The sequence below is a fragment of the Pseudoalteromonas sp. MIP2626 genome (genome assembly GCF_013414205.1).
GTDB lineage: Bacteria > Pseudomonadota > Gammaproteobacteria > Enterobacterales > Alteromonadaceae > Pseudoalteromonas > Pseudoalteromonas nigrifaciens.
Window position 1 is genome coordinate 1 of record NZ_JAATTW010000028.1, and the last position, 45,690, is coordinate 45,690.

43 protein-coding genes and 2 tRNA genes are annotated in these 45,690 nt (G+C 39.1%); 21 read left to right on the forward strand and 24 right to left on the reverse strand.

All coding sequences use genetic code 11. The annotated features are described in order from the left end of the window. Nucleotides 1-110: 110 nt before the first annotated feature. The 11 genes from HC000_RS12005 to HC000_RS12055 all read right to left on the reverse strand — a co-directional run bounded on the left by HC000_RS12005 (nt 111) and on the right by HC000_RS12055 (nt 14,508). Entirely contained in the window at nt 111-3,050 is a 2,940-nt protein-coding gene (locus HC000_RS12005; RefSeq protein ID WP_179807761.1) for a TonB-dependent receptor, read from the reverse strand. 858 nt (nt 3,051-3,908) lie between these two features. Beyond that, complete coding sequence (gene dps, locus HC000_RS12010; RefSeq protein ID WP_058374077.1) at nt 3,909-4,424, reverse strand: DNA starvation/stationary phase protection protein Dps; 516 nt, start codon at nt 4,422-4,424, stop codon at nt 3,909-3,911. Nucleotides 4,425-4,719: 295 nt separating this feature from the next. Further along, complete coding sequence (gss, locus tag HC000_RS12015; protein WP_179807789.1) at nt 4,720-6,588, reverse strand: bifunctional glutathionylspermidine amidase/synthase; 1,869 nt, start codon at nt 6,586-6,588, stop codon at nt 4,720-4,722. Nucleotides 6,589-6,708: 120 nt separating this feature from the next. After that, complete coding sequence (locus HC000_RS12020) at nt 6,709-7,320, reverse strand: DUF6515 family protein (protein WP_179807762.1); 612 nt, start codon at nt 7,318-7,320, stop codon at nt 6,709-6,711. Nucleotides 7,321-7,559: 239 nt separating this feature from the next. Further along, on the reverse strand, nt 7,560-8,909 hold the full coding sequence (locus tag HC000_RS12025; RefSeq protein WP_179807763.1) for a cation:dicarboxylase symporter family transporter: 1,350 nt from the start codon (nt 8,907-8,909) through the stop codon (nt 7,560-7,562). Between the two features lie 171 nt (nt 8,910-9,080). Then, nucleotides 9,081-10,007: a glycosyltransferase gene (locus HC000_RS12030; protein ID WP_179807764.1), complete on the reverse strand. Its 927-nt coding sequence runs from the start codon at nt 10,005-10,007 to the stop codon at nt 9,081-9,083. An 80-nt stretch (nt 10,008-10,087) separates the two neighbouring features. Beyond that, complete coding sequence (locus HC000_RS12035) at nt 10,088-10,654, reverse strand: acyltransferase (protein WP_179807765.1); 567 nt, start codon at nt 10,652-10,654, stop codon at nt 10,088-10,090. A gap of 1 nt (nt 10,655) precedes the next feature. Next, on the reverse strand, nt 10,656-11,729 hold the full coding sequence (locus HC000_RS12040) for a DegT/DnrJ/EryC1/StrS family aminotransferase (protein ID WP_179807766.1): 1,074 nt from the start codon (nt 11,727-11,729) through the stop codon (nt 10,656-10,658). A 9-nt stretch (nt 11,730-11,738) separates the two neighbouring features. Then, nucleotides 11,739-12,617, reverse strand: coding sequence for a glucose-1-phosphate thymidylyltransferase RfbA (rfbA, locus tag HC000_RS12045; RefSeq protein WP_179807767.1), 879 nt, complete (start codon nt 12,615-12,617; stop codon nt 11,739-11,741). After that, nucleotides 12,614-13,696 (reverse strand): dTDP-glucose 4,6-dehydratase, encoded by a 1,083-nt coding sequence (gene rfbB, locus HC000_RS12050; RefSeq protein WP_179807768.1) that lies wholly within the window; start codon nt 13,694-13,696, stop codon nt 12,614-12,616. The genes rfbA and rfbB overlap by 4 nt, the downstream gene beginning before the upstream one ends. A gap of 449 nt (nt 13,697-14,145) precedes the next feature. Beyond that, entirely contained in the window at nt 14,146-14,508 is a 363-nt protein-coding gene (locus HC000_RS12055) for a DUF1971 domain-containing protein (protein WP_179807769.1), read from the reverse strand. 610 nt (nt 14,509-15,118) lie between these two features. On the opposite strand from HC000_RS12055, the gene HC000_RS12060 reads away from it, so the two are divergent. Beyond that, on the forward strand, nt 15,119-15,592 hold the full coding sequence (locus HC000_RS12060; RefSeq protein WP_179807770.1) for a VOC family protein: 474 nt from the start codon (nt 15,119-15,121) through the stop codon (nt 15,590-15,592). A gap of 32 nt (nt 15,593-15,624) precedes the next feature. On the opposite strand, the gene HC000_RS12065 is transcribed toward HC000_RS12060, so the two are convergent. From HC000_RS12065 to HC000_RS12075, 3 genes are all read right to left on the reverse strand, one after another. Continuing rightward, nucleotides 15,625-16,500 carry an endo alpha-1,4 polygalactosaminidase gene (locus tag HC000_RS12065; protein ID WP_179807771.1) on the reverse strand — a complete coding sequence of 292 codons (876 nt, stop codon included), beginning with the start codon at nt 16,498-16,500 and terminating at the stop codon, nt 15,625-15,627. Between the two features lie 120 nt (nt 16,501-16,620). Continuing rightward, nucleotides 16,621-17,808, reverse strand: coding sequence for a GGDEF domain-containing protein (locus tag HC000_RS12070; RefSeq protein ID WP_257025512.1), 1,188 nt, complete (start codon nt 17,806-17,808; stop codon nt 16,621-16,623). Between the two features lie 472 nt (nt 17,809-18,280). Next, entirely contained in the window at nt 18,281-19,423 is a 1,143-nt protein-coding gene (locus HC000_RS12075; RefSeq protein WP_179807773.1) for an alkene reductase, read from the reverse strand. 118 nt (nt 19,424-19,541) lie between these two features. On the opposite strand from HC000_RS12075, the gene HC000_RS12080 reads away from it, so the two are divergent. Then, nucleotides 19,542-20,459 carry a LysR family transcriptional regulator gene (locus HC000_RS12080; protein WP_011329095.1) on the forward strand — a complete coding sequence of 306 codons (918 nt, stop codon included), beginning with the start codon at nt 19,542-19,544 and terminating at the stop codon, nt 20,457-20,459. 84 nt (nt 20,460-20,543) lie between these two features. Here the strand turns inward: HC000_RS12080 and HC000_RS12085 are convergent, their stop codons facing one another. Together HC000_RS12085 and HC000_RS12090 are read right to left on the reverse strand one after the other, a co-directional pair. Further along, nucleotides 20,544-21,815, reverse strand: a complete 1,272-nt coding sequence (locus HC000_RS12085) for a mechanosensitive ion channel domain-containing protein (protein ID WP_179807774.1) — start codon at nt 21,813-21,815, stop codon at nt 20,544-20,546. Between the two features lie 117 nt (nt 21,816-21,932). Then, nucleotides 21,933-23,816, reverse strand: a complete 1,884-nt coding sequence (locus tag HC000_RS12090) for a propionyl-CoA synthetase (RefSeq protein WP_011329093.1) — start codon at nt 23,814-23,816, stop codon at nt 21,933-21,935. Between the two features lie 363 nt (nt 23,817-24,179). Here HC000_RS12090 and rpsF point away from each other — a divergent pair, with 363 nt between their 5' ends. The 9 genes from rpsF (at nt 24,180) to alr (ending at nt 30,383) form a co-directional block, all read left to right on the forward strand. Next, a complete protein-coding gene (gene rpsF / locus HC000_RS12095; RefSeq protein ID WP_011329092.1) occupies nt 24,180-24,521 on the forward strand; it encodes a 30S ribosomal protein S6 in 342 nt (113 codons plus the stop codon). A gap of 44 nt (nt 24,522-24,565) precedes the next feature. Beyond that, entirely contained in the window at nt 24,566-24,883 is a 318-nt protein-coding gene (priB, locus tag HC000_RS12100) for a primosomal replication protein N (RefSeq protein WP_041454555.1), read from the forward strand. Between the two features lie 12 nt (nt 24,884-24,895). Continuing rightward, the gene (gene rpsR, locus HC000_RS12105) at nt 24,896-25,123 is read left to right on the forward strand and encodes a 30S ribosomal protein S18 (protein ID WP_002962753.1); all 228 of its coding nucleotides are present in this window, start codon (nt 24,896-24,898) and stop codon (nt 25,121-25,123) included. A 36-nt stretch (nt 25,124-25,159) separates the two neighbouring features. Next, nucleotides 25,160-25,612 carry a 50S ribosomal protein L9 gene (gene rplI, locus HC000_RS12110; RefSeq protein WP_011329089.1) on the forward strand — a complete coding sequence of 151 codons (453 nt, stop codon included), beginning with the start codon at nt 25,160-25,162 and terminating at the stop codon, nt 25,610-25,612. Between the two features lie 229 nt (nt 25,613-25,841). Further along, nucleotides 25,842-26,390 (forward strand): sigma-70 family RNA polymerase sigma factor, encoded by a 549-nt coding sequence (locus HC000_RS12115; RefSeq protein WP_179807775.1) that lies wholly within the window; start codon nt 25,842-25,844, stop codon nt 26,388-26,390. Then, a complete protein-coding gene (locus HC000_RS12120) occupies nt 26,377-26,862 on the forward strand; it encodes a hypothetical protein (RefSeq protein ID WP_179807776.1) in 486 nt (161 codons plus the stop codon). Before HC000_RS12115 ends, HC000_RS12120 begins: the two co-directional genes overlap by 14 nt. A gap of 9 nt (nt 26,863-26,871) precedes the next feature. Then, complete coding sequence (locus tag HC000_RS12125) at nt 26,872-27,810, forward strand: DUF4097 family beta strand repeat-containing protein (RefSeq protein ID WP_179807777.1); 939 nt, start codon at nt 26,872-26,874, stop codon at nt 27,808-27,810. A 114-nt stretch (nt 27,811-27,924) separates the two neighbouring features. Then, nucleotides 27,925-29,304, forward strand: a complete 1,380-nt coding sequence (dnaB, locus tag HC000_RS12130; RefSeq protein ID WP_041454554.1) for a replicative DNA helicase — start codon at nt 27,925-27,927, stop codon at nt 29,302-29,304. After that, nucleotides 29,304-30,383 carry an alanine racemase gene (gene alr / locus HC000_RS12135; RefSeq protein ID WP_041454553.1) on the forward strand — a complete coding sequence of 360 codons (1,080 nt, stop codon included), beginning with the start codon at nt 29,304-29,306 and terminating at the stop codon, nt 30,381-30,383. Before dnaB ends, alr begins: the two co-directional genes overlap by 1 nt. 13 nt (nt 30,384-30,396) lie before the next feature. Here the strand turns inward: alr and HC000_RS12140 are convergent, their stop codons facing one another. After that, nucleotides 30,397-30,636: a DUF2960 domain-containing protein gene (locus HC000_RS12140; RefSeq protein WP_011329083.1), complete on the reverse strand. Its 240-nt coding sequence runs from the start codon at nt 30,634-30,636 to the stop codon at nt 30,397-30,399. Nucleotides 30,637-30,731: 95 nt separating this feature from the next. Here HC000_RS12140 and HC000_RS12145 point away from each other — a divergent pair, with 95 nt between their 5' ends. The 3 genes from HC000_RS12145 to HC000_RS12155 are packed head-to-tail and all read left to right on the forward strand — an operon-like array spanning nt 30,732 to nt 32,477. After that, nucleotides 30,732-30,983 (forward strand): hypothetical protein, encoded by a 252-nt coding sequence (locus HC000_RS12145; RefSeq protein ID WP_011329082.1) that lies wholly within the window; start codon nt 30,732-30,734, stop codon nt 30,981-30,983. Between the two features lie 36 nt (nt 30,984-31,019). Continuing rightward, on the forward strand, nt 31,020-31,643 hold the full coding sequence (gene pnuC, locus HC000_RS12150) for a nicotinamide riboside transporter PnuC (protein ID WP_179807778.1): 624 nt from the start codon (nt 31,020-31,022) through the stop codon (nt 31,641-31,643). A gap of 3 nt (nt 31,644-31,646) precedes the next feature. Beyond that, nucleotides 31,647-32,477 carry a phosphotransferase gene (locus HC000_RS12155; protein ID WP_179807779.1) on the forward strand — a complete coding sequence of 277 codons (831 nt, stop codon included), beginning with the start codon at nt 31,647-31,649 and terminating at the stop codon, nt 32,475-32,477. On the opposite strand, the gene HC000_RS12160 is transcribed toward HC000_RS12155, so the two are convergent. Continuing rightward, the gene (locus tag HC000_RS12160; RefSeq protein WP_086997802.1) at nt 32,474-32,656 is read right to left on the reverse strand and encodes a helix-turn-helix domain-containing protein; all 183 of its coding nucleotides are present in this window, start codon (nt 32,654-32,656) and stop codon (nt 32,474-32,476) included. The genes HC000_RS12155 and HC000_RS12160 overlap by 4 nt on opposite strands. A gap of 245 nt (nt 32,657-32,901) precedes the next feature. On the opposite strand from HC000_RS12160, the gene HC000_RS12165 reads away from it, so the two are divergent. The 3 genes from HC000_RS12165 (at nt 32,902) to HC000_RS12175 (ending at nt 34,585) form a co-directional block, all read left to right on the forward strand. After that, nucleotides 32,902-32,976 (forward strand) — tRNA-Arg (locus tag HC000_RS12165). A 58-nt stretch (nt 32,977-33,034) separates the two neighbouring features. Further along, complete coding sequence (locus tag HC000_RS12170; RefSeq protein WP_179807780.1) at nt 33,035-33,256, forward strand: Rho-binding antiterminator; 222 nt, start codon at nt 33,035-33,037, stop codon at nt 33,254-33,256. Between the two features lie 105 nt (nt 33,257-33,361). Then, nucleotides 33,362-34,585, forward strand: coding sequence for an HD domain-containing phosphohydrolase (locus tag HC000_RS12175; protein WP_179807781.1), 1,224 nt, complete (start codon nt 33,362-33,364; stop codon nt 34,583-34,585). Here the strand turns inward: HC000_RS12175 and HC000_RS18570 are convergent. Then, nucleotides 34,545-34,868: a hypothetical protein gene (locus tag HC000_RS18570; protein ID WP_346010172.1), complete on the reverse strand. Its 324-nt coding sequence runs from the start codon at nt 34,866-34,868 to the stop codon at nt 34,545-34,547. The genes HC000_RS12175 and HC000_RS18570 overlap by 41 nt on opposite strands. Before the next feature lie 283 nt (nt 34,869-35,151). Here HC000_RS18570 and HC000_RS12180 point away from each other — a divergent pair, with 283 nt between their 5' ends. Continuing rightward, nucleotides 35,152-36,453 (forward strand): outer membrane protein transport protein, encoded by a 1,302-nt coding sequence (locus tag HC000_RS12180; RefSeq protein WP_179807782.1) that lies wholly within the window; start codon nt 35,152-35,154, stop codon nt 36,451-36,453. 133 nt (nt 36,454-36,586) lie between these two features. On the opposite strand, the gene HC000_RS12185 is transcribed toward HC000_RS12180, so the two are convergent. From HC000_RS12185 to pepA, 3 genes are all read right to left on the reverse strand, one after another. After that, nucleotides 36,587-39,442 (reverse strand): valine--tRNA ligase, encoded by a 2,856-nt coding sequence (locus HC000_RS12185; protein WP_179807783.1) that lies wholly within the window; start codon nt 39,440-39,442, stop codon nt 36,587-36,589. 60 nt (nt 39,443-39,502) lie between these two features. After that, nucleotides 39,503-39,949 carry a DNA polymerase III subunit chi gene (locus HC000_RS12190; protein ID WP_179807784.1) on the reverse strand — a complete coding sequence of 149 codons (447 nt, stop codon included), beginning with the start codon at nt 39,947-39,949 and terminating at the stop codon, nt 39,503-39,505. 151 nt (nt 39,950-40,100) lie between these two features. Beyond that, the gene (pepA, locus tag HC000_RS12195) at nt 40,101-41,612 is read right to left on the reverse strand and encodes a leucyl aminopeptidase (protein WP_058374053.1); all 1,512 of its coding nucleotides are present in this window, start codon (nt 41,610-41,612) and stop codon (nt 40,101-40,103) included. Between the two features lie 304 nt (nt 41,613-41,916). On the opposite strand from pepA, the gene lptF reads away from it, so the two are divergent. After that, nucleotides 41,917-43,029, forward strand: a complete 1,113-nt coding sequence (lptF, locus tag HC000_RS12200) for an LPS export ABC transporter permease LptF (protein WP_179807785.1) — start codon at nt 41,917-41,919, stop codon at nt 43,027-43,029. Further along, the gene (gene lptG, locus HC000_RS12205; RefSeq protein WP_179807786.1) at nt 43,026-44,093 is read left to right on the forward strand and encodes an LPS export ABC transporter permease LptG; all 1,068 of its coding nucleotides are present in this window, start codon (nt 43,026-43,028) and stop codon (nt 44,091-44,093) included. The genes lptF and lptG overlap by 4 nt, the downstream gene beginning before the upstream one ends. 111 nt (nt 44,094-44,204) lie before the next feature. Here the strand turns inward: lptG and HC000_RS12210 are convergent, their stop codons facing one another. Then, nucleotides 44,205-44,699: an RDD family protein gene (locus HC000_RS12210; protein WP_179807787.1), complete on the reverse strand. Its 495-nt coding sequence runs from the start codon at nt 44,697-44,699 to the stop codon at nt 44,205-44,207. A 272-nt stretch (nt 44,700-44,971) separates the two neighbouring features. Here HC000_RS12210 and HC000_RS12215 point away from each other — a divergent pair. After that, nucleotides 44,972-45,056 (forward strand) — tRNA-Leu (locus HC000_RS12215). A 130-nt stretch (nt 45,057-45,186) separates the two neighbouring features. Here HC000_RS12215 and HC000_RS12220 read toward each other — a convergent pair. Next, on the reverse strand, nt 45,187-45,690 hold a 504-nt coding region (locus HC000_RS12220), incomplete at its 5' end, for a transposase (protein ID WP_179807788.1).

The following is a 45,690-nucleotide window of genomic DNA, read 5'->3' on the forward strand; positions in this document are numbered from 1 at the left end:
GGTGCTCGCAAAGACACAAAAATATCCGGTTAGGTATAAACGAAAAAACACCACTCGTTCTTAAACGAGTGGTGTTATGCATAAAAGCAGGCTTTAGTTTCCAGGGAAAATTAAAATTTAGCGCGAATGCCTAAGCTATAACGGCGATCCGCCTCAGTGTACTTCCAAGCACCACCTAGTTCAGAGAGGTAGATTGAAGGTTCACCGGTTAAGTTTGTTGCGTTACCTACTAGGGTAACGTTTTCGTTAATGTCCCAACTTGCAGAAAAGTCTAACTGGCCTCTGTCATCGCGGTAGTTATTACCATAAACAGTGCCGTCTTCTGAAATGCCGCCAGTTGAGTTAATATTTTCTACGCGTTTTTCGTTTTCAGTACTTAAAAAGCCGTCACGGTAGTTATAAGCAAGGCGAGTAGAGAAGCCTTCGTATTCCCAAAATACTTGTAAGTTATATGTATTTTCAGAAATGTCTAATAGTGGGTTGCCGTTTGGCTGTTCGCTGTCTGCGTAGGTGTAGTTTGCATTAATACCTAAACCAGAAAACGCACCCGGCAGGCTTGTAAAGAACTGCTGGTAACCTACTTCAAAACCTTGAACCGAGCCATTTTCACCGTTAATGTTTTTAACGGTATCGATGCCGGTAAGCCCTGCATCTCTAAGGCCCGCAACATGGTTAAAGCCATCTGCATCTACTGGGTAGTTAGTTGCATCAGAGTAAACCATATTATCTTGAGATACGCCGGCAGTATCAAGCTGACATACTTGGTTCCACTGTGTTACGTTTTGCAGTGCAGCGGTAGTTGATGAGGCAACACACGTACTTTCGTTGCTTAAAAATGACTTAACATCTTTATAAAATAGTGCAAAAGACAATACGTTACCTTCGTCAAAGTAATGCTCTACAGATAAGTCGTATTGGGTTGCGCGGTATGGTTCTAAATCAATAGCTCCTTGAGTTGCACCGGTTCTGTCGTTATTTACGTCAAATGCAGGGCTTAGCTCACTAAAGTCGGCTCTGCGCATAACTTTTGCTGCAGCAAAGCGAAATAGTGTTTCGTCTGAATAGTTATATGTTACGTTTAAGCTAGGTAAAAAGTCGGTGTAATCATTTTCACCCGTCACTTTCACACCGTTTTGATAAACACTTGACTCAAGATCTGTTGTTACATAACGAGCGCCCACAATGGCTGTAACGCTATCAAAATCTAAATAAGCCGATATATAAATTGCAGCTGTGTCTTCAACTACATTTTTGTATGCGCTTTCTTGAAACTCTTGGTTGTCGTGTAAGCTCCCAGTAGACGCTAAATTAGTGCCTGCTAATAGTTGCTGTAATTGAGCATACGTATTACTTGGGTTAGATAAACCGTTATAAGTAAGGAATGTTAAAAGATCGTTTTGACCAGAATGACCTAGTTGATTAAAAGAGTTATCGTGGCTCATAGTTGTAAAGCTGCCAGGGAATAGGGCGTTATAATCATCGGCCCATAAAGTTGCTAATGACCCATCTGAGTCGTTAATAGCATTTTTATAAATATCTTTAATTTCTACTTTGTATTGTTCATATTCATAATCGCGTTTAGTAGCACGAACACCTGCTTTTACTTTAGAGATCCAGTTTGCACTGCTTAGCGGCTCAAACATTTCAATATCAAAACGAACCGCTGTTTCATCATTATTGGTTTTTCTATCTTCGCTTTTGAATGTTCTTAATGCTAAATTTTGTGGATTAGTAAATGCAGTTGGATCTGAATGTATAATGCTTGGTAAGCGATTACCGTCTTGTGAAAATGCGCCATCATATAAATTATTTACTAAATCAACACCGCCACTGGCTTCAAACGTCGATTTTTCGATTGGACGTAATGTAAATTCTGAGTCAGGTCTTATGCTTTTTGACGATGCAACAGCAACTTCACCAGAAATTTTGATGCTATCGGTAAGGTTCCATTCTGCACCAAGTGCATTTGAAAACGAGTCAGTATCACGAAAGTCACTGTATGTTTTAGGAATGCCAAATTCGTTAGTTAACGTATAGTTATTTACGCCGTTAGCGTCTTGTGTGGTGTTTGCATCTGTTGATAGTGAACCTGCTACACCTAAAATAGAGTTACCAGCTTGCTCACCAGAGCGCTTAGTGCCACTTAAATCAAGGTACATCATGCCATTACCCGACTGTGGTGCCCACTGAAGTGATAAATTTACAGCAGTACGTTCACGTTTTTCTACATATTGCTCAATACTGTGCTCATCTCTGACGATGGCGTTACCGCTTGCTGTATTTCCTTCTTGACCGTTAATTAATATGTCTTGAGGCTTTACGCGGCTAGACGTTTCGTCTTGGCGAATTTCACGATCTTGATATGAAACCATGACAATAGCGCCAAACGTACCCATTTCATCAAAGTCCCAATTATTACCAACAGATCCACTAAATATTGGCGCTACGTTTTCGGTTTTATCTGCGTATTCTGCATCTAACGACATAGCTGCTGTTAGTTTATCTAATTCTAATGGGCGCACTGTTCTTAAACTAACCGTACCACCAAGCGCACCTTCAATCATATCGGCAGTTGGCGACTTAACAACTTCTACCGTTTTTAAGAAACTTGATGGAAAATCTTGAAGGCTAATGCCATCACGAGAATCGCCAATAGTAGAGCGACCATTTAATTCAACCCGGTTTTGCGGTAAACCACGAATCGAAACACTATCACCCACACCAAAGTCAGAATTAATAGATACGCCAGTAATACGTTGCAGGGCTTCGGCAATGTTATTGTCTGGTAATTTACCAATGTCTTCTGCAACAACAGCATCAACAATACGACCGTCAGTACGTTTAAGCATTGCAGCGGCTTTCATACTGTTAAGAATTCCTTTTACTTCAATAACCTCTATGTTTTTATCTGCTGTAGCTGAGGTGTTTTCAGACTCTTGTGCAGCTAAAGTAGATGATGTCATTAAAATAAGTGCGGCCGCGCTAATAAGTGCAGGATTACTTTTATGTTGTTTATTGATTAGTGAGGAAGTAATTCGATTAAGCTTCATGTATCTCTCCCGTTTGGGTAATTGTGTGTTGATGATGTGTTTTGGTCTACCAATTTTTAGGTGCTTTGCTTTTTTTTGGTAATACTTAAAGTGTGGTTAAAATTAGTCCAATTAAGTTTTAATTTCAAGCTTTGTTTACCAGTAATGTGAATTTGGTATTACAATTGCGGTTGTTTTTTTTGTTTAATATTTAACAAATTTAACAAGTTATGTTTTTAATTTATTTTGTAATCGCAGTTAAAAAGTTTAATTTAATGTTGGTATATAGGTTTGTTATTGCTATTTATTAATTATAATTTTTAAAAATACGGTAAATTTAACCTCACTTGTTTGGGAGGTTTGGGGTTTTAACCTATAAAAAACTCATTACTTTAGATAAAAAAGTGCTAATTAGTGCCAAGGCGATAAAAAGAAGTTTACTTACAGAGGGATGTGAAGCGTTTATTTAAAATAAGAAATATAAATCACTTGCTGGTAATGGCTTTGTTGTTTTTTACTTTAAGTTTAAAATAAAATTGGTTAACCTGTTTTTTTGCTGGTATCAATAAAGTATTGGCTGGTATTAATAGTATAAAATTTAAATGCAGATGTACGAGGGTTTAATCGGGAGGAATTTGGTTTTATTTTTAATTTGTTTGCTGAGCGTGCCATTATTTAGTGGCTACTTGGGGGTAACTTTTTAAGAGCAAAATGCAGATATTTAGCTACATAGGCGTGTAATTAGCTTAGTAGGTTATTATTTTATTAAGCTATTAGCACTTAAAAAGCCCGCATTATTAAATAATGCGGGCTTTTTTAATTTTAAATTATTAACTAACAATAAATATTTAGTTATTTATGCCAGTTATAACAGTGGATCTACTTTTGTAGTTCACCTGTTGATGATTCAAGGTGAGCACGAATAAACCATTGAAATTGCTCTAGCTCGGCTAGTTGGCTGGTGATCATGTCCTCAGAAACCGGATCAAGATCAGCAAGCGTATCTATGGCTTTACGATGATCGCTATTAATACCGCTATACACATTATCGAGTGCACTTAAGTGTTCGGTAACAAGGGCTTTACCAATTGAGTACTCATCCCATGTACGGCGATCAACAATTGATTTTGGCGTACCAACAGGTACGCCACCTAGCGTTGCAATGCGCTCTGCGATGGTGTCTGTCATTTCACGTACAACCGCAACTTGTGGGTCTAGCATTTCATGCACGCCAATAAAATTAGGGCCAACCACGTTCCAGTGAATATGTTTAAGGGTAAGTTGTAAGTCAATTAGCGCAACCATACGGTTGTCGAGCGTAGCGATAGTTTTTTCTGCTGAATCGTTACTCATACCTGGAGCGGTAAATTTAGCTGTTTTGTTACTATTACTCATAATTTCTCCTACTTAATTATTTTGCCCATTAATTACTATATGAACATACTTTACTTTATTTAAAGCAATCGCCATGCCGAGAAGTAAATTAAAATAAAGTTGTTTATATACAATTAGATAGAGTTTTTATTTGAGGGGGAGAGTGATGTTAAGTATTACATATTTGAAAACTGTGCACTTTTTTGTAAATTATGCACAGTGTAATAAATATCATAGTTAATGGGCTTAGTTATTATATTTAATTGCTAAGTCCTGCAACTAAGCCCTACAAAGTGCTGCTTATTAATTTTACGAGTTACTCAATTCGCAGCGCCATACAGTCACTATGGCCATTAATAATCATGCTTTTATCAACTCGCACACCCGCACCAGAATATTTACCTGCTGTGGTAAAGCTGCATATTTGTACAAAGTAATCGTCTACTTTTGGTAGTGCAAATAATTGCTGATATATTTGCTCTTGGGATGCAAAGTGTCCGGCGGTTTCCTCAATGGTTTGTTGTTGCTGATCGACTAGTTGAATATTTGCTCCACAGCGGCCAACAATGGGTTTTACTACATAGCCGGTTTGTAATAATTCATCACTGAGCTCAAACGCGGTATTGAGCAAATATTTATGATTAGGAAATAAACTCCACAGCACAGGTAAGATTGCTTTATTACTGGGGATCAGTGTCCATAATGGTTCAAAAACCATGACATTTTTACGCAATAATACATCAGCCAACCGCGGGGTTGCGCCTGCTTGCCATTGCGGCTCAAAATTATGATTTTGAGCTTGATCAGCCTCGCATTCATCACGAATTTGCTCAAGTGCTGTTTCCCACGACCAGGTTTTCCATACGTAATTAAGTTTATTGCCATCGGCATCAATTATATTGCCAAAGTCGTCCCAAGACAGAGTACTTAAACCAATAATAATTTTGCACTCAAAGCCTGCTGCCGCAATTGTTTCTTTCATAAATAAAGCATGGTAATGCTCTTCTGGGTCGTCATCTTGAAGAATATGAACTAAACCTTTTACTTCACTTTTTCGCCATGCTTTTACTAAGTCTTTAAATAAATCTTGCCCTGCATCAATACCCGTTTTAACCCCAAAGTGCTTTGCCCACTTACCCTGAACTTTACCGCTTTCCATATAACACGAAGCGGAGTCGCAGTTGTATTCATACACTTTTAAGCCTGCGGGGGTTAGTGCAAAGTCAAAGCGACTGGTGATCAATTGATTTAAGCGGTTATCCCACGATTGACGAATTTTATTGAGTACTACTTCAGGTAAATTAAACTTTTTTAATAGCTCAGGGTGCTGTAACACATAATCGGTGGCATGCATAAATAAGCCATGCAGCTCATTAGTGGCGTGCTCAATGGCTTGTTGGGCTGTGTGTGAAATAGTAAAGTAGCTATGTTGATCCTCTGCATTGGAGGTAAGCTTGTGGCCTTGCATCATGTCTACATAGGCGGCTTCGTCATCATTAGCAATATTTAACCATGACTTTGCAGCTTGGCCTGTATCGGCAATATAATTAGATTTTATTGTAAATAAATCGGTGTTTATTTCAGTGGTAGGTTCTGCGTGTTCAATTTGATCAGTTTGGGTCATCCAGCCTAAAATAGTTGCATCGTTATAAGAGCATTCAATCCAATAGTCGCCATCTTTGGTTATTTTAGCTTTAAGCTCGCGGCACCAATTTTGACCTTGTGGCCATGTTTGATGGCCAACATTTTGCTCAGCAAGACGAATTTTATCAGGGTGAACTTCTACTACTATGGCAACATGGCCGGTTTCTTCAAACTCACCACCTTCTTCCCAAATAAGTAAACTACCAACTTGAGGGTGATGCTTTGCGCCATTTTTAAATGCTTGTAAGGGAAGTCTATTTTGGCTGTTAACTTCACGTACTGAGCGTAGCTCAAAAATATCGTAAGCCATGGCTATGTCATCAAAAATATAACCATGATTGAGATACATCCAGCGCCTAGCAAATTCAACGCACTGCCATTTATAACCCATATAAATGCCATCTAAATAACTGCGATAGGCACTGCGGTTAGGGTAAATGCTTTCGTCGGCAGAGTCATAGTCTGACGAGTAAACAGCAACATTACCAGGTGCGTAACCTAATAGTTCACCAAAATCACGAGCTGGAGTGCTAGTTTTCATAACAAGTTTGTTCAAAATAAAGGCCTATAATCTGCTGACTATAGGAGCGAAGTAGCTTGATAGCAAGATAAAATGCTATGCCCTTATTTATGTTTTTATTTGCGACAGATAGAGGCAGTATTAATTGAGTTTAACTGCGAGATATTTAATTACATCATCACTAATTTGCGGTAAAAAATAAATGTCATCATATTTAAAGTACTGCACCGAACTAATAGTTACGGGCTTTGCTGCCGTTGGTAGCGAGTCGTAAAACTGCCCAAGCTTATAGCTGCTGGTGTTGTTTACTTTAATTGCTCGGTTAACCTGTATTTTAGGCGTATCTACTACTGTGTAGCCGTTATTTTCGGCAATATAATATACATTTTGATAGGTATAATAAGTGTTATTGCGATGCCTTAAACGTGAGTGGTATTTGGGCAGTGATCTAATATGTAATCCTCTTGGTGGCATAACTTCTCGATAGCCTCTGCTGTGTTTACGATAGTAAGTGCCATTATGGGTATTAAATACCGCACCATTAAAACGTACCGATACGCTATTACTAGGAATATGACGTATCACTTTACCTGGTTTATGGTGTTTGTTGTGTACATTTTGCGAGTTTGCAAAGGCGTTACTTGAGAGCATAGTAAGTGCTAAAAATACCGCTAACAAAACAGTTAAGTTAATAGTGTTTAGCTTTGTAGTTGCTAGTTTCACAGCTATAGGTTTCACAGTTATTTTTTTCATAGTGATGTCTCGCTTATGTTTTTTATACATAACCGATATTAGAGCCTGAAACTGAATAGCAACTGATAGCGGCTGTAATTGCACAAAGCTTTACATATGTTTACATAGCTATAATGCTTGCGGATAGGGTTTTGAGCGTGCTAATTGAGCTGGGAAGTGGTTGATTAAGGGCTGTTTTGCGGGGGTATATAATAGTAGCGCAGTATAAAAAGCCCAGCAAAGCTGGGCTTAATTATTAATTAGTCTTGCTGTGGCGTTTTCATTATTTTACTAGTGATCACACCAGAAGTAATAGAGCCCGACACATTGAGCGCAGTACGCGCCATATCAATTAATGGTTCTATTGATATAAGTAGCGCAACAATTTCTATGGGCAATCCCATTGTTGGTAATACCACTAGTGCAGCAAAAGTTGCGCCGCCGCCTACACCGGCAATACCAAAAGAGCTAATCACTACAATACCTATTAAGGGTAGAATAAACTCAAAAGTCATCGGGTCTATTCCCACACTAGGTGCAACCATCATTGCTAGCATTGCAGGGTAAATTCCTGCACAGCCGTTTTGACCAATCGTAGCACCAAAAGAGGCTGATAAATTAGCAATAGCTGGTGGAACTTTTAGTTGGTTTACTTGTGTATCTATGTTCATTGGAATTGACGCCGCAGAACTGCGCGAACTAAAAGCAAAGGTCATTACTGGCCAAATTTTAGTAAAATAATGCTTTGGACTAACCCCAACTAGGCTTAACAGTATGCCGTGTACAACAAACATTAATAAAATAGCGACATAAGAGGCGATAATAAACGCCAATAAATTAAGAATGTCGTTACCACTAGAGTTTGCGACTACATTCGCCATTAACCCTGCAACACCGTAAGGTGTTAAAGCTATAACCATTTTAACTAAGCTCATTACCGTGGCTTGTAAAGCGTTTACACCGGTACGAATAGGCGCTGTAAGTTCGCTGCGCTCTAGCATTACTTTACGTGCTGCAATGCCTATTAACACGCCAAAAATAACCACGGCAATAATAGAGGTTGAACGTGTATTACCTAAATCGGCAAATGGGTTTTCTGGAATAAAGCTAAGCAACATTTGTGGCACATTTAAGTTAGCAACATTAGCCGCTTTACTCTCTAAAGTAGTCATTTGTGCCGCTTCACGAGTGCCGGCCACTAATCCTTCTACGCTTAAGTTAAAGCCATAAGTAACGGCAATACCAACCAATGCAGCAAGAGCTGTGGTAACCAGTAAAATAGAAATACTTACAAAAGAAATCTTACCTAAAGAGCCTTGGTTTTCAAGTTTGACTACCGCGGCAATCATAAACACTAATACCAAAGGCATAATGACCATTTTTAATAGCCCAACATAGCCTTTACCAACAACGGCAACCCAACTTAAAACATGGTTAATAACTTGGGGTTGTTCAGCAAATAAAAATTGTAAAACCAAACCAAAAACACTGCCCAGCACTAAGCCAAATAAAACGGTGCGTGATAACGTTTTACTTTTTTGCGAAAAAAGATAAATCGCGAATAACAGACCAACAAACAATGCCAGCATTAATAGTACAGCAAGCGACATAATATCCTCTTCATTAGCTGTGATTTAGCGGCGCACTTTAACGCTTTAAACCTATTTAAGAAAATACACTTTCGCTATGACTTAGAAGAAATTGTTATGCATTGCTAATATTTGGTTATAAGGGATTGCAAGTATTTTGTAAACGAGGTGTGTTTAGAGGAGCTTGTCCTATTACCATAAAAACTGTGTGAAATTATAAACAGCATGCCTGAAAGTTATAAATTTATAATATGACCAAGATAATTCAATAAGTTCTTTCGCAAGTTTAGTGTATTTTAGTTTAAGACATAGTTGAGTTGCTATATATAGCTCTCTCGCTATTGCAAAGTTAGCGTCTTCATGACTTATTGTATTATTACGCAATTGGTTAAATACAGTAAGATATGCATATGCTTCATTTTTAATTTCAGATTCTGTCATATTTTTACGAACACCAGACCAAGAGCCTTCAACACCAGTACGATAAACAGAGGTTATGTCATCAATATATAAAGCACCATTCTTACAGCTTCCAAGTATTTGAATAAAATAATCACCCACGGGAGCTTGATAAAACCATTCTGGTAAGTTTTTCAATATATCTGATTTTATTAAGATTGAAGCAGTAGCCATGCCGCCGCCACCGATTCTTATAATTTCAGATAAAGAATAGGTATTGGTCTGATTACGTTTTTTAAAGTAAACTTTTCTTTTTCCTGAAGTTGACTCTTTATATGCATTTGTAAAACAAAAATCATGGTCTGACTGATTAATTAGATCATACTGTTTTTGTAATTTATACTCGTCGATCCAATAATCATCGCCTTCACATATTGCGATATACTTTCCTTTTGCTGCTTTCCACCCAGAAATAAAAGGTTTATGCATATTAATAGAATACAGATTTTTTTCTTGAAATATTGGGAATATTAAATCGGGATATGTCTTTTGAAATTCACGAATAATCTCTGCTGTTTTATCTGTTGATGCATCATCATGAACGATTACTTCAAAATTAAAATTAGTCTTTTGCTCAACGATACTTTCAAGACATTCACGGATATATTTTTCTTGATTGAATGTGAATATACAAACCGATACTTTAACTTCTGTACTCATTTTTATTTAACTCATTATTTAATAGATATTTGCCACGCGGATTAAAATCTAATTTAAAGCAGTAAACGCTTAGTAAAAATTTATTTTTTTTGCTCAATAAGCTTTTCTTCAAGCTTAAGGAGGTTTTGGCTTCTCTGTTTTATTTTTTTTACAGGGGTGCCCGAATAAATATAAAAGCCTTCACAGGACTTGTTTACCAAGCTGAGAGCACCAATAGCAACTCCATCTTCCAGCGTCGTATTAGGCAAAATGATGCTCCCAGAACCTACGATTACATGTTGTCCAATCGTAACATCTCCATGAAAAACATTTGTAAACTCACTAGGTACAGTTGGGTTAGTCATATAATTGCCACTGTAGTCATCACTACTACTATAAATTGAAACATGGGAAGATATCCCACTAAAACTTTTCAATTTTATTCTTTTTGCACCTATTAAAGATGAGTAAACAGCTATATGCACATGATCTTCAATTATAATTCCTCCATCACCGGCGGAGAGTACAGCAAAATCATCTATTCGACTATTACTGCCTATTACAATATTTTTACAGTTATAATAAGAAGCTTTATCAGATAGTAAAGTGTTTTCTCCCACATACTTGAAGCCCATTGCTAGAATTTCATCTCTTGTTAAATATGCCATATTAAGAAGCCTCTATAATATTTATTATTTTATTTCTGTTTTCGGCACTTAGGCCAGGGTATATAGGTAAACATAAAATCCTACTTGCTATACTTCTAGAGATCACACATATCCTGTCAGACTTTAGGTATTCAAGAGTATCTAAGCTTGGATAGAAGTAACGTCTTGGAAATATTCCATTTTCTTTTAATTTTATCTCCGTGTTTAAAAGCTCTATTTCTGAGTTAAATAATACGGGAGCATACGCGTGATTGTTAAAGCTGTCGTCATTCCATTGTTGGAATGAGAGTCGGTCATATGGTAATTCTGATAAATACTTCTGCCATATTTTAGCTCTTTCAGATTTTACTAGATCTATTTCATCAAGCACACATAAACCCATAGCTGCTTCAAACTCATTCATTTTGGCATTAGTTCCAAGTGAATTTACTTTCACAGGGCTGACTATACCAAAGTTCATTAATAATCTTATTTTTTGGGCTAGTTCATCATTATTTGTAATTACTGCACCGCCCTCAATAGTATGAAACAATTTAGTCGCATGAAAGCTTAATGTGCTTATATCACCATAGTTTAAAACACTCTGTCCCTTGTACTCTGTTCCAAAAGCATGTGCTGCATCGTAAATAACTTTAAGGTTATGCTTTTGCGCTATTTCTTGAATTTTTTCCACATTGCACGGATTACCAAATACATGTACAGGTACAATCGCACTAGTTTCAGGGGTTATGTTTTTTTCAATAAGGTTAGTGTCAATATTGAAAGAGTTTGGATCAATATCAGCAAAAATAGGCTTTAATCCCTCCCAGACTAAAGTGCTGGTAGTGGCAGCAAAGCTGAAGGGAGTTGTAATTACCTCCCCTTTTAACTCCAAACTTTTATATGCTAATTGTAGCGCAAGGGAACCATTAGCAACTAAAATAATGTGTTTCACGCCTAAATACTCTTTTAAGCGTTGTTCCAGCTCCTTCAGAAGGCTACCATTATTTGTTAACCAGCCACTGTCATAGATACGATCAATATATGCTTTATACTTCGTTTTATTTGGGAGGTATGATTTAGTAACAGGGATCATATATATTATCTAACCTTCAATTAAGTCTAATAGATATTGGCCGTAACTATTTTTGCTTAATAGGTTACCGATACGTTGCAGGTCTTTACTTGAAAGCCAACCATTATTATATGCAATCTCTTCCAAGCAGGCAATCTTATAGCCTTGGCGCTTTTCAATAGTTTCTACAAACATACCTGCTTCTAATAAGCTTTCATGGGTGCCTGTATCTAACCACGCAAAACCGCGTCCTAATAGCTCTACATTCAAGTCCCCACGTTTTAGATACTCTTGGTTAATACTAGTTATTTCTAATTCACCTCGAATGGAGGGCTTAACTTGTTTGGCTATATTAATAACGCTATTGTCATAAAAATATAAACCAGTAATAGCATAGTGAGATTTTGGCTTAAATGGTTTTTCTTCAATTGATAAGACGCGTTTATTTTTATCAAACTCAACGACACCAAAGCGCTCAGGATCCTTTACTTGATAACCAAATATACTTGAGCCTGTCACTTTTGATGCTGCTTTGCGGAGCATAGGACCGAAACCTTGCCCATAAAAAATGTTATCGCCCAAAACTAAGCAAACATTACTTTCGCCAATAAACTCTTCGGCGATAATAAAGGCTTGCGCTAATCCATCTGGGTTTGCCTGTTCAGCGTAAGAAAGCCTAATACCTAACTCACTGCCATCACCTAATAAACGTTCATAGCTAGCAATATCCTGTGGGGTACTAATTAACAAAATGTCACGAATACCTGCAAGCATTAGTACTGATAAAGGATAATAAATCATTGGCTTATCATAAATAGGAAGCAGTTGTTTTGAAACGCCTTTGGTAATTGGATATAAGCGCGTCCCACTCCCACCTGCTAACACAATTCCTTTCGTGTGATGACTCATATTTTCACTCCTAATCGGTCACGTCTATAATTACCATTCAGTACTCGTTGGCACCATTGCTGGTTGTTTAAATACCAAAGTACAGTTTTACGAATACCAGATTCAAAGGTTTCTGCTGGCTTCCAGTTAAGTTCTTTACCTATTTTAGTTGCATCTATAGCATAGCGACGATCGTGGCCTGGTCTATCTGTTACATGAGTTATAAGTGATGCATAAGAAACGAGATCTGAAGAGTTTGGTGCTAATTCATTAAGAATTTCACATATAGTTTGGACTACTTGCAAATTAGTTTTTTCGTTGTGTCCGCCTATATTATAAGTTTCTCCAACTTTACCTTTTGTTGCTACTTTGTATAATGCGTGAGCGTGATCTTCCACATAAAGCCAGTCACGTATTTGGTCGCCCTGACCATAAATTGGTAAGTCTTTGCCCTCTAAAGCATTAAGAATAACCAGTGGGATAAGCTTTTCTGGGAAATGATAAGGGCCATAATTATTGGAGCAGTTAGTGATAAGTGTAGGAAAGCCATACGTACGCAACCATGCCCTTACTAAATGATCAGAACTAGCTTTGCTAGCGGAGTAAGGGCTACTTGGTTCGTAAGAAGTGTTTTCTGTAAATAGATGTTCTAATGCGTTTGTGCTGTCACTTGGATGAGGTAGATCACCAAAAACCTCGTCGGTACTTATGTGATGAAAGCGAAAAGCTTGCTTGCGTCCATTATCTAATTCATTCCAGTATGCACGAGCTACTTCTAGCAAAGTGTATGTACCTACGATATTAGTTTGAATGAATTCAGAAGGACCGTCGATTGACCGATCCACGTGACTTTCGGCTGCCAAATGCATAATTATATCGGGCTTATGCTGTTTAAATATTTGCTCCAGCCTACTTCGATCGCATATATCTGCTTGCTCAAAAGTATATCGGTCATTATTACTAATGCTTAGTAAGTTTTCTAAATTCCCGGCGTAAGTAAGTTTGTCTAGATTAATAACACTATTATCAGTGTTATTAATGATATGACGTATGACGGCGGAACCAATAAAACCCGCACCACCAGTAATTAGAAACTTCATTGAAATCCTTAGCGATCTATTTTTAAACTTTAATCTACTATCAGCCTAAATATAAAGCTTGATGATATGAATATCTTGTACTCTACTACTTCATAATAAAGCGTTCTTATTTTACTGGAACATGGAAGTTAACACAATGAGAGTCTTTTAAATCAAGTGTTTCGTAACAATCTAGCTATTTTTAACATTGATAAATTTGCCTTGCTGCAGAAAGGCTACTGAAAAGGTTGTATTGAATTAGATTCCATTAATTTTCATGGCATATAACGGGTTAACATCAATAGCGCAAGTGTGCTCTAAAGACAATTGGGCGCAAGATTGGATTGATATGATCAAACATAAACAAGGCTAATATGCAGTGCATTTGGCATTAATTGCACCGTTATTTATTAAAGCACTTAACTAAATGTTAGGTGCTTTTTTGTTTGTACGTAAATTAGTTATTGGTATTAATCTAAAATAGGTTTGCTATGAATACGTGAACTTTTAAATAGGGCTTTATTGCCTGTATCGGCTTCGGCCCAAAAGTTGATATTAAATTGCGCGTCGTCGCTTAGCTCTACTTTATGCCAATATTGTGGTGGGCTGGTAGCAAATTGCCCCGCGTTAATTACAATGGTTTGCTCAGGCTCTGTGGCTTCTTCATTTGCAAATCCGTAAAAGGTAACCGTGCCTTGCATAACGCAAATTTGGCCAAACACACCTTCGGCTGTGTTGTGGTGAGTAAGTAACGCTTTTGGAATGTTGTCTTTAGTAAAAAAGTGAGTGGAGCGTTTTATTTTCCAGTGACTTGGTATAGTTAAGTGACTCATAACAATTCCTTTTTTGTATTAGTAAAACAAATATAAATGTTTAAATCATTTCTGCATCAATATGGCGCATTAAATTAGTTACCCAATTAATATACTGACGATGTATTTTACTACCGTTGTAATTAAGGTTAGTCGAATCTTGGTAATTGATAGAATAGGCTGTTTTGTCATAATTAATATTAACGATTAATTGATGAGTACGAATATTAAGAATTCCCTTTATTTTACCTTCACTAACAGGAGCACACTGCCAACCTAGTTGAATGCAGGCTTTTAAAATACCTGTTTCAACATCTGCTGTGTTATTAATTATTTTCGATGTTTGTGGAATAAGGTTTTGTTCAAAGTTTTTAATTGGTACTGAGGTTGAACAACCCGCGAGTGCAGTAACGCCGTGGCTATAAAAAGTGTTGCTTGCTTTTTCATGTTAATCCTTTTGTTTAAATATGCAGCGTATCAGTAAATATTATTAAGGGGTAGATACTAGCAAAATTTACTAATAATTTTGCAAATAAATGCTGTTAATATTTATAAATAAACACGTGTTTATTTTATATTACCTGCCAATTTAGACTAACCTTTAAGGAGAACATATAACGAGGAGCACACCATGGCGGTATCAGCTATTCCAAAAGGGTATCATTCAATAACGCCTTATTTAATTATAAATGGCGCACAACAAGCAATTGATTTTTATTGTGCAGCTTTTGATGCGCAGCTAGTTATGCAAATGCCTATGCCTGAAGGCGGCATTGCTCATGCAGAAATTAAAATTGGTAATTCACATATTATGATTTCAGATATGTGCCCAGATGCTCACTTTAAAAGCCCTACAGAGCTAGGCGGTACACCCGTAAGCATAATGTTATATGTTGATGATGTAGATACGGTATTTGCAAAAACCATTGCGTTAGGAGCGAAAGAAATACGCCCCGTTCATGATCAGTTTTATGGTGATAGAGCAGGTACGCTGCAAGATCCTTTTGGCCACGTATGGACCATTGGTACTCATAAAGAAGATATTAATGAGCAAGAGCTCAGAAAAAGAATGGTAGATCTTATGAGTAAAGATCAAGATGCTTAGCTTTATAAAATAAAGGTAAGTAAACAAGACTTTTACAAACAGCTAATCCTAAATTCGTCATCTAGGTTTATTGGCAAAACCAGTGAACTAAATTGCCTATTAATAGCATCATCACACATATTGTTAAGCTCAGTGCTGCTTTTACTATACTTACTATTATATTCAACATGAAAAACAGCTTTATTGCTATTTATAAAAGGGGTGAGTAATTCGCACTCTTGATACTCATAGCATTGCTCGTTTACTGCAAAATCAAAATAATTATGCAGCTCATTTACCTGATGAAGATTGTTTTTTAAGCCAACCGCCAAGCCACGAGTATGCGCCTGATTTGCTATAAAGCGAGTAAACACAAGTTGATCGTTTGCAGTTAAATTAAAGCCTGAATTATTCATATAGCCGTCAACGTTATCGGGCTCTACGCCGTCACATCCTTTTTGTACGGCTAAATCTAGCCGACTAGCCATTATTGCTTGCACATTAGGAGATCGAATATCTAACCAACGCTCTCCTTGCCAATTGGCTAAAGAGTTACCTAATTCGTTGATTAAAAATTGGCTTTTATCACTTCGCCACGATTCATAAGAACCCGCTGAAAAATAGCAAATAACCCGCTTGCCTTGGGCTTGTAATGTTTGTATTAACTGTTCTGAAGAGTCGAATAGGTCTATGTCGTAAATATTAACATTATAGTTAGTATTTATTGTGCCAGTTAGCTGCCACTGCCAGCTGCTCCCTAATGCGGGTTTATACCAGTTACCGGTAGTAATAGGGGAAATTGCAGGCTCTGCTTGGCTGAGGGAAGTTGCTGGTGTATTGTCATTTTTACCGCAGCTACTCATACTTGTTAGCAGCAAAAATATAACACAGTGGCCTGCGGTTTGTTTGTTAAATGAACACAAAAACATAACATACTCAAACGGTATTAGTAGTTATTAATTTAGCTTAAAAAGGCTAATAAATATATTGAAAACTATGCTCTTCTAAATATATTTAGAGCTAGGTTTATTTAGCTCTAAAATTCACTGTTACTGACTAACGTTATTACGACCTTTTTTCTTGGCTCTGTATAAAGCTAAATCAGCATTTTTTAAAGCTTGATCAAAGCTCTCCTTAGGTTCTCGTTGAGCTACGCCAATTGAAACTGCTACATTGACCGTTTTATATTCATCAGATTTTTTGTTTTTTCTAGCTGTTTTATCAGTCCGCTTTGGGTTTCTAATCACCATATCGTAGGTTGCAATATTTTGTCGCAATATCTCAAGCTCAGGGATTGATTGTGATGCTGTTTTTCTGGGGAATACAACAGTAAACTCCTCACCGCCATAACGATAAATTTTCCCCCCACCTTTTACTTCACTCATTTTAGCAGCGACAAGCTTTAAAACTTGATCACCAATATCATGGCCATATGTGTCATTAAATTTTTTAAAGTGATCAATATCTAGCATGGCAACTGTATATTTTCTACCTAGCGACAAGGCCAGTTGGTTAAGCGCACGGCGTGTAGGCAAACTGGTCAAGTCATCTCTATAGGCTAAATAATATGAATCAGTGCTTACTGCTAATAAATACAATGAACACATGGCTACGGCTATTAACGACCAAGGAAGTGCTATGAAATTTAGCTGATTTAAACACCAGACAATAAGAGTAATTAATAGTGCTGTTAACGTTAAGCTATTATTACGTAAACTTCGCCAAACAAGTAATAGGCCTATTAAAGATAAAGGTAAAGTAACTGCAATATAAGGTTGTAGCTGTAACCAGAATTTGGTTTTTGGCAAAAAACCATCGATATTTTGGCTTATTTTCAACCATAGAAATGTAATTACGCCACACAAAAGAATAAATATAAGTCGAGTTATAGTGTGTACCGAAATAATTGCACGATCTTTTATCAAAGCTAATAGCATTAATAAGCTTGCACCACATAAAACTACCCACTCGACATTTGCTGTTAACCACTTAGACCAAAGTAAGTTATAGTTTATTGATAATAAATAGAGCGTCCAAAATAAACATAAAATGGCAACGCGACTTCGGTTAAATTGAGTTGCAAAAATAGCCGTTATAATTAGTAACGGGTACACTAAGTAATTAATAATTATTAGTTTATCTTGCCACTGAGCTTGAAATTGAATGAGTAATGAAAACAAGCCCAAAACAATTATAAGACTTAAAAAAGTAGATTTAATCCCTTTTAATTTGAACAACCAATACTCCAAAGACTTATATCTAAAAATAAAAGCGTTATTGTATTGATATAAAAAATATTTGCTACTTTAACATGGGTTTAAGATTGTAAAATCGTATTTTATGATTAGTTTTTGTAGCTGATGCAAGCGCTTTATATGGTTATTAAAATAAAAATCGGTTTAAGGTTATTAAGGAGTAACTAAAATAATAGGCGTAATTAGGTTTTGTATTTATTACAGGGATATAAAATTACAGCAATTATGATTCGAGGCAGTTTATTTTAAATGTTTACAGTAAGTTATGTTTCGGCTCATGTGGTGGCTGCGTATGTTTAACATTTATGCTGAGTTATTATTTATAAATAGGAAAGGACTGCTTAAATATCAAACAGGCTGCTAAAAAGTAACCCTCTAATGTTAAGGGTGGAGTGATAATATGTGCACTTAACAAGTTCAATTTTAATATTAGGCCTTCCGTGGCCTGCTTAAATTAAATGTTTTTATAGTATGGATAATCACTATAACCAATCTCTGTGCCGCCATACATAGTGGCTGCATCAGCTTCATTTAAAGGCCATTGTTGTTTAATACGCTCAGGTAAATCGGGGTTCGCAATAAAAGGGCGGCCAAAAGCAAACAAGTCACCGTAGCCGTTATTTAAAATACGCAGTGCTTTATCTACCGTGTATTTTCCCGCATATATAATTCGACCAGAGAACTGCGCCCTAGCTGCTTTATAAAACTGCTCTGGTAAATCGGGTGCGTTATCCCAATCGGCTTCAGCAATCGATAAGTAAGCAATACCTGCTTGTTCAAGTACCTTAATCGCTTCTATGTAGGTATTTTGTGGATCAGACTCGACCAAACCCAAATAAACGCGGGTTTCATCTGTGCTGCTAAAAAGTGGTGCAAAGCGAACGCCTAAGCGATCAGCGCCTACAACCGCGCTCACAGCAGCAACAATTTCTTTTAAAAAACGCAGACGATTAGTAAGTGATCCGCCGTATTGATCGTCACGCACATTAGTGTGCTCTGAAATAAATTGATTAACTAAATAACCGTTAGCACAATGTAGTTCAACGCCGTCAAAGCCGGCTTCTAATGCATTTTTTGCTGCTTGCGCATACATATTAACTAACTCGCTCACTTCATCAGTACTTAAAGCGCGCGGTGTACTTGGTTCACTTAAAGCACCTTGGCCTGGGCCGGTTTCAATAAACACCTTAACGTTGTCAGCTGTAATTGCTGAAGGAGCTATTGGCTTGGCTTCATTAGGTTGCAAACTGGTGTGCGATACACGGCCAACATGCCACAGTTGAGCAAATATAATGCCCCCTTTAGCATGCACAGCTTGAGTTACTTTTTTCCAACCTTCAATTTGCGCCGCAGAATGTATACCAGGAGTCCATGCATAGCCTTGACCTCTTGGCTCTATTTGCGTGCCTTCGGTAACCATAAAACCAGCGCTGGCACGCTGCGCATAATAGGTTGCCATTAAGTCGTTAGGAATATTACCTGGTTGGGTGCTACGAGAACGTGTAAGTGGTGGCATTACTATACGGTTTTTAAGTGTATAAGGGCCAAGTTCTACAGATGAAAATAACGAGCTGGTATCAGAAATAGATTGATTCATTAAAACTCTCTCTTAAAGCAAACTTAGTGGCTTATTACCTCGTAATTAACAAGGTAAAGTATGTTGATGCTTAGCTGTTTAAGCAATGTTGGTAAGCGTAGAGCTTTAAGGGTACAATTTGAAACAACACTTTATTGTTTTAGATACAATTATGAATGGTATTAACCGGCTCGATATTAAACAGCTCAGGGTACTAAATGCCTTGCTTGATTTAAAAAGCTTGTCGCAGGTTGCACGTAAAATGGGCTTAACCCAGCAAGCAATTAGCGAGCAACTGCGTAAACTACGTGACTTATTTGACGATCGTTTGTTTATTCGCCAAGGAAATAGCATGGTGCCAACGCCTAAAGCGTTATCTATGCAGCAACCTATTAGCCATATTTTAAAGCAACTTGAAATGCTGTTAGAGCCCGATGTATTTACACCGCAAACATACAAAGGTGTATTTACTATTAGCGCGACAGACTACGCAACTCAAGCCTTGTTACCGCAGCTTTTTAATATAACTAGGCGAGAAGCCCCCGGATTAAAACTAATAGTGCGCGACTTTGCCTCAGATAATGTTAACCAGCTAATTACGGCGGGCGAGCTTGATTTACTGATTAGTTTTCCTGAATTTATTCCAGATAACTTAGCTTATGTTACTTTGCTTGAAGAGCAGCATTTATGCGTTACAGGTTGTGGCAACAAGCTAACAAATGAGCCGTTAACACTGGCACAAATTGCAGCTTATCCGCAGCTAGTGGTATCACCTTCGCGTGCCAATTTACGTGGTTCTCACGATCAGTGGTTTGCAGCAAAGGGCCTTAAACGCAATATTGTTATGTCGGTACCTAGCTTTTCGGCAGTACCAAACATTCTTCATACAACCGATATGATCGCGTTTTACCCAGCGCGATTACTACCAAACAATAAAGTACAAGAGCTAACCGTGGAAGCATTGCCGCCGCCTTTTAAAGTAATAGCTGCATGGCATCCACGTACCAGTGAAAGCCCAATTCATCGCTGGATACTGGAGCAATTAAAAGTAATTTGAAGTGTGAATAAATTTTAGCGAGCAACACTCGTTTTATAGTGTTACTCGCTAATATAGGAGCTAACGATAAAGTAAGCCGTAATTTTAGAGCTTACCTATCGACAAAGATCGCACATCGTTACCTGTTGGCGACTCATGTGCTTTAAGGTAAAACACCGGTAAAATAGCCAGTATATGGTCAAAAATATCAGCTTGAATACCTTCGTACTCTGCCCACACTGTGGTGTTGGTAAAGGTGTAAATCTCGATAGGTAAGCCTTTATTAGTTGGCTCTAATTGCCTTACCATTAGGGTCATATTTTGATGGATTTTAGGGTGTTGTTTTAACAGTTCTATTAAATAATGCCTAAAGGTACCGACGTTAGTTAAGCGGCGGCCATTAAGTAGGCAACTCATATCTTTGCTAGCGTTTTCGGCGCTAATAGATGATATTGTGGTATCTATATATTTGGTTAGTAAATTTGCTTTTCTAAGCTCAGTGAGCTCTTGTTCATTTAAAAAGCGCACACTGTTCATTTCTAAATGAATACTACGTTTTATTCTACGACCGCCCGATTCCGACATGCCGCGCCAGTTTTTGAATGAATCAGAAATAAGCGCATACGTAGGTATTGTAGTGATGGTTTTATCCCAGTTTCTTACCTTTACCGTGGTAAGTGCAATGTCAATTACATCGCCATCAGCGCCATACTTGGGCATTTCTAGCCAATCACCTACCGCTAACATATTATTAGCAGAGAGCTGAATACCTGCCACTAAACCTAAAATAGCATCCTTAAACACCAACAGCATAACGGCTGATAACGCACCTAAACCACTTAATAAAATTAATGGTGATTTATTCATTAATAACGACACAGCTAAAATACCGGTTAATACACTGGCAATTAACTTAATGGTTTGTAATAACCCTCGTATCGGGAAGTGGGCTCTGACTGCGCGCCTATCAGAAATAACCTGAAAAATATCGAGCAACGAAAACAGTGATAGTAAAGAGAAGAGAATGATCCATTGGTCGGTAACCATTTCAATAATATGTAAAAAGCTACTCCCTTCGGGGATCCAAAGCCTAGCTTGAATAACGACAACCGCACCTTGAATTACAAAAGAGATATGTTTTGCAAGTTTAAATGCTAACTCGGCGGGAGTTTTTGCATCAGGCTGAACAATTCTTTCGCTAAAGCGACCTTTAAGAAAGTGCTTAGCTGAGTTTCTGATAATTAAATGTAAAATTATGGCAAAAATGGCGAGCCAGCAAAGTACTAAAATGTCGTACCATAAAAGAGGGTTAGCGGGTAAATATTGGCCAAACCACCCCAGTAAATACTCACGTAGTTCAGCTCTTATATCTGTCATTTAATCTCCGTTTACATCATAAAGTTATTTATTTATTCCAAGGTTATTTAAGCAGAAGGCGTAGTTAAAGTCTATCTTCACTCGGTGCCGATAGACTTTAACTATAAACAGTTCGTTTTATTTTTCAGCAAGTTGTTCACTTAACTCGGCAAAAATACTGGGGTCGTCAATAGTCGATGGAATTTGCAGTTCTTCGCCATCAATAAGCTGGCGTAAGTTTTTGCGTAAAATTTTCCCTGAGCGTGTTTTAGGTAAGCGCTCAACACACATAATATTTTTTAAACACGCGATAGCACCAATTTGGTTACGTACAGATTGCACAAGCTGTTGTTGTACTTCTTGGTGAGAGCCGGTAAAACCGTCTTTCAGTACTATCATCGCCATTGGGTTTTGCCCTTTAAGCGCATCGTTTACACCAAATACAGCACATTCTGCAACCGCAGGGTGGGCGGCAACAATTTCTTCCATTTCGCCGGTAGATAGCCTGTGGCCAGCAACGTTAATTACATCATCGGTACGACCCATAATAAATAAGTAGCCGTCTTCGTCTATGTAGCCACCGTCTCCCGACAGGTAATAGCCTTCATATTCGCTCAGGTAACCTTGTTTATAGCGCTCGGTATTTTGCCAAATTGTTGACAAGCAACCCGGCGGTAAGGGCAGTTTTATTACTACTGCGCCACTTTCGTTAGGGGCACATTCTTCGCCTTCCATATTTAAAATACGTACGTCAAAGCCCGGTGTAGGAACGGTTGAACTACCTGCTTTGGTTTCTAAGTGTTCAATGCCAATAGGGTTACAAGCAATAGCCCAGCCGGTTTCTGTTTGCCACCAATGATCGAGCACAGGTAGGCCGGTTTTTTCTTTTAACCAACCGTAAGTAGCGGCATCAAGGCGCTCACCGGCTAAAAATAACCGTTTTAAGCTAGATGTATCATATTTTTTAAAACCCTCAGCTTCAGGGTCTTCTTTTTTAATTGCTCTAAATGCAGTAGGCGCGCTAAATAAGGCTGTTACTTTATGCTCCTCTACTACTCGCCAAAATGCACTGGCATCTGGGGTGCGCACTGGTTTGCCTTCGTAAAGTACAGTTGCACAACGATACATTAACGGCGCATATACTATGTATGAGTGACCCACCACCCAGCCAATATCAGACGCAGCCCAAAAAACTTCGCCAGGCTCCATACCATATACGTTTTTCATGCTGTAATTAAGGGCAACAGCATGGCCGCCATTTTCACGTACTACACCTTTAGGTAATCCTGTGGTGCCTGAGGTATATAAAATATATAGCGGATCACTACCACTTACAGGTACAGGGTCAACAGCTTGTGCTGTTTGCATAGCCTTTGCCCAATCAATATCTTGGCCGCTATTGAGTGTTGCGGTTGCTTGTTCGCGTTGATAAATTACGCAGTGATCAACTTTATGCGTGGCGCGCTTAATGGCGTCATCTAATAAGGGTTTGTATTCAATAATATTACTTACTTCTACACCACAAGAAGCACTTAATACTAATTTAGGTTTAGCATCATCAATACGCACCGCTAATTCATGAGCTGCAAAGCCACCAAAAACCACAGAGTGCACTGCACCTAAACGAGCACAAGCTAGCATGCCAATCACTGCTTGTGGGATCATGGGCATGTAAATAACCACACGGTCGCCTTTTTGCACACCTAGCGATTGCATTACACCGGCAAACTTAGCCACTTCTTGTTGTAGCTGTGAATAATTATAAGTTTGTTTAGTATTGGTAACAGGAGAGTCGTAAATAAGCGCAGTTTGCTCGCCAAAGCCGGCTTCAACATGTTGGTCAAGTGCTAAGTAGCTAGTATTAAGCTGGCCATCATCAAACCAATGGTATAAGTCATCGCTGTCTTGTGTATAGGCATTTTGGGGTGTTTTATACCAAGGAATACACTTACTTTGTGCTAACCAAAATTCAGCTGGGTTTTGTTTGAAGGCGTTATAATGCTGTTTATATTGACCTGACATAAATGATCCTAAAACTAAAAAAGAGTGTGAGAGATATTAAAAACTAAGCGTTTTTGCTTAATTATTATATTAGACCTTGGTCGGCTAAAAGCTGAGCAAGGTGGTTGTTTTTTAGTTTGTTTTGCAGGGCCTAATTACGACTTAATACATAGCAAGCTAATTGAAATTGTTATGTTTTTATAAAAAACGTCAATTAAACTCTATTTGTACGGCTTTTTCTTTATTTTCGATAGAAAACTGGCTTGCTTAATTATCAAACTAAGCGTAAAATGCGCGCTCATTTCGGCTTTTAAACTATTAATTCCTTGCCTTAAACCGACCGGCCGAAACGGTAGAAGGCTCTATTAACCGTAAGGAATATCCATGCGTCATTACGAAATCGTATTCATGGTTCACCCTGATCAGAGTGAGCAAGTAACTGGTATGATCGAACGCTATACTGGTTCTATCACTGAAGCTGGTGGTGTTATCCACCGTCTTGAAGACTGGGGCCGTCGTCAACTGGCTTACCCAATCAACAAGCTTCATAAAGCTCATTATGTTCTTATGAACGTTGAAGCACCAACTGAAGTAATCAGCGAGCTAGAAACTACTTTCCGCTACAACGATGCAGTGCTTCGTAACTTAGTTATGCGTACTAAAAACGCGGTAACTGAAGCGTCTCCTCTTGTAAGAGAAGAGAAGAAAGAAGCACCAGCTGCTTAATTGTTTTGAGTCCTAGCATGGCGTTTAACTGGTGATGAATATAAATGGTTAGCCCTTTTATGAATCAACTGGTTTTATCTGGGGTAGTTTGTAAAACTCCCAAGTTAAGCCAAAGTCCTGCTGGTATACCGCATTGTATTTTTGTTATTGAACATAAATCAATGCAAACAGAAGCAGATCTTAACCGTAATAGTTACGTTCGGCTTCAAGTGGTTGCCAGTGGAAAACAAATGCAACAACAGACTCAACATTTGCACGTTGGGCAGGCATTGCAAGTGAGTGGTTTTTTAAATCGCCACGAAGGTCGTAACGGCCTTAGCCAATTGGTTTTGCATGCTCAGCATATCGAAAGAATTATTTGAGGAATTAATCTCATGGCACGTTATTTCAGACGTCGTAAGTTTTGCCGCTTTAAAGCGGAAGGCGTACAACAAATCGATTACAAAGATCTAGCTACTCTTAGAAACTATGTTACAGAAAGTGGCAAAATCGTACCTAGCCGTATCACAGGTACTAGCGCTAAATATCAGCGCCAGCTAGCAACTGCTATTAAGCGTGCTCGCTACTTAGCCCTTCTTCCATACACTGACTTACATAAGTAAGCAGCGGATTAACACGTTTTTAAAAGGTGTAGAAACATGCAAGTTATTCTACTAGATAAGATCGCTAACCTAGGTGGCCTAGGTGACCAGGTTGTTGTTAAATCTGGCTTCGCACGTAACTTCCTTTTCCCGCAAGGTAAGGCAGTTCCTGCAACTAAAGCAAACATTGAAACATTTGATGCTCGTCGCGCAGAACTTGAAGCGAAAATCGCTGATCAGTTAGTTGCTGCACAAGCACGCGCTGACAAACTTGAAGCATTAGCAGAAGTTACATTAGTATCTAAAGCTGGTGACGAAGGTAAATTATTTGGTTCAATCGGTACTCGTGACATCGCTGACGCTATCTCAGCTGTTGGTGTTGAAGTTGCTAAGTCTGAAGTTCGTCTACCTCTAGGTACTATCCGTGAGACTGGCGAATTTGACGTATCAATCGCAGTACATTCAGAAGTAACGGCTACTATTAAAGTAATCGTTATTGCTGAAGCTTAATTTTTAATTAAGCAAAAAAAAGCCGTGCTATTTAGCGCGGCTTTTTTGTGCCTAAAATTTAGCAAACGGTAGAACTAACACCACGGTTTATAAACCAGCTCTAAATCTTTTTTCCTTTTTGTAATTATTTTTTCATTTCATTTAAACCTTTTCAAACTGTTATTACGTCTAACTTATCAATACACTTAAACGCTAACCCAATAATTATAATTTAAAGGCGACATTACGGATGTTACACGTTAAACCCGAACAGTCGCAATTGTGCGAAGCAGCACTCATTAAGCGTGTTAAGTCGGGGGATCAAGCTGCATACACACTACTTTATGAGCTACACATAAAGCGGGTATACGGGCTATGTTTACGTTTATTAGCTGATCAGTCGCATGCAGAGGATGCAGCCCAAGAAGTGTTTGTACAGGTGTGGCAAAAAATAGCGCAGTTTGATGGGCGATCGCAGTTTTCTACTTGGCTTTACAGCGTAGCGAGTAATGTTGCTATTAATTACTTACGCAAACAAAAAAATTGGCTGCAAAAAGTGGTAAGTATTGAGCACAGCGGGATGGATGAGCAATCAGCTAACGACTGTAAAGGATTAAATGGCTTAGATAAATTAATAGTAAGGCTTCCTGAGCGAGCACGTATGGTATTTGTGCTGTTTGCCATTGAAGGTTACAGGCACGAGGAAATAGCTGAGCAATTAGGTATGGCTGTTGGCTCAAGTAAGTCGCAATATCATCGTGCTAGGCAGTTATTACAAGAGTGGTATGAAAATGAGTAAAGTAAATTTTGACGACTACTTAAACGAGTCACTCAACACACTTGATAAAGACATAACGCCACGCAAAAATTTATGGCCAGGGGTTGAGCGAGCGATTATTAATGCTGAGCGAGCTACACAAAAACACACGACTATTTGGCCAAAGTTAACGGCAGTAGCCGCATGCAGTGTTGCGGCTTTAATTGCAGTAAACATTATTTTTATAACGCCTGAACCAAAGCCTGTAGTGGCAATAAGTGATTACTTTTTGGCGCAAAAAAATAGTTTGTTAGTTGCGTATAAAAATCAAGACGCACTTACCAGTAATTGGCAAGTGCAATTGCAAGAGCTCGAAGAAGCTGAGTTAGCTATAAAGCAGGTTCTTGAAAACGAACCACAAAACCAAGCGCTATTAACTATGTTAGCGCAAATATATCAACAACAACTTGATTTGATTAATAAGGTGCACGCACCTCGTTGGCAGCATATTTAGGAGCATAACATGAAAGCGATTTTACTAGGGTTGAGCTTATTTCCACTAGCGGTATTAGCGGGTGAAAAAATAGATAAGCAAATAGAAGTAGCTAATGGTGGCACTATTTATATTGAAAACCAACGCGGCGATATAAACATAAGGGGCTGGGATAAAAGCGAATTTAAAGTATCGGGCGAACTTGACGACAAAGCAGATGGCTATGAGCTTAAAACCAGTGGTGATAAAACCCAGTTTATTGTAAACATGCCACGTAATACGGATTGGGGTAACAGTGGTGATGGTTCAAAGTTAACTATATTTATGCCCAAAAGTAGCACGCTTGAGTTTGCTGGTGTAAACGTGTCGGTAACAGCAAAAGAGCTACAAAACAGTGCAGAAATAGATGTGGTTAATGGTGAAATAAGCGCAAGTAATTTAGCGGGCAATATTAAACTTACCAGTGTTAATGGCGATGTAAAGGCACAGAACCTAAGTGGTAATATTGCATTTGAAACCGTAAATGGCGAAATTAACGATAAAAATTCAAGCGGGAAGTTACGTTTTAGCGCCGTAAATGGCGATATTAAATCAAACTCAACAGCAAGCGATGTACGCCTGGAAAACGTAAATGGCGATATAGACTTTACTTTATCGAGCATTAAAAACTTACGAATTAATACCGTTAATGGTGAGGCCGAAGTACATATTAAAGAGCTATTAAAGGGCGCAGATGTTCGTTTTGAGTCGGTAAGTGGCGATGGCGAGTTTTACTTTGCGGCAGATGTATCGGCTAAGTTTGAAATTGAAGCGCATGCGAATGGCAAAATAATTAATAAAGTGACTAGTGATAAAGTCAGTAAAGCTAAATATGGCCCTTCCAGTAGTTTAAAATTTAGTATTAATGGCGGTAATGCTAACGTTGAAATGAATACAATTAGCGGGCGACTCGAACTTCACACTAAATAACATTCGCTACAGTCCATGATTACAAAAAGCAGGAAAAGATTTCCTGCTTTTCTATTTGCACAGCCCCTGCAAGTAGATAGAATAGGCACCATTGTATTTTAGTACTGTGAAGTCATGGCCAAACGAGATAAGCAAGTCGATACCCTTAAAGTTCCTCCCCATTCAATAGAAGCAGAACAATCTGTTTTAGGTGGCTTAATGCTTGATAACCAAGCATTTGACCGCGTAGCAGAGCTTGTTGTATCACAGGATTTTTATACCCGCACGCATAAGCTTATTTTTGAAGCGATGACAACGCTTGCTGAAATTGGCGATCCGATCGATTTAATTACTATTTCAGAGAGCCTAGAAAAAAATAATAAATTAGCAGGAATTGGTGGTTTTGCTTATTTAGCCGAAATTGCTAAAAACACCCCAAGTGCCGCTAATATTGATGCTTACGCAAGTATTGTGCGCGAACGTGCTGTGGTACGTGAAATGATTGGTGTAGCAAATGAAATTGCCGAAGCCGGTTTTAATACCGAAGGGCGCACCAGCCACGACCTACTCGATTTTGCCGAGAGCAAAGTATTTAAAATTGCTGAGCAACGCACAAAAAACAATGAAGGCCCGCAAAGCATTCATAGTATCCTCGAAAAAACCGTTGATAAAATAGAAGAGCTTTATCAATCACCACAAGATGGTGTTACGGGTGTAAGTACCGGCTATGCCGACCTTGATAAAATGACCACAGGCTTACAGCCATCTGACTTAATTATTGTTGCAGCGCGTCCTTCAATGGGTAAAACCACTTTTGCGATGAACCTTGCAGAACACGCTGCAATGACCCAAGACAAGCCTGTGCTAATTTACTCACTAGAGATGCCTTCTGAACAAATTATGATGAGGATGTTAGCGTCTCTTGGGCGTATTAACCAAACTAAGGTACGTACTGGTCAGTTAGATGATGACGATTGGGCACGACTTTCATCAACCATGGGCTTGTTGATGGAAAAAGGTAAAATGTACGTTGATGATGCCTCTGGCTTAACACCTACCGATGTACGCTCTCGTGCACGACGTATTGCCCGCGATCATGGCGGGATTAGCATGATCATGGTCGATTACTTGCAATTAATGCGTGTACCTAGCCTTGCTGATAACCGAACGCTTGAAATTGCCGAAATATCACGTTCACTTAAAGCATTGGCAAAAGAGCTAAAATGTCCGGTTGTTGCACTTTCGCAGCTAAACCGTACGCTTGAGCAACGTGCCGATAAACGCCCAATTAACTCAGATTTACGTGAGTCGGGCTCTATTGAGCAAGATGCCGATTTAATCATGTTTATTTACCGTGATGAAGTGTACAACGAAGACAGTACCGATAAAGGTATTGCCGAAATAATTATAGGTAAGCAACGTAACGGCCCTATTGGTAAAGTACGTTTAACTTTCCAAGGTCAATTTTCTCGCTTTGATAATTATGCGGGGCCAGCAGTAGATGACGATTATTAATGCGCCTAGCTATAGCCGAAATTAACTTAACAGCACTTGCGCACAATCTTGCGCAAGTTAAGAGCTTTGCGCCTAATAGCAAAGTAATGGCCGTGCTAAAAGCCAACGCCTACGGGCATGGCTTAGTAACCATAGCGCAGCACTTAAACGATGCCGATGCATTTGCTGTGGCACGTATAGATGAAGCGCTGGCATTGCGTGCTGGCGGTTTAACTAAACCAATTGTATTGTTAGAAGGCTTTTTTGATGAAGCCGATTTACCCATTTTATTAGCTAATAATTTTCAAACCATTATTCATGACGAAAACCAATTAGCGGCACTGGAAAATGCGCAGCTTGAGGCCCCTATAAACTGCTGGTTAAAAATAAATACCGGCATGCACAGATTAGGCATTGCACCAGAGCAATTTGATGAGTTTTATAATCGCTTACAAAAAACAGCTAATGCGAATAATACGGTTAATTTAATGACTCACTTTTCGTGCGCGGATGATGTTGATAGCAGCAAAACAATGCAACAAATAGCCTTGTTTAATCGCCTGGCAGAAAACGTTGAACAGGCACATTGTTTATCAAACTCTGCCGGTATTTTAGCTTGGCCAAGTGGCCACGGTGATTGGGTGCGCCCAGGATTAATGCTTTATGGTGTATCGCCTATGGCAAATACCACAGGTAAAACGTACCAATTAGAACCGGTTATGCGCTTAACCACAAAAGTAATTGCAGTGCGTAATGTAGCTGCCCATGAAGCGGTGGGTTACAGCGGGCGTTGGCAAAGTGATAAGCCAACCCAATTAGCGGTTGTTGCTATGGGCTATGGTGATGGTTATCCGCGCCATGCGAGAGCGGGCACTCCGGTAATAATAAATAAGCAGCGTTATGGTATTGTAGGTAGCGTAGCTATGGATATGATCACCTTAGATATAGGCAATAATACGCATAATATTAAAGTAGGTGACGAGGTAACTATGTGGGGACCTGAACTACCAGTAGAAGAAATAGCCCAGTGCGCCGATACTATACCTTACGAGTTATTGTGTAATATTACACCAAGGGTAAGCTATCAGTATCAGCGTTAAACTGCTGGTACTATTACTCTTTTATAAAGTAAATATCGCTAAAGCCCATGCGGGCAAACTCTTGATCGCGAAAGTTACGCACCGACGCTGAGCCTTTCGAAGTCATTTCGATTTGCTGTACCATAGATAAGTAATTAGTAAGATCGATACCTTCAGCGGCGGCAATTGCCTGATACATGTCGTGGTATTTATCTTTAGCGAAATTAATTTCGCGCGGTTGGTTTTTAAATGTATAGGTTATTCTGCGTGCCATATTAAGCTCATTTCGATTGCGAATTAGGGTGATTTTACACTGTATTGAATCACCATTGAATGATTTTTTTAAATGAAATAATAAAGAGATAAAAAATGAAATTAACAGTAGAGATCAGCAAGTACCCACTTCATCAAGACTATATCCCGTTTATAAAAGGCTTTATAGATCGCTTAAACGAGTACGATAATTTAAAAGTAATTACTAATACCTTATCAACGCAAATATTTGGTGATTACGATTTAGTAATGCAAGTGTTAAGTACCGAAATTAAACGCTCGTATGAAGAGTTTGGTAAAGCTATTTTTGTATGTAAATTTCTATCTGGCGATTTGTCTCCACAATAACGGCTAATATATATTAGTAACACGGAACCACACAATATGGACTTTTTAACACAAACCTTAAGCGGTTTTACAGCAATGTCGCATTGGGAATATATTGCAGTGGGGCTGTCTATGGCTTATTTATTATTAGCAATAAAAGAGAGCTTATGGTGTTGGCCAGCCGCTTTTTTTAGCACCCTTATTTATACTATTATGTATTGGAATGGTGCATTGTTAATGGAGTCGTTACTGCACTTTTATTATATGTACATGGCGGTGTTTGGCTGGCTAGTATGGCGTAAAGGCAAAGCTAACAACGATAGTTTAAGCATTACCTCATGGTCAATGAATCGTCATGTAACATTGATTATAGTGACCAGCATAGTTGCTCTTGCTATTGGTCACTTTATGACAAATTACACCCATGCAGACTTTGCTTACCTTGATAGCTTTACAACCTGTTTTGCAGTAGTTACCACTTACTTAGTGGCAAAAAAAGTACTCGAAAATTGGCTGTATTGGATTGTAATAGACGCCGCGTCTATGTATTTATATTACGAAAAAGGCTACTACCCAACGCTCGCGCTCTTTATTTTTTACACCATAGTGGCTGCGTGGGGTTTTAAAACCTGGTACGAAGAGTACGAGCAAAAACAAGCTAAACCTATAGCGCAACTCTAGTATATGACAGTTAATAATCATCTTAATAAAAGTCAGTTAGTTAAAATATGCAGTGCGTTTATAGAGCCCCAAAGCATTGTTACATGTGAGCGACTGTTAAATGGTTTAAGCAACGACAATTTTTTAATACGTACACAGCAGCAAGCTTATTTATTAAAGCGTTATAAAGATCATTGGCCAAGTAATGCTTTGGTAGCACAGCATGTTTTTAGTAATTACAACGTGTGCCCAGCGCCTATCTGGCTTGATGAGGCAAATAAGTATGCTGCTTTTGACTATATTGAGGGTGAAACTGCCAGTTTTATTTCTTCTTCTTTAGTGAATAAGCTTGCAGTAGTGCACAACTACAGTGCGACAATAGATGCTATGAATATCGCACAAGAGCTATTGTTTTATCAGCAATCTGAAATTTATAAACAATATCAACCGCACATTAAAATAGCATTAAATACAGTTGCAAACATGCCACTAAATACCGGCTTTTGTCATAATGATTTAGTTAAAGAAAATATAATAGTAAATACTGCTGATATGTATTTAATTGATTTTGAATACGCTAAAACTAACGATGTATATTTTGACTTAGCGGCGTTGGCTGTTAGCTTTAAACTGAATGAAAAGCAGCAAACTGAGCTACTATATAACTATAAAAAACAGTACGATAAAGAGCACAAACAAGAAGGTGAACAGTTTTACTTTTCGATAAGTAAGCTCAATTGTTATAAATTATTTTTTTTAGTATTAAGTTTAGGCTGGTATGAGCAACGCGCTATAAACAGTAAAGAAGCTGAATTACGCGCGCAGCTTAACGAGTTAATTGTGACTGACTATTAAAGTCCGCCAAAGCGCTCTGCTAGTAGTTTATATTTAGTAACCTCATCAGTATCAAACTGTGGATCACCGTTAGTGTCTTCAGATTTACTCATTAATAAGCTTTCGCGGGCAAGGCGTTTAACACGCTCTGTTTTTACCCCTAAAAACTCAGCAACTTGCTCAGTAGACATTAAATTCATAGTTACTTCCTAAATAAAATTAAAGTGTATAGCTATAATACTAATTTAAATGTAACTGAAACGTTACTGTTATTTTTTTAATATCAATAAATAATGACTTTTAAGTATGGCGCGAAATCTTTTATTTAAAAGTGTTTAAATAATGGCCATGTAAACGAATGACGCTAGCAATTACCCGTAGATGTCTTTATCATTACGCATGCCAAAGCATTGATATCGCGAGTTGATGTGGCGGCAACAAATGTGCTCTCGTGGTGAAATGGATATCACGTGGCCCTCCGGAGGCTGAGTTGTAGGTTCGATCCCTACCGAGAGCGCCATTTGCATTCCTCTAATACACTTGCTAACTTTTAGTATTATCCTTTAAAAATATTCATTATGACTTACCTACCAATTAAATGTGGCGATTACGATCAGCTTGAGCTTTATTGTATGCGTGCAAATAAAGTAGCTATTACATTAGATACCCAAATTTTAGTGGGGGTTGCTAAAGCCTTAGAGAGCATTAAAGACGAAGGCGAGTTTTTATCACTGCAAGAGCCAACAAATGAAATAATAAAAATACGGCTAGATAAAATTAAAACGATTTCACTTGCATAGTTTTATAGCTATTTATCACTAGTAAAAACTTTAAAAGTAGACATTTAAGGTTGAAAAGTGCTATTTAGGGTATATATCCCTTAATTTTAGAAAAATCACATTTTTATGCTAGTTACCTTGCCTATATCAGAGCTTATCCCCGGTATGTATGTTGATAGTGTTGTTAAGCAACATGAGAGTATCGACAGCATAAAAATTAAAACCAGTGGCTTGGTGAAAAACCCTTCTATTGTTAAACGCCTAATTGTAGAAGGAGTGCTTGAACTTTTAATTGATTTTGAAAAAAGTGATGTGAGTGTACCTAGTAAATACAGGAATAAAGAAAAGTCACAAGGTAAATCAGAAGTAGCTAATGAGGTAAAGCCAGAAAAAGATAAGTTAACGATAACCGTTCAGCAGGAGTTTATTAAAGTAAATGTAGTTTATGATCAACATAACCGTAAGCTGCAAGCTATATATAGTGATTTAACATCGGGTTTAACACTAAATATAAACACACTAAAGGAAATAGTTGACGATATAGTTAGTTCAGTATTTCGTAATCAGCATGCATTGACCATTCTTACTCGCATTCAAGATAAGCACAGTTACAATTGGCGACATATGATTAACTGTGCTATTTTTTCTGCCGTTTTCGCTAAATATTTAGGGTATAAAAAATCGATAGTACAAGAGTTCGCTATGGGAGCTTTACTACATGATTTAGGCCAAGCAAAGTTACCACAAGGGATTTTTTCAAAAAATACCACTGTGTCTGGAAGTGAAGCCATTGTAATTAAAAAGCATGTTGCACAAAGTTTAGGCCTAATTAAAGGAGAAAAAGGAATAACGTCATTAATGATGGACATGATAGTAAACCATCACGAACGGTTAGATGGTTCTGGCTACCCACGTGGTATAAGTGCTGATAAGCTAAGTCGTCCTGCTCGTATAATGGCAATTGTAGATGTATACGACGCGATAACAGCTGATAGGCCTCATCAAGATGGTGACGAGCCAATTAATGCACTGCGTTATTTACTTGCCAATAAGCAGCTGTTTGATGCTGAATTAGTGCAGCTATTTATTAAGTGCTTGGGAGTACACCCGGTAGGCACTATTGTAAAGCTGACCAATGAACGCTTAGCACTAGTACTTGAAGGAAATAACCTTAACCCAATTAAACCTAAGGTTAAGTTATTTTATAATGCGAAACATGGCCATCATGTTACGCCAAAAGATATTGATTTGAGTGAAGCTAGTCAAAAACTTAAAATTATTGCTAGTGTTAAACCCCTTGATTATCAGATTAACTTATCTCGTTTATTAAAAGAGCATTTACTTTTATAGTGTTAGTACATTTTCGTTTTTGGCTTTGTTTAGCCGAAATAAACGCACCTAAAAAACAACTTGCCATTAATGTTAACCACAATAAAGTACCAAGCTCTACATGCAGTGCTAAACAGCAAAATGTTAGCGAGATTAATGCACAAGTAATAGCACCCAACCAAAAGTGATTAACGGGATTGTCACACTGCCCAGCACGCGTGCATGCACAATAGTTTGCTTTATAAAAACAAAATACACTTGCGCCACAAAAAATAAGCCCAGCCAAAATAAGTAAAATGCTCACCGTTTTCCCTCATTATAGTTTTATAGAGAGTGTAAATTGCAGCGCATCCCAAGTCAATCCAAATGAGAATCAATTACAATTAGAGCTTGTACTCTAATAGCACACTTCTAGTCCGATGAGTTTTAATAAGTTGTTAAATGGTCGTTAAAAAACGTGTTTTTTACTGTTTTTTGACGTGTTTGTAGAGTTTTTTATAAAAAATTAATGTAGTGTGATCAGGTTTGAAATCCTAATAACAACACACATAGCTACCCGAACAATAAGTTTGGTTAAGGAAACAACAATGAAATTTACTAAAACTCTAATCGCCGCGTCGCTGGTACTTGTTTCAGCAGATAGTTTTGCTGCAGCATTTCAGTTATCTGAGCAAAATGCCTCAGGACTCGGTCGCGCCTATGCAGGTGAAGCTTCAATCGCAGACGATGCGTCTGTAGTCGCTCGTAACCCAGCATTAATGTCACTATTTAAAGAAAAACAAATATCAGTGGCGGGTATTGCTGTACTTCCAGATGTAAGCTTAAAAGGCGAGGGTGCTCCAGCGGGGGTTCCGGCATCAGCATTAAATGATGACAGCATTGCCCCTAATGCAATTGTACCTGCGGGTTACTTTACCATGCCAGTTAACGATAAAGTGTCTGTTGGCTTTGGTGCGTTTTCTAACTTTGGTTTAGCTACAGAGTTTAGTGATGATTATGCAGCTGGTCGTTTAGCGGGCGAAACTGAAATCGTTACTGTTAATATGAACGTCAGTGCATCGTACAAAGTGAACGAGCAGTTTAGTGTTGGTTTAGGTTTAAACGCTATTTACGCTGAAGCAAAGATTATTCGTAATTGGGGTGATCATACACCTGCAAATGTTCAAGCAGGAATCGATCAGCTTACTCAAGCGGGCATTTTACCACAAGATTATTCTATCCCAGCAGAAACTCAAGCGGTTCATTTAGAAGGTGATGACTACGGTTTTGGCTGGAATATTGGTGCTATGTACCAACTAGATGCAAACAGTCGTTTTGGTTTTAATTACCGCAGCGAAACTGATATTACCTTTGAGGGTGAGTTTTCAAGCCAGTTACCGTTAGTATTTGGTGGTACAAATGGTGCGTCAATACCTGGTAGTGTTGAAATCACGTTACCAGCAATTGCTGAATTCTCGGGTTCTCATCAGTTAGATGAAAAAATGGGCTTACACTACAGTGTAATGTGGACAGGTTGGAGCAGCTTCGACAAGCTAGAAGCTGATGTAGGTGCCCCAACGCCAGCATTTTCTAAAGAAGAGAACTTCTCAGACTCAATGCGTTATGCAATAGGCGGTGACTACCAGTTAAACGAAGACTTATTATTACGTGCCGGTGTTGCGTTTGATGAGTCACCAGCTGATAAAAACCATATGTCGATTTCTATTCCAGATACAGACCGCTTTTGGTTCTCGTTTGGTGGTAACTACGCAATTGATCAACATTCAGACTTGGATTTAGGTGTGAGTGTACTACGTGGTAAAACACAAAACTTTACTGAAGATGGCTTTTCGTTTGAATCAAAAGGTCATGCATTGCTAGTTGGTGCTCAGTACAACTATAAGTTTTAATACTTGCTTAGAGCTTAGAGCTTAGAGCTTAGAGCTTAGAGCTTAGAGACACAAAAAAGCCGCGCTATGAAATTACATAGCGCGGCTTTTTAATGCCTATAAAAATGTTCCGGGCTAATGCCCGGAAACTAAATTATAAGCTTTCTATTTTTGCTTTTTGCTCAAGTAGCTTGGTTTTAGCATCGCTAAACTCAGCTAGTTTGGCATTTTCTTTAGCAAGTACAGCTTCAGGTGCGTTGTTAACAAACTTTTCGTTAGCGAGTTTGTTTTGCACTTGTGCTAGGCCTTTTTCGGCTTTTTCGAGTTGTTTATTAATACGTGAAAGCTCGGCTTCTACGTCAATTAAACCCGCCATTGGGATCATAATTTCAAGATTACCAACATAAGATGCTGCACACGCAGGCGCATCATCTTTATTTTCAAGCATGGTGAACTCTTCAATTTTTGCAAGTGATGCTAAAAATGAGTTGTTCTCCTCAATGCGGCGCACGTCGTCGCTCGAAGCATTTGCAAGTAGTACACTAAGCGGCTTACTTGGGCTAATGTCCATTTCACCACGAATGTTACGAATTGCTAAAATGAATTGTTTAACCCATTCTAAATCGTCCATTGCTTTAGCATCAACGCTAGCTGCATTATAAACAGGGAATGCTTGTACCATAATACTGGTGTTCTCTGTTTCAAGGCCTGCAAGTGGTGCTACACGCTGCCAAATAGTTTCGGTGATGTATGGCATCATTGGGTGCATTAAACGCAACAAGCTTTCAAGTATGGTAATTAGTGTATTACGTGTACCACGTTGCTGCTCTTCACTGCCTTTAAATAATACCGGCTTAGTTAGCTCTAAGTACCAATCGCAAAATTGGTGCCAAGTAAACTCGTACAGCGTGTTAGCAGCTAAGTCAAAGCGGTAATTATCTAAATGCTCAGTATAACTTTTAACAGTTGACTCAAATTGACCTAAAATCCAGCGATCGGCTAACGACAACTCTTTTTGTGCATCGGTTGCAAAACCACAATCTTGCTCTTCTGTGTTCATTAATACGTAACGACTCGCGTTCCATAGTTTGTTACAGAAGTTACGGTAACCTTCAAGGCGGTTCATGTCCCAGTTAATATCGCGACCGGTAGAGGCCATTGCTGCAAGCGTAAAGCGAAGGGCGTCGGTGCCGTGTGCTTCAATGCCGCCAGCGAATACTTTGCGGGTATCTTTTTCGATTTTAGCCGCTAATTTTGGCTGCATCATGTTACCAGTACGCTTTTGTACTAATTCTTCAAGTTCAATGCCGTCAATCATGTCCAGTGGGTCAAGTACGTTACCTTTTGACTTAGACATTTTATCGCCGTTGTCGTCACGTATTAAACCAGTTACATACACGGTTTTAAACGGCACTTGTGGTTTGCCATTTTCGTCTTTTATAAAGTGCAGCGTCATCATGATCATGCGTGCAACCCAGAAGAAAATAATATCAAAACCAGTTACCAGCACGTCAGACGGGTGGAAGGTTTTTAAATCATCAGTGTTTGCAGGCCAACCTTGAGTTGAGAACGTCCAAAGCGCTGATGAGAACCAGGTATCTAGTACGTCTTCGTCTTGGCTAAGTGTTATGCTATCTGCAATGTTATTTTCGCGGCGTACTTCAGCTTCATCGCGACCAACAAATACGTTGCCTTCGCTGTCGTACCAAGCTGGAATACGGTGGCCCCACCAAAGCTGGCGTGAAATACACCAATCTTGTACGTCGTTCATCCACGAAAAGTACATGTTTTCGTATTGCTTAGGTACAAATTGAATGTCGCCGTTTTTAACCGCTTCTTTAGCTGGTTCTGCAAGTGGTGCAACGCGTACATACCATTGGTCGGTAAGTAGTGGCTCAATTACCACACCTGAGCGATCGCCGTAAGGAACGGTTAAACCATGATCTTCAATTTTTTCAAGTAAGCCTAGTTCTTCAAATTCAGCTATAATCGCTTTACGCGCAGCAAAACGGTCAAGCCCGTGTAGGCGCTCAGGAATTGGTGCATCAAACTCAAGTTCTTTACCGTCAAAGCTGTAAGTTTCGCCTTGAGTAAGAATAGCGGCGTCTTTATCGAAAATGTTGATCATCGGCATTTTGTGACGCTTGCCTACTTCATTATCGTTAAAGTCGTGCGCTGGGGTTATTTTTACACAACCCGTGCCTTTATCTTTATCGGCATGTTCATCGGCTACAATTTTAATACGGCGATTAACAATGGGTAATAAAATCTCTTTACCAATTAAATCTAAGTAGCGTTCGTCATCAGGGTTTACTGCAACGCCCGAGTCGCCCAGCATGGTTTCTGGACGAGTTGTTGCTACTACTATGTAGTCTTTACCGTCTTGTGTTTTAACGCCGTCGGCCAGTGGGTAACGTAAGTTCCACATGTGGCCTTGCTTGTCTTTATTTTCAACTTCAAGATCAGAAATAGCAGTGTGTAATTTAGGATCCCAGTTTACTAGGCGTTTGCCACGGTAAATTAGGTTTTCTTTGTGCAGGCGTACAAACACTTCTTTAACGGCTTCAGACAGGCCATCGTCCATGGTAAAGCGTTCGCGAGCCCAATCAACCGATGCGCCAAGGCGACGAAGTTGCTTAGTGATTGTGCCGCCCGATTCTTTTTTCCATTCCCAGATTTTATTAATAAAATCTTCGCGGCCTAAATCGTGGCGTGTTTTGCCTTCCTCAGCATGCAGTTTACGCTCAACCAACATTTGCGTTGCAATACCTGCGTGGTCAGTACCTACTTGCCATAATGTATTGTTACCTTGCATACGTTTAAAGCGCGTTAAGGTATCCATTATGGTGTCTTGGAAAGCGTGGCCCATGTGTAAGCTACCAGTGACATTTGGCGGCGGGATCATAATTGAATACGGGACGCCTTGGCCAGATGGTTTAAAGTAGCCTTTTTCTTCCCAGCCTTGGTATAGAGACTGTTCAATATCTTGCGGATTGTAGGTTTTATCCATTACACAGAACCTTAAATAAGTACTTAAATTAGTTGGTTAGCTATTTTACTAAAAGTGTTTTTAGTTATTAATATCTTGCGTGGTGATGTTGGCACCGAGTTGGCGTAGCTTTTTAAAACGCTCGCGAGCTGCTTGTTTAGCAACGGCTTCTACGGGTACAAAATCAAAAACTTGGTTAAAGCGGCGAATAAAATCCGGTAAGTTATTAGCCAAGTTAATTAAAACTTTACGATTGCCAACAGGGGGCGTAGTACCAATTTCTACCGGTGCGCCGCCTTTTGGGCCTTCACCTTGTAGGTTGTGAGGTACAAAACTGTCGGGATCAAATGCCCAAAGTGTTTCATCAATGGCAAAGGCGGTATTTTCGTTATCTACACAAATAAATACACGTTGGCCAAGCCGATACTGATCAGCGGCAATTTGAGCCGCCAAAGCAAAATGATCATCAGGCTTAGCCAGCGACTCACCTTGTTGCTTTAGAACGAAAAATTGGGCGTTCATGTTCATTGTATCGGGGTTTCCCATGACATTGAATGTGTAGCTAGTTAATACACATAAATTAAGAGGCTGATTTTGCCATATAACGGGTTTTGCTTCAATTAATACCCAAATAAATAAGGCGCCAAACGGCGCCTTATTAAGTAGCTAAGCGGTATGCTTAATCTTGAGCGGCTTCGCTTACGCCGGCTCTGTTTAATAAATATTGAGTAAGCATAGGAACAGGACGGCCTGTTGCGCCTTTTTTAGCGCCACTGCGCCATGCTGTGCCTGCAATATCTAAATGTGCCCAGTTGTACTTTTTAGTAAACTTAGATAAAAAACACGCTGCGGTAATAGTACCAGCTGCACGGCCCCCTAAGTTAGTAAAGTCGGCAAATGGGCTCTCTAGTTGGTCTTGATAGTCGTCCCATAGCGGTAGTTGCCATGCACGGTCGCCACTTTGCTCCGATGCTTTTAATAACTCATGCGCAAGTGGGTTATGATTAGAGAGTAAACCGGTTGCATGTGCGCCTAGTGCTACAATACAAGCACCTGTTAATGTGGCTACATCAATAACGGTTTCTGGCTCAAAACGCTCTACATAGGTTAGTGCATCACATAATACTAAGCGGCCTTCGGCATCAGTATTTAATACTTCAACGGTTTGCCCCGACATAGTGGTTAAAATGTCACCTGGGCGATATGCATTTGGCCCCGGCATATTTTCGCAGCCGGCTAAAATACCAATCACATTAATAGGTAACTGCATTTGTGCCAGTGCACGCATTGCACCAATAACACCTGCAGCACCGCCCATGTCGTATTTCATTTCGTCCATGCCTTCGCCAGGTTTTAATGAAATACCGCCCGAATCGAAGGTTAAGCCTTTACCAACTAATACGATAGGAGCTTGATCGTCTGCGCCACCTTTGTAGTTAATTACCGACATAACCGATTCGTTCACACTACCGCGACCAACAGCTAAGTAAGAGTTCATACCTAGCTCAGCCATTTGCTCTTCGCCGATTAGATCAACGGTAATGTTGTCAAAATTAGTTGCTAGTTGTTGTGCTTGCTCGCCTAAATACGCAGGGTTACAAATGTTAGGTGGCATATTTGCTACGTCTTTACACAGCTTACTACCAGCTGCAATAGCCAAACCATGCTCAATAGCGCTTTCGCCTATAGTTAGCTCGCGACGCGTTGGTACATTAAACACCATTTTACGCAGTGGACGACGTGGGTCTACTGTTTTACTTTTTAGTTGATTAAAGGTGTATAAACAATCTTGAGTGGTTTCTACCGCTTGGCGTACTTTCCAGTAGGTATCGCGACCTTTAACGTGTTGCTCTGTTAAAAAGCATACCGCTTCCATAGAGCCGGTGTCGTTTAAGGTATTTATTGTTTTAGAAATAATTTGCTTATATTGCTTATCGTCAAGCTCGCGCTCTTTACCACACCCTACAAGCAATATGCGCTCGCTTAAAATATTAGGTACATGGTGCAATAATAAAACTTGGCCCGGCTTTCCTTCTAGGTCACCTCGGCGAAGTAAATTTGAGATATAACCATCACTGATTTTATCGAGTTGTTCACCAATGGGGGATAACCGACGAGGCTCGTATACACCAACTACAATACATGCGCTACGTTGTTTTTCTGGGCTACCACTTTTTACGTTAAATTCCATTGTCACTCCTGATTTTGAGTCATCTTTAGAAGCCAAGCAGAAACTAAAAATATTTTTAGTTTTATATACCTAAATTATTTAGGTGTAGCTCTAATCTTAGCTGATTTTGCCCGACTCTTACTGTGTAATTGAACTTTATCTGCTTAAGGGTCACTAATGCAACATTATATCGTGTTGTTAGGTAGGATAATTAATTTTCATGGCTTATAATATTAGATCTATGCTCGGCAAGGCTGAGTAAAATCATGATTAACTATAAACGTTCACTATTGCAGTGACACACCATGTTTAACAGGGGCGACTATTGCTTATTTTTCGTTATTTGACTGCTGAGGTTTTAAAATCGCAGGTCGCCGTATTTTTAACTTTGATGACCATTTTTTTGTCGCAAAAGTTAGTTAGTATTTTAGGCGATGCCTCTGAGGGCAGTATTCCTGCTAAATTAGTGCTGTCGATGATCGCACTTAAATTGCCGCAGTTAGCCTCGTTAATTTTACCGTTGAGTATATTTTTAGGCATAATTTTGGCCTACAGCCGTATCTACGCCGATAGCGAAATGACCGTGCTTAAAGCCTGTGGTGTAAGTGAATGGTATGTGGTTAGAGTGACGCTTATATCAAGTGTGGGGTTGGCTATTTTAGCCGCCGCGCTCACTATGCATGTAGCCCCTTGGGCAAGCGAGCAAGAGTACCAATTAAAAGAGCAAGCTAAAGCCGATGCAGGATTGTCGGCATTAAGAGCTGGTCGCTTTCAGCAAACCGGTAACGAAAAAGCCGTGGTGTTTATTCATAACATTGAAAACGGTGGAAAAGAGCTTAATAAAGTATTTGTAGCGCAACTCCCCGATAGCGAAAAAGACAACCTTGCACGCCTAGTTTATGCAGAGCAAGGAGTTGTAATTGAAGCGCAAAATGGCGAACAACAACTCGTTCTTAGCGACGGCAAACGCTATGAAACTGATGGCTTAACGCCTGCGCTCAATTTAACCGAGTTTGACGGTTATAGTGTACAAATACGTGAGCAAGAAATAGAGCACCAACGTCGTAAATTAGAAGCAATTCCTACTAATCAATTGTTGGCACTTAATACTCCAGAGGCTACCGCGCAGTGGCAATGGCGTATTGCTATACCACTTTCTATTCCTCTGCTGACACTATTAGCAGTACCGTTAAGTGTGGTTAACCCACGCCAAGGTAAATTTGCTAAGTTAGTGCCCGCAATTAGCTTGTACTTAGGTTATTTTATTTTACTAAACGCTGCTAAATTTGCTGTTGAAGATGGCAAAATACCTCCCTCTATTGGCCTTTGGTGGATTCACTTAAGTGCCTTATTTATTGGCGGACTATTAATAATTAAAGGGCGACCACTTGGCGCTTGGCTTAAAGCGATAATTACTAAGCGGGAGTTAGGCGCATGATGAAAACCCTTGATTGGTATTTAGGTCGCAGCATTTTACAAACCACCGGCTTTGCATTATTGGTACTGGTAGGCATTAGCACCTTAATTAAATTTATCGACCAGTTAAAGTCAGTTGGCCGTGGTAGTTACGACTTAATGACCGCGATGCTCTACACGCTTTACACAATACCGGGCGATTTGGTGGTGTTTTTTCCGATGGCCGCGCTCATTGGTGGCTTAACTGGTTTAGGGGCACTTGCCTCAAACAGCGAGCTGGTGGTAATGCATGCAGCAGGTATGTCGCGCTTACAAATTATAAGCTCGGTAATGAAAACCGCCGTATTTATGGCGCTATGTATGATGGCGTTAGGCGAGTGGGGAGTACCCGAGGCGCAATTACACGCTAAAGAAATGCGTAACCAGGCAATTCATGGTGGCGATGTTTTTAATGCGCAAAAAGGCGTGTGGGCAAAAGACGGTAATAATTTTATTAATATAGAAGATGTAGATCAAAATGGTAAATTAAATGGTGTGCATATGTATCACTTTGATCAGTCGCTATCGCTTACACAAATAACAAAAGCAAAAGATGCGCTAAGTCGCGAAAACGGCTGGTTACTGCGCGGCGTCAATAAAGTAAAAATAAGTGATGAGCTTATTACTACAGAGCAAGTGCCTGAGGAGTTTTACCCATCACAACTTACTGCTGAAAAGCTGGGTGTGGTGTCGGTTAAACCTGAGTCGCTGTCGTTTACTGGGTTATGGTCTTACTTAGGCTATTTAGAGCAAAACGATCAAGATACCAGCACCTATGAACTCGCGCTTTGGCGCAAACTTATGCAGCCAATATCTATCGCCGTAATGTTGCTAGTTGCACTGTCGTTTATATTTGGCCCGCTGCGTACCGTCACTATGGGCGCACGTATAATAATGGGCGTAGTTACGGGTATAGTGTTTCACCTAACTAACGAAATATTTGGTCCTGTGGTTATGGTGTATCAAATACCTGCGTTTATTGGTGCTGTAGTGCCTAGCATTATATTTACCGGCTTTGCTACCTACTTAATGAATAAACGCGCATAAAACTAGTTATAAAATGGGTAGTTACAAGATACCTTGAAACAAAAAAGCGTGGCTACTTTATAAAAGTGCCACGCTTTTTTGTGCTTATAAATTACAGTATATTACTTTTAATTAATCAAGCTCACGGTAAATACGCTTGTTTTCTTCTTTGGTGAGTGCAATAACCTCAGTTTTAGAAAGATAATCTTGTAAAGCTTTTTTATTTTTAAAATCAACCAATACCACTAAATTACCTAAACCAAGTAATGCGCTAACGCTGCGAACAATTGCTTGCGGCCAGCTAATAAGTTGCCCATCTAGAGTTTGTACTTTTAAGCGCCATGCGCGCATGCCAATGGTTTGCCCGCTTTTAGTCCAAAAATAAGTAAAAAAGAATACGTTTACTCCAACAAACAACGCACTTCTAATACCAGAGAGTAACGTGGAGTCTTGTATTAAAGCAGCAGGATCGTCAGTTTTAACTATCATATCTAAAGACGTTAGTAGCTGAATGACTGCAAAGTAGAGTATGGCAGTAAGCATAGATAAAGAAATTACGACCAAGGCATCATAAATTAACGACGCCAAACGACGCCAAAAGCCAGCTCGTGGAAATTCATTCAACATAAATATACTCTCACTATTAATATGCGCGCTAGTTTAGCAAATAGGCTGGTAAATACTACCTCTTCAGTAAGGCATTAAAGCGCTGCGCAGAGTTAAATGTTAATGGTTGCTTAATTGTTAAGCGGTTGATTGTACTTATGTCATAAAACGCTTGCCGCTACCTTTATTGATTGTATAATGCTTAGCATAGAGACGAAGGCAGTTTTATAAACCTAAGCTCTAAAGTGGTTTTTCTTTATCTTCTGGTATTTAGAAGGTTAAAGAAAAATTATGCCAGCGTGATGAAATTGGTATACATGGGGGATTCAAAATCCCCTGCTGAAAGGCGTGCCGGTTCGAGTCCGGCCGCTGGTACCACTTTTTATAGCCCCGATCAAATTGGTCGGGGTTTTTTTATGCCTACGAAAAGTGCAAACGGACACAACCCGCCGGACTCGAGCGGCACGCGGGAGTGCCGCTGTTATAAGTTAAAGTCCGGCCGCTGGTACTAATGCCAGTCAGTTAACACTGACTGGCTTTTTTTATAGGGATATTTAGATGGTTTCTTTTTCACACATCGTGGAAAGCTGCGCTCATGACGCCTTGTTGGTAACTGAAATAGCGTCAGCGTTTCTAATAAATGCTCATAGTGTTTTGGTAAATTTCCCGGACTTGTCAGTGGGATAGTTAACAGAAATACATTGATATGTCTTGAACAATGAGAAAAACTCAGTTGATTTGGCCATACTTTCAGTAACTCTGCTGCCTCACGCATGGCTATTCTTATAATATTGTAGGCAATTAGTAACCCCCACAATTCTTGCCTTATCATACCCGGCCTTTTTGAGCGTAGGATATAGCTTGAGTGCAGCATCGTTTGTTTTATTTCTCGATATCCTATTTCTATTTCCCAGCGATGCATGTACAAATCAGCGATTTCTTTTGATGGGTAACGCATTACATCAAGCATTGATGTAAGAATCTGATACTGCTTATTATTATGCGTGTAAGT

What these genes read in the sequence shown, in the direction of transcription:
- HC000_RS12065 (WP_179807771.1), bottom strand. Translation starts at nt 16,500, where the DNA reads ATGTTTTTGTGTTCATTTAACAAACAAACCGCAGGCCACTGTGTTATA.
- pepA (WP_058374053.1), bottom strand. Translation starts at nt 41,612, where the DNA reads ATGGAATTTAACGTAAAAAGTGGTAGCCCAGAAAAACAACGTAGCGCA.
- rplI (WP_011329089.1), top strand. Translation starts at nt 25,160, where the DNA reads ATGCAAGTTATTCTACTAGATAAGATCGCTAACCTAGGTGGCCTAGGT.
- HC000_RS12030 (WP_179807764.1), bottom strand. Translation starts at nt 10,007, where the DNA reads ATGAGTACAGAAGTTAAAGTATCGGTTTGTATATTCACATTCAATCAA.
- dps (WP_058374077.1), bottom strand. Translation starts at nt 4,424, where the DNA reads ATGAGTAATAGTAACAAAACAGCTAAATTTACCGCTCCAGGTATGAGT.
- HC000_RS12145 (WP_011329082.1), top strand. Translation starts at nt 30,732, where the DNA reads ATGAAATTAACAGTAGAGATCAGCAAGTACCCACTTCATCAAGACTAT.
- HC000_RS12210 (WP_179807787.1), bottom strand. Translation starts at nt 44,699, where the DNA reads ATGTTGAATGAATTTCCACGAGCTGGCTTTTGGCGTCGTTTGGCGTCG.
- HC000_RS12170 (WP_179807780.1), top strand. Translation starts at nt 33,035, where the DNA reads ATGACTTACCTACCAATTAAATGTGGCGATTACGATCAGCTTGAGCTT.
- HC000_RS12075 (WP_179807773.1), bottom strand. Translation starts at nt 19,423, where the DNA reads ATGAATCAATCTATTTCTGATACCAGCTCGTTATTTTCATCTGTAGAA.
- HC000_RS12155 (WP_179807779.1), top strand. Translation starts at nt 31,647, where the DNA reads ATGACAGTTAATAATCATCTTAATAAAAGTCAGTTAGTTAAAATATGC.
- HC000_RS12090 (WP_011329093.1), bottom strand. Translation starts at nt 23,816, where the DNA reads ATGTCAGGTCAATATAAACAGCATTATAACGCCTTCAAACAAAACCCA.
- HC000_RS12025 (WP_179807763.1), bottom strand. Translation starts at nt 8,909, where the DNA reads ATGTCGCTTGCTGTACTATTAATGCTGGCATTGTTTGTTGGTCTGTTA.
- HC000_RS12115 (WP_179807775.1), top strand. Translation starts at nt 25,842, where the DNA reads ATGTTACACGTTAAACCCGAACAGTCGCAATTGTGCGAAGCAGCACTC.
- gss (WP_179807789.1), bottom strand. Translation starts at nt 6,588, where the DNA reads ATGAAAACTAGCACTCCAGCTCGTGATTTTGGTGAACTATTAGGTTAC.
- HC000_RS12185 (WP_179807783.1), bottom strand. Translation starts at nt 39,442, where the DNA reads ATGGATAAAACCTACAATCCGCAAGATATTGAACAGTCTCTATACCAA.
- HC000_RS12060 (WP_179807770.1), top strand. Translation starts at nt 15,119, where the DNA reads ATGGCGGTATCAGCTATTCCAAAAGGGTATCATTCAATAACGCCTTAT.
- rfbA (WP_179807767.1), bottom strand. Translation starts at nt 12,617, where the DNA reads ATGAGTCATCACACGAAAGGAATTGTGTTAGCAGGTGGGAGTGGGACG.
- pnuC (WP_179807778.1), top strand. Translation starts at nt 31,020, where the DNA reads ATGGACTTTTTAACACAAACCTTAAGCGGTTTTACAGCAATGTCGCAT.
- HC000_RS12125 (WP_179807777.1), top strand. Translation starts at nt 26,872, where the DNA reads ATGAAAGCGATTTTACTAGGGTTGAGCTTATTTCCACTAGCGGTATTA.
- HC000_RS12020 (WP_179807762.1), bottom strand. Translation starts at nt 7,320, where the DNA reads ATGAAAAAAATAACTGTGAAACCTATAGCTGTGAAACTAGCAACTACA.
- HC000_RS12180 (WP_179807782.1), top strand. Translation starts at nt 35,152, where the DNA reads ATGAAATTTACTAAAACTCTAATCGCCGCGTCGCTGGTACTTGTTTCA.
- dnaB (WP_041454554.1), top strand. Translation starts at nt 27,925, where the DNA reads ATGGCCAAACGAGATAAGCAAGTCGATACCCTTAAAGTTCCTCCCCAT.
- rfbB (WP_179807768.1), bottom strand. Translation starts at nt 13,696, where the DNA reads ATGAAGTTTCTAATTACTGGTGGTGCGGGTTTTATTGGTTCCGCCGTC.
- HC000_RS12035 (WP_179807765.1), bottom strand. Translation starts at nt 10,654, where the DNA reads ATGGCATATTTAACAAGAGATGAAATTCTAGCAATGGGCTTCAAGTAT.
- HC000_RS12120 (WP_179807776.1), top strand. Translation starts at nt 26,377, where the DNA reads ATGAAAATGAGTAAAGTAAATTTTGACGACTACTTAAACGAGTCACTC.
- rpsF (WP_011329092.1), top strand. Translation starts at nt 24,180, where the DNA reads ATGCGTCATTACGAAATCGTATTCATGGTTCACCCTGATCAGAGTGAG.
- rpsR (WP_002962753.1), top strand. Translation starts at nt 24,896, where the DNA reads ATGGCACGTTATTTCAGACGTCGTAAGTTTTGCCGCTTTAAAGCGGAA.
- HC000_RS12140 (WP_011329083.1), bottom strand. Translation starts at nt 30,636, where the DNA reads ATGGCACGCAGAATAACCTATACATTTAAAAACCAACCGCGCGAAATT.
- HC000_RS12175 (WP_179807781.1), top strand. Translation starts at nt 33,362, where the DNA reads ATGCTAGTTACCTTGCCTATATCAGAGCTTATCCCCGGTATGTATGTT.
- alr (WP_041454553.1), top strand. Translation starts at nt 29,304, where the DNA reads ATGCGCCTAGCTATAGCCGAAATTAACTTAACAGCACTTGCGCACAAT.
- priB (WP_041454555.1), top strand. Translation starts at nt 24,566, where the DNA reads ATGGTTAGCCCTTTTATGAATCAACTGGTTTTATCTGGGGTAGTTTGT.
- HC000_RS12005 (WP_179807761.1), bottom strand. Translation starts at nt 3,050, where the DNA reads ATGAAGCTTAATCGAATTACTTCCTCACTAATCAATAAACAACATAAA.
- HC000_RS12190 (WP_179807784.1), bottom strand. Translation starts at nt 39,949, where the DNA reads ATGAACATGAACGCCCAATTTTTCGTTCTAAAGCAACAAGGTGAGTCG.
- HC000_RS12160 (WP_086997802.1), bottom strand. Translation starts at nt 32,656, where the DNA reads ATGAATTTAATGTCTACTGAGCAAGTTGCTGAGTTTTTAGGGGTAAAA.
- lptG (WP_179807786.1), top strand. Translation starts at nt 43,026, where the DNA reads ATGATGAAAACCCTTGATTGGTATTTAGGTCGCAGCATTTTACAAACC.
- HC000_RS12085 (WP_179807774.1), bottom strand. Translation starts at nt 21,815, where the DNA reads ATGACAGATATAAGAGCTGAACTACGTGAGTATTTACTGGGGTGGTTT.
- HC000_RS12055 (WP_179807769.1), bottom strand. Translation starts at nt 14,508, where the DNA reads ATGAGTCACTTAACTATACCAAGTCACTGGAAAATAAAACGCTCCACT.
- HC000_RS12040 (WP_179807766.1), bottom strand. Translation starts at nt 11,729, where the DNA reads ATGATCCCTGTTACTAAATCATACCTCCCAAATAAAACGAAGTATAAA.